This is a genomic window from Bradyrhizobium nanningense (assembly GCF_004114535.1).
Lineage (GTDB): Bacteria > Pseudomonadota > Alphaproteobacteria > Rhizobiales > Xanthobacteraceae > Bradyrhizobium > Bradyrhizobium nanningense.
This window is the reverse complement of the sequence record NZ_LBJC01000033.1, coordinates 557,054-599,011: the sequence shown is the minus strand read 5'-3', so window position 1 is coordinate 599,011 and position 41,958 is coordinate 557,054. Positions and strand designations below refer to the sequence as shown.

Annotated in this window: 38 protein-coding genes, 1 tRNA gene and 2 pseudogenes; 27 read left to right on the top strand and 14 right to left on the bottom strand. The window is 64.1% G+C overall.

The window, feature by feature from the left end; genetic code table 11:
* Together XH84_RS31695 and XH84_RS31690 are read right to left on the bottom strand one after the other, a co-directional pair.
* Window positions 1–360, bottom strand: a pseudogene (locus XH84_RS31695) (DUF2147 domain-containing protein); the annotation flags it as partial.
* 244 nt (window positions 361–604) lie between these two features.
* Complete coding sequence (locus tag XH84_RS31690) at window positions 605–1,384, bottom strand: transporter substrate-binding domain-containing protein (RefSeq protein ID WP_128921743.1); 780 nt, start codon at window positions 1,382–1,384, stop codon at window positions 605–607.
* Between the two features lie 127 nt (window positions 1,385–1,511).
* On the opposite strand from XH84_RS31690, the gene XH84_RS31685 reads away from it, so the two are divergent.
* The gene (locus XH84_RS31685; protein WP_128922009.1) at window positions 1,512–2,015 is read left to right on the top strand and encodes a DUF1993 domain-containing protein; all 504 of its coding nucleotides are present in this window, start codon (window positions 1,512–1,514) and stop codon (window positions 2,013–2,015) included.
* 79 nt (window positions 2,016–2,094) lie between these two features.
* On the opposite strand, the gene XH84_RS40160 is transcribed toward XH84_RS31685, so the two are convergent.
* The 6 genes from XH84_RS40160 to XH84_RS31655 all read right to left on the bottom strand — a co-directional run bounded on the left by XH84_RS40160 (window position 2,095) and on the right by XH84_RS31655 (window position 8,251).
* On the bottom strand, window positions 2,095–2,604 hold the full coding sequence (locus XH84_RS40160) for a hypothetical protein (RefSeq protein WP_164936546.1): 510 nt from the start codon (window positions 2,602–2,604) through the stop codon (window positions 2,095–2,097).
* A gap of 170 nt (window positions 2,605–2,774) precedes the next feature.
* Window positions 2,775–3,764 (bottom strand): hydroxyacid dehydrogenase, encoded by a 990-nt coding sequence (locus XH84_RS31675; RefSeq protein ID WP_128921744.1) that lies wholly within the window; start codon window positions 3,762–3,764, stop codon window positions 2,775–2,777.
* Between the two features lie 34 nt (window positions 3,765–3,798).
* Window positions 3,799–4,899 carry an ABC transporter ATP-binding protein gene (locus XH84_RS31670; protein WP_128921745.1) on the bottom strand — a complete coding sequence of 367 codons (1,101 nt, stop codon included), beginning with the start codon at window positions 4,897–4,899 and terminating at the stop codon, window positions 3,799–3,801.
* Window positions 4,900–4,919: 20 nt separating this feature from the next.
* Window positions 4,920–5,831, bottom strand: a complete 912-nt coding sequence (locus XH84_RS31665; RefSeq protein WP_025036339.1) for a carbohydrate ABC transporter permease — start codon at window positions 5,829–5,831, stop codon at window positions 4,920–4,922.
* Complete coding sequence (locus XH84_RS31660) at window positions 5,831–6,769, bottom strand: carbohydrate ABC transporter permease (protein ID WP_128921746.1); 939 nt, start codon at window positions 6,767–6,769, stop codon at window positions 5,831–5,833. Before XH84_RS31660 ends, XH84_RS31665 begins: the two co-directional genes overlap by 1 nt.
* 141 nt (window positions 6,770–6,910) lie before the next feature.
* Entirely contained in the window at window positions 6,911–8,251 is a 1,341-nt protein-coding gene (locus tag XH84_RS31655; protein ID WP_128921747.1) for an ABC transporter substrate-binding protein, read from the bottom strand.
* 470 nt (window positions 8,252–8,721) lie between these two features.
* Between XH84_RS31655 and XH84_RS31650 the strand changes: the two genes are divergently transcribed.
* Entirely contained in the window at window positions 8,722–9,522 is an 801-nt protein-coding gene (locus tag XH84_RS31650; RefSeq protein WP_128921748.1) for a Spy/CpxP family protein refolding chaperone, read from the top strand.
* Between the two features lie 111 nt (window positions 9,523–9,633).
* A complete protein-coding gene (locus XH84_RS31645) occupies window positions 9,634–10,011 on the top strand; it encodes a response regulator (RefSeq protein ID WP_128921749.1) in 378 nt (125 codons plus the stop codon).
* A gap of 85 nt (window positions 10,012–10,096) precedes the next feature.
* On the opposite strand, the gene XH84_RS40155 is transcribed toward XH84_RS31645, so the two are convergent.
* From XH84_RS40155 to glk, 3 genes are all read right to left on the bottom strand, one after another.
* The gene (locus tag XH84_RS40155) at window positions 10,097–10,252 is read right to left on the bottom strand and encodes a hypothetical protein (protein WP_164936547.1); all 156 of its coding nucleotides are present in this window, start codon (window positions 10,250–10,252) and stop codon (window positions 10,097–10,099) included.
* A 144-nt stretch (window positions 10,253–10,396) separates the two neighbouring features.
* Entirely contained in the window at window positions 10,397–10,600 is a 204-nt protein-coding gene (locus XH84_RS31640; protein ID WP_128921750.1) for a hypothetical protein, read from the bottom strand.
* Window positions 10,601–10,748: 148 nt separating this feature from the next.
* Window positions 10,749–11,735: a glucokinase gene (glk, locus tag XH84_RS31635; RefSeq protein ID WP_128948527.1), complete on the bottom strand. Its 987-nt coding sequence runs from the start codon at window positions 11,733–11,735 to the stop codon at window positions 10,749–10,751.
* A 253-nt stretch (window positions 11,736–11,988) separates the two neighbouring features.
* On the opposite strand from glk, the gene pncA reads away from it, so the two are divergent.
* The 15 genes from pncA (at window position 11,989) to XH84_RS31560 (ending at window position 28,218) form a co-directional block, all read left to right on the top strand.
* On the top strand, window positions 11,989–12,627 hold the full coding sequence (gene pncA, locus XH84_RS31630; protein ID WP_128921751.1) for a bifunctional nicotinamidase/pyrazinamidase: 639 nt from the start codon (window positions 11,989–11,991) through the stop codon (window positions 12,625–12,627).
* Window positions 12,628–12,643: 16 nt separating this feature from the next.
* Window positions 12,644–13,759, top strand: a complete 1,116-nt coding sequence (locus XH84_RS31625) for an alpha/beta fold hydrolase (protein ID WP_128921752.1) — start codon at window positions 12,644–12,646, stop codon at window positions 13,757–13,759.
* 140 nt (window positions 13,760–13,899) lie between these two features.
* Window positions 13,900–15,933, top strand: coding sequence for an NAD(+) synthase (locus XH84_RS31620; protein ID WP_128921753.1), 2,034 nt, complete (start codon window positions 13,900–13,902; stop codon window positions 15,931–15,933).
* A 33-nt stretch (window positions 15,934–15,966) separates the two neighbouring features.
* Window positions 15,967–16,350 carry a GrlR family regulatory protein gene (locus tag XH84_RS31615; protein WP_128921754.1) on the top strand — a complete coding sequence of 128 codons (384 nt, stop codon included), beginning with the start codon at window positions 15,967–15,969 and terminating at the stop codon, window positions 16,348–16,350.
* A gap of 93 nt (window positions 16,351–16,443) precedes the next feature.
* Window positions 16,444–17,721 carry a DUF1236 domain-containing protein gene (locus XH84_RS31610; RefSeq protein WP_128921755.1) on the top strand — a complete coding sequence of 426 codons (1,278 nt, stop codon included), beginning with the start codon at window positions 16,444–16,446 and terminating at the stop codon, window positions 17,719–17,721.
* Between the two features lie 451 nt (window positions 17,722–18,172).
* Window positions 18,173–18,988, top strand: a complete 816-nt coding sequence (locus XH84_RS31605) for a sugar phosphate isomerase/epimerase family protein (RefSeq protein WP_128921756.1) — start codon at window positions 18,173–18,175, stop codon at window positions 18,986–18,988.
* Between the two features lie 29 nt (window positions 18,989–19,017).
* Window positions 19,018–20,655, top strand: a complete 1,638-nt coding sequence (locus XH84_RS31600) for an ABC transporter substrate-binding protein (protein ID WP_128921757.1) — start codon at window positions 19,018–19,020, stop codon at window positions 20,653–20,655.
* 2 nt (window positions 20,656–20,657) lie between these two features.
* Window positions 20,658–21,641 carry an ABC transporter ATP-binding protein gene (locus tag XH84_RS31595; RefSeq protein ID WP_128921758.1) on the top strand — a complete coding sequence of 328 codons (984 nt, stop codon included), beginning with the start codon at window positions 20,658–20,660 and terminating at the stop codon, window positions 21,639–21,641.
* Window positions 21,638–22,624 carry an ABC transporter ATP-binding protein gene (locus XH84_RS31590; protein ID WP_128921759.1) on the top strand — a complete coding sequence of 329 codons (987 nt, stop codon included), beginning with the start codon at window positions 21,638–21,640 and terminating at the stop codon, window positions 22,622–22,624. The genes XH84_RS31595 and XH84_RS31590 overlap by 4 nt, the downstream gene beginning before the upstream one ends.
* Window positions 22,624–23,553, top strand: a complete 930-nt coding sequence (locus XH84_RS31585) for an ABC transporter permease (protein ID WP_164936548.1) — start codon at window positions 22,624–22,626, stop codon at window positions 23,551–23,553. Before XH84_RS31590 ends, XH84_RS31585 begins: the two co-directional genes overlap by 1 nt.
* Window positions 23,550–24,413, top strand: coding sequence for an ABC transporter permease (locus tag XH84_RS31580; RefSeq protein WP_128921761.1), 864 nt, complete (start codon window positions 23,550–23,552; stop codon window positions 24,411–24,413). The genes XH84_RS31585 and XH84_RS31580 overlap by 4 nt, the downstream gene beginning before the upstream one ends.
* A gap of 273 nt (window positions 24,414–24,686) precedes the next feature.
* Window positions 24,687–26,537, top strand: coding sequence for a dihydroxy-acid dehydratase (ilvD, locus tag XH84_RS31575; RefSeq protein WP_128921762.1), 1,851 nt, complete (start codon window positions 24,687–24,689; stop codon window positions 26,535–26,537).
* Window positions 26,538–26,933: 396 nt separating this feature from the next.
* Window positions 26,934–27,251: a hypothetical protein gene (locus tag XH84_RS31570; protein ID WP_128921763.1), complete on the top strand. Its 318-nt coding sequence runs from the start codon at window positions 26,934–26,936 to the stop codon at window positions 27,249–27,251.
* Between the two features lie 241 nt (window positions 27,252–27,492).
* Window positions 27,493–27,816: a hypothetical protein gene (locus tag XH84_RS31565; protein WP_128922012.1), complete on the top strand. Its 324-nt coding sequence runs from the start codon at window positions 27,493–27,495 to the stop codon at window positions 27,814–27,816.
* Window positions 27,817–28,128: 312 nt separating this feature from the next.
* Window positions 28,129–28,218, top strand: a tRNA-Ser gene (locus XH84_RS31560).
* Between the two features lie 1,929 nt (window positions 28,219–30,147).
* On the opposite strand, the gene XH84_RS40425 is transcribed toward XH84_RS31560, so the two are convergent.
* Together XH84_RS40425 and XH84_RS31550 are read right to left on the bottom strand one after the other, a co-directional pair.
* A complete protein-coding gene (locus XH84_RS40425; protein WP_164936549.1) occupies window positions 30,148–30,303 on the bottom strand; it encodes a hypothetical protein in 156 nt (51 codons plus the stop codon).
* A 939-nt stretch (window positions 30,304–31,242) separates the two neighbouring features.
* The gene (locus XH84_RS31550; RefSeq protein WP_128921765.1) at window positions 31,243–31,851 is read right to left on the bottom strand and encodes a sll1863 family stress response protein; all 609 of its coding nucleotides are present in this window, start codon (window positions 31,849–31,851) and stop codon (window positions 31,243–31,245) included.
* A 335-nt stretch (window positions 31,852–32,186) separates the two neighbouring features.
* Here XH84_RS31550 and XH84_RS31545 point away from each other — a divergent pair, with 335 nt between their 5' ends.
* The 6 genes from XH84_RS31545 to XH84_RS31515 all read left to right on the top strand — a co-directional run bounded on the left by XH84_RS31545 (window position 32,187) and on the right by XH84_RS31515 (window position 37,787).
* Window positions 32,187–34,220 (top strand): VTT domain-containing protein, encoded by a 2,034-nt coding sequence (locus XH84_RS31545; RefSeq protein WP_128921766.1) that lies wholly within the window; start codon window positions 32,187–32,189, stop codon window positions 34,218–34,220.
* Window positions 34,220–34,885 carry an endonuclease/exonuclease/phosphatase family protein gene (locus tag XH84_RS31540; RefSeq protein ID WP_128921767.1) on the top strand — a complete coding sequence of 222 codons (666 nt, stop codon included), beginning with the start codon at window positions 34,220–34,222 and terminating at the stop codon, window positions 34,883–34,885. The genes XH84_RS31545 and XH84_RS31540 overlap by 1 nt, the downstream gene beginning before the upstream one ends.
* A 139-nt stretch (window positions 34,886–35,024) precedes the next feature.
* Window positions 35,025–35,216 carry a hypothetical protein gene (locus tag XH84_RS31535; protein ID WP_128921768.1) on the top strand — a complete coding sequence of 64 codons (192 nt, stop codon included), beginning with the start codon at window positions 35,025–35,027 and terminating at the stop codon, window positions 35,214–35,216.
* A gap of 226 nt (window positions 35,217–35,442) precedes the next feature.
* Window positions 35,443–35,763 carry a DUF1476 domain-containing protein gene (locus XH84_RS31530; RefSeq protein WP_164936550.1) on the top strand — a complete coding sequence of 107 codons (321 nt, stop codon included), beginning with the start codon at window positions 35,443–35,445 and terminating at the stop codon, window positions 35,761–35,763.
* A 24-nt stretch (window positions 35,764–35,787) separates the two neighbouring features.
* Window positions 35,788–36,078 (top strand): hypothetical protein, encoded by a 291-nt coding sequence (locus tag XH84_RS31525; protein ID WP_128921770.1) that lies wholly within the window; start codon window positions 35,788–35,790, stop codon window positions 36,076–36,078.
* A 782-nt stretch (window positions 36,079–36,860) separates the two neighbouring features.
* Window positions 36,861–37,787, top strand: coding sequence for a septal ring lytic transglycosylase RlpA family protein (locus XH84_RS31515; protein ID WP_128921771.1), 927 nt, complete (start codon window positions 36,861–36,863; stop codon window positions 37,785–37,787).
* Here XH84_RS31515 and XH84_RS31510 read toward each other — a convergent pair.
* Window positions 37,784–38,736 (bottom strand): annotated as a pseudogene (locus XH84_RS31510) (alpha/beta fold hydrolase). The gene XH84_RS31515 and the pseudogene XH84_RS31510 sit on opposite strands and share 4 nt — an antisense overlap.
* 153 nt (window positions 38,737–38,889) lie before the next feature.
* Between XH84_RS31510 and XH84_RS31505 the strand changes: the two are divergent.
* Genes XH84_RS31505 through XH84_RS31495 form a run of 3 tightly spaced genes read left to right on the top strand, consistent with a single transcriptional unit; the run spans window position 38,890 to window position 41,884 of the window.
* Window positions 38,890–40,152: a D-alanyl-D-alanine carboxypeptidase family protein gene (locus XH84_RS31505; protein ID WP_164936551.1), complete on the top strand. Its 1,263-nt coding sequence runs from the start codon at window positions 38,890–38,892 to the stop codon at window positions 40,150–40,152.
* 2 nt (window positions 40,153–40,154) lie between these two features.
* Window positions 40,155–40,841 (top strand): dTMP kinase, encoded by a 687-nt coding sequence (gene tmk / locus XH84_RS31500; protein WP_128921773.1) that lies wholly within the window; start codon window positions 40,155–40,157, stop codon window positions 40,839–40,841.
* Entirely contained in the window at window positions 40,838–41,884 is a 1,047-nt protein-coding gene (locus XH84_RS31495; RefSeq protein WP_128921774.1) for a DNA polymerase III subunit delta', read from the top strand. The genes tmk and XH84_RS31495 overlap by 4 nt, the downstream gene beginning before the upstream one ends.
* Window positions 41,885–41,958: the final 74 nt, after the last annotated feature.

Here is a 41,958-nt window from a genome sequence, read left to right as displayed (position 1 = left end):
CGCGGGTGCTGGAGGAGGCGCCGGTGCTGCGGGCGGCGGCAGCACGGCCGTCTCGGCCGGCGCGTTGCTGGCGGTTGCCGGCGGCGGCGCCACGGCTGCAGGGGCAGGCGCCTGCGCGGCCGGCGTTTGCGGCTCGACCGTGGCTTGCTGCGGCGGCTGCTGGCTCGGCGCCGTCTCGTTCTTCTTGGCCTTCTTCGCCTTGTTGCCCTGGCCGGTGTTGTCGTACACGCCGGGGATCTGCACCGTGCCGCGGTCGGGGTCGATGCGGATGGTGCGCCCGCCATATTCGAAGGTGTACTGCGCCTGGGCAGCTGTGCTCGCCAACAAAAGGAATGCGGCCGTGGCCAACAGCTTCCTCATTTCGCATCTCCTGAACAGATGGTCCCGCACCGACGCTTACGCATCGGTTCGATTGCAGAAAGTGATCCAGATCACTGTCACGGTATGAGTCGCCGTCCTGCGGTTCCGGGTTCAATAAGCGAGGGACCGGTCGAAAGTTGGGCCGGGACAGCGACAGGAGGACGCGGGCTGAAGCGCCGTTCCAACGCAATTGGAACGGGATTCCAGCTTCTCGCGTCACCGCGTCCTCTTGGCGCGCGACGCTCTAATCGAACCAGGCGGCGTAAATCTTCTTGTAGCTGCCGTCTTCCACGGAAATGTGCAACCATTGGTCGACGAAGGCCTTCAGCGCCATGTCGCGCTGGAGCCAGTAGGCCTTCTCGGAGAAATCGAACGGTCTTTCCGGATGCACGGCGCAGAGCACGCCGCTGTGCTGCTTCTGCTGGTAGCGCGTCTCGGAGGCGTCCGTCATCATCAGGTCGGCATTGCCCTTGGCGATCTCGTCGAAGATCACGGTGTTGTCGGGGAAGACGGTGATCTCGGCATCCTTGATGTTGGCACGCGCGAAGCGCTCGTTGGTGCCGCCGGGATTGACGATCACGCGGGTGCCCTTCTTGTCGATGTCAGCGATGCTCTGGTACTTGCCGACGTCGGCGCAGCGGGCGATCGGCGTCTTGCCCTCGCGCATGATCGGCGTCGAGAAGAAGCCCTTCTTCTGCCGGTCGAGCGTGACCGAGACGCCGCCCATCGCGATGTCGAACTGGTCGGCCTCGAAATCCTTCATCAGCTTCGGCCAGGCCGTCGGAACGAATTCGACCTTGACCCCGAGCGCCTTGCCGAGCGCCTGCGCCATGTCGACGTCGAAGCCGCTGAACTGTTGCGTCGCCTTGTCCAGATAGGTGAAGGGCTTGTAGTCGCCGGTCATGCCGACCCGCAAGGTGCCGCGCTTGACGATCTCGTCGAGCCGCGAGGGCGCCTGTTGCGCTTGGGCCGAAAAATTTGCCAACATCGCCACGGCCAAAGCCGCCAAGATTCGACCAGCCATTCGAACGATCATGTCTTCTCCACCCCTGCGCGAGCTGTCATTGTGCAGCTCTTTACGGCGTGGATTTAGACCAGACGCGAGCTTCTGGCGAGGTAGAATTGAAAGGAATCTCGACGTGACGATCTCGATGTACGAGGCCTCGGCTGGCCTGTTCGTGCCGTACTTGCGCAACCTCTCCGCGCTGCTCGACAAGGGCGTCGCCTATGCGGAGGCCCGCAAGTTCAACCCGGCGGTCCTGCTCGGCATGCGGCTCGCGCCGAACATGTACGATTTGGCACAGCAGGTCGGCGAGGCCTGCCGCCACGCCACTGTCGCGCCGGCCCTGCTGGCAGGCTGCGAGCCGGTGGCGCTGCCCGCGCTGGAGCACGACATGGCCGGGCTCCAGGCGCGCATCGCGACATCGATCGAGTTCATCGAAAGCCTGCCGCGCGCACAGATCGACGCGGCGGCGGAGCGCAATGTCTTCTTCAAGCTGAAGAACGGGACCGAGCTGCCCTTCACCGGGCGGACGCTACTGCTGACATTCAGCGTCCCGCAGTTCTTCTTCCACGTCACGACCGCCTACGACCTGTTGCGGCACGCAGGCGTCGAATTGGTGAAGCGGGACTTTCTTGGCCCGCGCGAACGCTAAAGCATGATCCGGACAAGTGCGAAGCGGTTTTCCGGAGAGATCATGCTCAAACAATAGCCTGAGGCGCGATGATCGCGCTTCAGGCTTCGCCCTTGCGCTCGTAATCGGCGAGCGAGCTGCGGCCGGCGATCTCGCTGCGCAGCAGCTCGAAGCGCTTCTGCGCCTCGTCCTCCTGGACGTCGACGAAATGCACCGCGGCCTCGCTCGTCATGGGACCGCTGACCACGGGCGCGGATTGTTCGCCGATGGTCTCGTGGACGTAGTACTGGCCGTCATCGCCGCGATGGACCGTCCATTTGAGACGGATCGCCACCATGGGGCCGGGCCCGACCTTGCTGTAGCCGTCGGCATCGGTGTGATCCGGCACCAGCGGCTGCTCTTCGACCACCGGATGCTCTTCCAGTGACGGATGCTCTTCGACAGCCGGATATTCGTCCACGACCCGATGCTCGTCGGAGTCCACGTGCTCGCGCTCTCCAGCCATCACGATCTCGGTCTCGGTCTTGCGAATGACCAGAACGGGCTCGGGGTTCTCCAGGATACTGGCGATGGTCGCCAGCGCGTGGTCGGTCGGGTCGATTTCTGACAAGGCTCCATCCTCCAGCTCGACGCGGCCGGCAAGTCTGTCCCACTGCCGCCGCGGCCGGGAACATTAGGCGCGTTTGATTAAGGCTGAGTTGGGGCTCGATCTGCGCCAAAATGGGACGCTTTCTGGCGTTCCGAAGGCGGGCGCTTCCGTCCGCCCGCCCGGGGTTCGGCTCAGCCCAGCACATCCTGATTGATCACGTTCTGCCGGATCGGATCGCCGTCCAGCACACTCAGGATGTTGCGCGCGGTCTGCTCGCTCATGCGCTGGACCGCCTCGACCGTGACGCCGGCGACATGCGGGGCGATGATGACGTTGGGCAGTGCGAACAGCGCGTTGCTGACCGGCGGCGGCTCCATCTCGAACACGTCGATGCCGGCGCCGGCGAGCTTGCCGGAGACCAGGGCGTCGTAGAGTGCGGCTTCCTTCACGATGCCGCCGCGTGCGGTGTTGATGAGATAGGATCTCGACTTCATCCGGCCGATGCGGGCCGTATCGAACAGGCCGATCGTCTCCTGCGTCTTCGGGCAGTGAATGGTGACGAAATCGGCGTGGGGCAGGGCGGCATCGAGATCGGCGACGGGCTCGCAGCCCGCGGCCTTGATCTCGGAGGCAGGCTTGTAGGGATCGTAGACCTGCACGTTCATTTCCATCGCGAGGCACCGCTTGGCGGTACGGCTGCCGATGCGGCCGAAGCCGATCACCAGCACGGTCTTGCCGTAGAGGTCGAACGGCAGCATGCCGAGCCGATCCGCCCATTTGCCGTCCCTGACGCAGGCATGCAGCTCCTGTGCGCGCTTGGCCAGCGTCAACATCATGAACAGCGCCGCTTCCGCGACCGAGGGCGAGTTTGCACTGCCCGCGACCATCAGCGGCACCTTGCGGCGGGAGAGGGCGGGCACGTCGACGGCGTCGTAGCCGACGCCGATGCGGGTCACCACCTTCATGTCCCTGGCGGCTTCGAGCTCGGTCTCACCGAAGGCGGTCGCGCCGAGCGCGACGCCATGGACCGGCGCATGGCTCTTCAGCAAGGCCTCGAAATCCCCAGCCGAGATCAGGTTCGCAAACTCGACGAGCTCGATATCGTCCCGCTGGGTAAGGAGGGCGCGTGCCCCTTGCGACAAAGTTTGCGTAACGAAAATCTTCTTCTTGTTGGTCGCCATCGTCCCCTGCCTGCGCGAGTTTCTTGAACCGGCGTCACAACACGACGCCGGTCGCCTCGTTTAGCAGGTGCATATTGTTGAGGTCCATCGCCAAACGCATGGGAGCCCCGTCCTTGGCGCCGGCATTGGGATCGACGCGGCCGCAGACCGGCGTACCGTCGAGCCCGAAATAAACCAGGGTCTCCATGCCCATCGGCTCGGTGACGTCGAGCACGGTGTCGAAGGACTCGATGCCCGGTCCGAGATGCGCGTGCGACTCGGTGAGATGCTCAGGACGGATACCGAGCAGCAGCTTCTCGGTGCGCGGCAGCGAATTGTAGCGCGCGGCGCGGGCCGGCGGCAGCGCGAAGGCGATGCGGTCGGTGAGGCGGATCTGCAGCGTGCCGCCGACCTCCTCGAGCCGGCACGGGATGAAGTTCATCGCGGGCGAGCCGATGAAGCCGGCGACGAAGCGTGTGGCGGGCTTGTGATAGAGCTCGTTCGGCGTGCCGATCTGCTCGATCCGTCCCTTGTTCATCACCACGACGCGGTCGGCCAGCGTCATCGCCTCGACCTGGTCGTGGGTGACGTAGACGGTGGTGGTGCGCACCTTCTGGTGCACCTTCTTGATCTCGATCCGCATCTGCACGCGGAGTTTCGCGTCGAGATTGGACAACGGCTCGTCGAACAGGAAGACCTTCGGATTGCGCACGATGGCCCGGCCCATCGCGACGCGCTGGCGCTGGCCGCCGGAGAGCTGCTTCGGCTTGCGGTCGATCAGGTCGGTAATGTCGAGGAGGCGGGCGGCCTCCGTCACCCGCGCCTTGATCTCGGCCTTGGGATAGTGCTTCAGGCGCAGCCCGAACGACATGTTCTCTGCGACCGTCATGTGCGGGTAGAGCGCGTAGTTCTGGAACACCATCGCGATGTCGCGATCCTTCGGCGGCACGTCGTTGACGACGTCACCGCCGATCATGATGTCGCCGTCGCTGATGTCCTCGAGGCCTGCGATCATGCGCAGCGTCGTCGACTTGCCGCAGCCGGAGGGACCGACCAGCACGATGAACTCGTGGTCGGCGATATCGAGATCGATACCGCGCACGGCTTCGACATCGTCGTAACGCTTGACTACTTTCCGCAAAGCAACGTCAGCCATCGAACTTCAGCTCCTCGCCATCAACCCTTTGTCGCACCGGCGGTCAGGCCGGCAATGTAGTAGTCCATCAGGAAAGCGTAGATGATCAGCGGCGGCGCCGCGCCGAGCAGCGCGCCGGTCATGATCTGTCCCCAGTTGAACACGTCGCCCTTGATCAGCGTCGTGATGATGCCGACCGGCAGCACGAGCTGGTCCGTGGAGGTAGTGAACACGAGCGGATAGAGGAATTGCGCCCAGGACACCGTAAAGGCGAAGATGGTCGCGGCGATCAGCCCCGGCAGCGCCACCGGAATGAAGATCCGGGTCAGGGTCTGGAACCAGGACGCTCCATCGATGATCGCGGCCTCGTCTAGCTCCTTGGGAATCGAGGCGAAGTAACCGATCATGATCCAGGTGCAGAACGGTACCGTCAGAGTCGGATAGATGAAGAGCAGCACGTACCAGCGATTGATGAGCTGGATGCCGGTCCAGTCGCCGAACAGGGCAAACACCTTGAACAACGGAATGAAGAGCAGGCTGTCCGGAATCAGGTAGGTCAGGAACACGCCGGTCGCCAGCGTGGCCGAACCCCAGAACCGCATCCGCGCAAGGGCAAATGCCGCCGGCACGCTGATCAGCATCGTGATGGTGACCACGAAGATCGAAACCAGCGCGGAATTCCAGAAAAACCGCAGGAACTGGTTTGACGTCAGCAGGCCGACATAGTTCTCGAGCGTCGGGTGGAAAACCCACCATGGATTGGTCGCCGCCGAGATTTCGGCGCTGCTCTTGAGCGAGGTGATCAGCATGTAAATCGGCGGCAGCAGCGAGAAGATCGCAAACAGCGTCAGAAAGAAGTACGACCAACGCAGCGCCCATTTGCGGTCGCGGCTCATACTTCCATACTTGACGGTGCGCGTCGGCGCGGCCTTGTCTATCGTGACTGAGCTCATCAGGCTTCATTCCCGCGCTTGTTGACATCCCGCAGGATGAATATCGCTGCGACCGCCAGGATTGGCACCATGAACAGGGAGACGCTGGCACCGAGCGGAATGTCGCTTCCTTCGATGCCGATCCTGAAGGCCCAGGTGGCGAAGATGTGGGTGTGGTCGAGCGGGCCGCCGGCGGTCAGGATTCGCACGATGTCGAAATTGGCGAAGGTCACGATCAGTGAGAACAGCGTCGTGATCGCGATGATGTTGCGCATCATTGGCAGCGTGACGTACCAGATGCGCTGCCACCAATTGGCTCCGTCGATCGCTGCGGCTTCATAGAGCTGGTCGGGCACCGATTTCAGGGACGCCAGATACATGATCATGAAGAACGGTGCGCCGTACCAGACGTTGACCAGGATGACGGAAAAGCGCGCCCAGGCGGCGTCGCCCGTCCACGGGATCGGTCCAATTCCGAGAAATGACAGCGTATAGTTGAACGCAGAGTAGGAGGGGTCGAACAGCCACAGCCATGCCAGCGTGCTCATCGCGGGCGGGATGACCCAAGGCACCAGCAGCATGCCGCGCCACTTCCGCTGGCCCTTGGCCGGAATGTTATGGACGAAGTGGGCGACAATGAACCCGATCAGCGCTTTGAACAGAACGGCGGTGATAGCGAAGATGCAGGATTGCTTGACGACCAGCCAGAACGTGTCGCGCTTGAACAGGAACTCGAAGTTTCCGAAACCGACGAATCTCTGCATCGACTTGTTGAGGGTCGCCAGATGAAGCGAGTAGAACGCAGGATAAAGCACCAGAAGTGTGATGAGAATGATCAGCGGCAGCGTCATCAGAAACGCCGCAGTCGATTTGCGTTTGAGCGCCTTTTGCAGACCAGAGCGTTTTCGCGCCGGTTGCGCTGCGCCAACCCTGTTCGGCTGCAATGCGACATCCGCCATGATGCATTTTCCTCGCGCGGTTTGGTCGGTAAACCCGACTTTTGGAAGGTTCGAGAGCCGAAGCCGTCGGCTCTCGCCAGGTGAGTGAGACGGAGGACCCGCCGCAAGCGGCCTCAGGCCGTCGCGGCGAGCCTTTCCGGCTTAGCTCCGCATGAAGCCTTCGCATTCGCCTTCGGCCCAGGCGAGGGTCTTTTCCATCGCTTCGCCCTGATGATACCGCAAGCACATCTTGGTAAGCGTGGCCTGCGCGTATATTTGCTGTGCAATCTTCGGCGGCGCTGGCGAGGCCGCAATCGACAGCGTCTGATGCTTGTAGGGGTTCGGATAGTGATAGAGCGTGCCTTTCGGCGGCCCTTCCTCCTGCCAAACCTTCAACGTCGTCAGCTTCTCATAGGCCGGTAGATCGTAGCCGCCGCTTGCGACCACCATCTTCTCGATGGCCGCGGGCTTCGACAGATGGACCAGGAGGCTCTTCGCCGCGTCCTTATTCTTCGAGAAATTCCATATGCTCCAGAAGTACGGCAGGTAGGGGGCAAAACGCCCCTTGGGTCCGGCCGGGAATCCGTGAGTCCAGCATTGCTCTGCAACCTGCGGCGCGTCGCGTTTGGCGACCGCCCAGGCACTCGGCGGATTCATGATCATCGCACCTCTGCCGGAGACCAGCCATTTATTGTTGGATGCGTCGTCCCAGGCTGCGACGTCGGGCGGCAGGAAGTTGATCAGCTTCTTGTAGAAGTCGAGTGCCTGACGAACCGCGTCGGTCTTGACGGTGAGATTGCCCTTGGCGTCAACGAGCTCGGCGCCGAACGAAAGGAAGATCGCGCCCGCCGTATCGACGTTGTCGGTGGTCTCGCCGAGGCCGATGCCGAACGGGAAGCCTGCCTTGTGACAGGCCTCGGCAGCTTTCAGGAATGTTTCCAGCGTCCAGTTGTCGGCCTTTGGTGGAGAACCGGCCGGATACATCTCCTGGACGTCGATCCCCGCGTGCTTCTTCATCAAATCGATGCGGGAGCAGGGACCCTTGATCTGACTGCCGACGCAGGCCGGAACGCCGAGCCATTTGGTCCCGACAGTGCCCAGATATTTGGCCGTGCCGTTCACCTCGCCGTTCTCCGCGATAATCGGCCCCATGATGTCGGCAACGTTCTCCAACTGCTCGGCATTGGAATGGGCCCACCACGTTGGCATCGCGAAAATATCATGGCCCGACTTTGCCTGCGCTTCGGCGGCAATGGTCAGCAGGTTCTTGTTGCCCTGGCTTGGGATGTAGTCGATGGTAACCTCGACCTTCTCCTTCGCGGCCCATTCGTTGACGAGCTCCGTCGAGGCCGAATTGGCGCCTGGCACCCAATGGTCCCAGAAGCCGATCGAGAGCTTGCCGGCGGCGTAAGCGCCCCGGACATAGGGCGCCGTGATCAGCGCCGCGGAGGACATTGCAGTGGCAGCCACAAATTGACGTCGCGTCAGTCTCTTGCGTGACATCTCGTTTCCTCGCTTGGGTGTTGTTGTTGGAGTTTCCTCTAAGACTTCTTTTCCGAGTTCTTGTTGTTCGATTTTCTTATTGATGCTGTCGGCCCAAATGGCAATTCACGAGGACCGCGGCAAATTGGTAGCGCGATCAGATCATGATTGATCGCGTCTGTCGAGAAACCCGAACGGCTCGCACATAGAACTAACGTTGTGTCCCTGGAAGGTGGGAGTGCTGTAGCGTCCGTAAGCTGCGGTCGCTTGTTTTTGCGACGCACACGTCGCGTGAACCGGCCAGGAAAGATCCGTGCGCAATTACGCCGCAGTTTCGAATAAGCCTGGATAACCGCTTCGCGCGAAAGACTTTTCGGGCGTGGACAGCCATTGGCTGCGTCTGGACCGCGATGCGGCGGAAACGATAGAGTTGCGGCGGGCCGGTTGGCTGCCGCCCCAACAGGCTATTCAGATCGACGATGGAGACGAGAATGATCAACCCGGCACCGTCAGCGCGGCTTCACATGCGGCGATGCTTCGCGCTGGGGGCCGTGCTCGCGCTGCTGCTCGGTGCCGCCGCGGTGGCCAATGCTCAAGGCTTGGTCAAAGGCGTTCAGGACGGCGCGGCGGCCGGAAACAAGGCGGCAGGTCCGGTCGGTGGTGTGCTCGGCGGCGCGATCGGCGGCGTGGTCGGCGTCTTCACCGGTGTGCTCGGCGTCAACAACAGCAATGGCGGCAATCCGCCGCCGGCGGCCAAGGAGTCCAGCAAGGACGCCAAGCAGCAGGGCGCGGCCAAGGACAAGGATGCCAAGGGAGCCAAAGCGGGCAAGGGCGCCAAGGCGAGCAAGGAGGCGAAGAACGCGCCGCAAGGCAAGGATGATCAAGGCAAGGACAATAAGGACGTCACGGTCCTGACCCAGCCCGGCGCGCCGCAGCAGACCGCCGAACAGATCGTTGCCAACAGCGATTCCTATATCGAGCGGATCAAGACCGAGCTGAACCTCACGCCCGACCAGGAGAAGCATTGGTACGGCTTCTCCAGCGCAATGCACTACCTCGGGCATAATGGTGCAGAGCGGCTCAACTTGCGGGTTGCCCGCGCCAAGCGGGATCCGCCCGACGACATTATCGAGCAGATGCGCAACGAGGCGCAGTTCCTGACCGACCGCGCTGCTGACCAGCGCAACGTCGCCGACGCCGCCGAGCCGCTCTATTCGAGCCTCGACGACAAGCAGAAGCAAGTCTTCATCCAGGAGATGGTGCGTCTGAGCCACGAGCGCGGATTGGATTGATCAAGTTGAATCGGATCGGGCGCGCCCGAATTAACGGCGCCCGCCACGAATTCGTGAATCCTCCCCGCAATTGATGTATGGTTAGCTTCGCAAGCTGACTGCGGGGTTGATATGGCGGACGGACTCTCCGTTTTCCTGGTCGAAGACGAGGCGTTGATCCGGATGATGATCGCCGACATGGTGGAGGAACTTGGCCATCACGTCGTGGCGGAAGCGGACAACGTGCGGGATGCGAGCGCGTTCGCCATGACCGCGCAATACGATATGGCCATCCTCGACATCAACCTCATGGGCGTCTACGTCGATCCCGTCGCCGACTTGATCGAACGTCGCGGTAAGCCGTTTCTGTTCGCCACCGGTTACGGACCGGAGCTACTGCCATCCTTGCTCCGGCGCAGGCCGATCCTGCGCAAGCCGATCGCAATGGATCAGCTCAAGGCGATGATCGATTCGATGTTTCCGGGAACTCCGGCTCAAGCGCCGCACTGAATGACGGCGGGGCGCCGCACTGACTGAGCCAATGACAATGGCCGCCCGTCAGGGGCGGCCATCTGGTGCAGAGTTTGTCGCGGTCTCACATCAGTCCGGCGGCGAGGTCGATGCCGTGCGCCATCAGGCCGAACGAGGCGACCAGGCCCGTGCAGCAGAACAGCAAAATGGTCTTGAAGGACGACTCGGCGAAACGCGGTTCGACGACGGCCGGCATCGCGGCAAGCGAAATCATGCTCATGTTCATTCCCCCCTTTGTTGATCCTGAATTGCATCAGGTGAGGGAACTTCTAGAGCAAACAGTTTGACATGAGATTGCGAAGCGTCGTTAACGAAACCGCAATCGAATCCCGCGGTCTCACCGGTCCGGACCGGATTGCAAGCCTCAGTTGCGGCCGTTCTTCAGCACCGTCGCAATGGTATGGGCCGTCATGGCCGCGCGGTCTGAGGCGCGCTGGGCGGCCAGCCGGTCTCGCGCCTTTTCCTCGATCAAGAGATCGATCAGGGCCAGCCGCTTGCCTTCGTCGTCCGCCTCGGTCAGCAGGCGGTGATAGCGGTGATAGTCGAAACCCAGATCCTGCTTACGCATGTCACGCCCCCGCAACTACGCCACACACACAGGCAGGATTGTTTCTCATCGGGAACACGTACGCAAGCAAGATCCCGTCGGGAGCCGCGCATGCGCGGCAATCAGCTGTGCATGACTGGAACCTTGGGCCGCAAGGACAACCGGATCCTCAACCCGCTTGGGAATCGGCAAACGTCTTCAGGCCGACGAAGCTCGCATCGGGCTTGATCACGAGCCTGGTCGGGATGTTGCGCAAATAATCCTGGAAGCGTCCCTTGGCTTCGAAGCGCGCCCTGAAGGCGGAGTCCATCAGGAACTCGGGAAAGCGCGGCACGATTCCGCCGGCGACATAGACGCCGCCGCGGGCGCCGAACGTCACCGCCAGATTGCCGGCGACCGAGCCCAGGATGGCGCAAAACATATCGAGCGTTGCCCGGCTGATGGGACAACTGCCTTCCAGGGCAGCTTTGGTGATGGCGGCGGCATCGCGGTGCGGCACCTGGGCGCCGTCAATTTCCGCCAAGGCTTCGTAGAGGTTTTGCAGTCCGGAACCCGAGAGCGCCCCACGCTCGATGGAGACGTGACCGAGGCGTTTGCGCAAGCACGCGATCACGCGTTCCTCGCGCTCGTTCTCGGCCGGCAGGGTCGCGTGTCCGGCTTCGGTGACGACGGCGAGGCGGGCACCATGGCGGTTGACCAGACAGGAAACGCCAAAGCCGGTTCCGGGTCCGACCACCAGCAACGGCTCTCCGGGCAGGCCGTCTTGTCCGCCGAGCGAGATCAAATCGGCAGGCTGCAAGGCGGGCAGCGACCAGGCGACCACCTCGAAGTCGTTCAGCTCGTGGACGCTGTCGAAGCCCAGTGCCGGTTGCAGCTCGTTGCCGTCGATGACCCAGGGGCTGTTGGTCATGACGCAGCGGTTGTTGGTGACGGGACCCGCCACGGCCAGCACGGCCCTGCGGGGCTGCTCGCCACCGGCCCGGCGCGCCAAGACGTCCGCAATGGCCTCGCGGACGGTCGGGAAGTCGGCGACCTTCACATAGTCGATCGATCCGGACTGATCGCCTTCGCCCAATTCGCTCCGGCTCAGCGCGAAGCGCGCATTGGTGCCGCCGATATCGGCGAGAAGAATCTGTCCTGTCTTGCCGATATTCATGATCTCGTGGCCGCCGCCGCCTTCCGGCCGCGGCAACCCTGTCCTCCACGCCTTCGACCCCATCCACCCGTCAGTGCGAGAATCCGCCCTCGGGTGCGCCTAGTCAACACGGACGAGGCCAAACCGTTGCATTCTGGCGGGAGTCTGATGACCAATTCGCGCAGGTGTCGCGCCGTTCCGGCGGTTGCGAAGCTGCGCGGGAAGTCCGACACTCAGGCAGCTTTGTCAGGCGCCGGCGCGCCGGGCACATCGAATGAGACTGGCGATGAAGATTTCTGACCACGACGTGCTGCTGGCGATCGACGTGCAGAACGACTTCTGCACCGGCGGAGCACTCGCCGTTCCCGGCGGTGAGAAGGTCGTCCCCGCCATCAACCGAATCGCCCAAAAATTCGCCAATGTGGTGCTGACCCAGGACTGGCATCCGCGCGACCACATTTCGTTCGCGCCGAACCATGCGGGCAAGCAGCCGTTCCAGACCATCGCGCTCGACTACGGCACCCAGGTGCTCTGGCCGACCCATTGCGTGCAAGGCACCTCCGGCGCCGACTTCCATCGCGATCTCGACATCACCCGCGCGAGCCTCGTGGTGCGCAAGGGCTTTCGCCGGGGCATCGATTCCTATTCGGCCTTGTTTGAGAACGACAAGAGGACGCCGACGGGCCTGCTCGGCTATTTGCGCGAGCGCGAGCTGAAGACCGTCTTCGTCGCCGGGCTTGCGCTGGACTTCTGCGTCCGCTTCTCGGCGGAGGATGCGCGCAAGGCCGGATTGGAGGTGGCCGTCATCGAGGACGCCTGCCGCGGCATCGATCTCGATGGCTCCGTGGCCGCGGCCCATCACAGTTTTCGCGAGCTCGGCATCTCCGTCGTCAGCCTCGAGGCGTTTCTGTAAGGACCTTGAGAACGTCATGGTGGACAAGATCGGCAAACAGCCTGGCGGACCGGATCATGCTCCTGATGAGCCGCTGCTATGGCCGTTTACGGCAGCCCGGCTCGCCATGGACGCTTGCTTCTGGTGGATCGAGCGCGGCCGGCCCGAGCAGGATGCGAGCGACCTGCCGTGGACGACGCCCAACCGCGTTGCGCTGGAGCTCGCGACGATGCGCCTGCGCGATTGCTCCCGAGAGCGATCCGGCCAGCCAGTGCTGATTTGTGCACCCTATGCGCTGCACCGGGCCTTGATCGCCGATTTCGCTCCCGGCCACAGTGTGGTCGGGTCCCTGCAAGATGGCGGCATCGACCGAATCTACCTGACCGATTGGCGGTCAGCCACACCTCACATGCGCTATCTCTCGATCGACAGCTATCTCGGCGATCTCAACGTCGCTATCGACGAGATCGGCGCGCCGGTCGATCTGGTCGGCCTGTGCCAGGGCGGCTGGCTGTCGCTGCTCTATGCGGCGCGCTTTCCGGCCAAGGTGCGGCGGTTGGTGCTGGTCGGTGCTCCCGTGGATCTGTCGATCGAGTCCCCGCTGTGCCGGCTCACCCGCAACGCGCCCGAGATGGTCTATGACCAGCTCGTCGCGCGCGGCGGTGGCAATGTCAGCGGCGGCGAGATGCTCCGCTTGTGGTCCAAGGCGCCAAACCGCGACGATATCGTGGCGGCGTTGCAGAGAGATCTGTCGGACGAGGAGGGCGCGGCACTGCTCGCGCGCTTCGAGCGCTGGGACGGGGAGACGCTCGATCTGCCGGGCGCATATTATCTGGAGGTCGTCAACCGGATCTTCCGGGAGAACCAGATCGCCGGCGGCAGCTTCAAAGCTCTTGGCCGCACGGTCGATCTGAAGGACGTCAGGGCACCGGTCTTCCTGCTCGCCGGGCTCGACGACGACGTCGTGCCGGCTGCGCAGGCGCTCGCCACAGCTGGCCTCGTCGGCACGCCGCCGGCCTTCATTGCGGCGGCCTCCGAGCCGAGCAATCACCTCGGCCTGTTCATGGGCGCGCGCACCCACGCCCATGCTTGGCCGCGGATCGCCGAATGGCTGCTCGACGATCTGTCGGGCGTGCTGGCCCGCAGCGCCTGAGCTCGTCAGGCGCGAACCGGCGGCCCTGCAAATCCGTTATGCATGACGGCTTATGGCCTGCACGGGACCCGGTCGATGGGCTACATAGGATCCGGAGCTGACGACTGCGGCAGCGAAGAGATTTAAGGGTACTGCGCTCGATGACTTTCCACTCGATCTACGCTCACGGATTTGCGCGCGTGGCGGCCTGTGTCACCACCTCCCATGTCGCCGATCCCTCGGCCAACGCGAAGGCCGTGCTGGCGGCGGCCAATGCCTGCCACGAGCAATCGGTGGCGGTCGCCGTGTTTCCAGAGTTGTGCCTGTCCGGTTATGCGATCGAAGATCTGGTCAAGCAGGACCCGCTGCTCGATGCCGTCGAGCGCGGCCTCGCGGGCCTCGTCGAAGCCTCCGCGGGACTGATGACGGTCCTGATCGTCGGCGCGCCGCTGCGCTTTGGCCATCGCATCTACAATTGCGCCGTCGTCATTCATCGCGGCAACGTTCTCGGCGTGGTGCCGAAGACCTATCTGCCGACCTATCGCGAATTCTACGAGGGTCGGCATTTCGCCTCGGGCGCCGGCATGGTCGGGGAGACGATCGCGTTCGGCAGGCTGCATGCGCCGTTTGGCGTCGACCTCCTGTTTTCGGCCGAAGACGTTCCGGGCCTCACCATCGGCGTCGAGATCTGCGAGGACATGTGGATCCCGGTAACGCCGGCCTCGGAGCTCGCACTCGCCGGCGCGAGCGTGTTGATCAATCTCTCGGGCAGCCCGATCACGATCGGGCGGGCGCGCTCGCGCGCGCTGCTGTGCCAGTCGACGTCGGCACGCTGCCTTGCGGCTTACGTCTACGCGGCAGCCGGGGCAGGGGAATCGACCACGGATCTTTCCTGGGACGGCCAGACCTCGATCTACGAGAACGGCGTGCTGCTGGCCGAGGGCGAGCGGTTCCGGCAGGGCGGTCAGATCACCACGGCCGACGTCGATCTCGATCTGCTCAGGCAGGAACGTGCGCTGATGGGCACGTTCGACGATAACCGCCGCCAGCGCGAGGCGTTTTTCCGCAAGGTGACGTTCGCCCTGAAGCCGCCCGCCGCCGACATCGGTTTCCTGCGCAAGATCGAGCGCTTCCCGTTCGTGCCGAGCGACGAAAGCCTGCTCGAGCAGGATTGCTACGAGGCCTACAACATCCAGGTCGCCGGCCTCGTGCAGCGCATGCGCGCCACCGGCACCAAGCGCGTGGTGATCGGCGTCTCAGGCGGGCTCGATTCCACGCACGCGCTGATCGTCGCCGCCAAGGCGGTCGATCTGCTTAGCCTGCCGCGCGAGAACATCCTGGCCTACACCATGCCGGGCTTTGCCACCGGCAGCGAGAGCAAGACCCATGCGCTGGCGCTGATGCAGGCGTTGCACACGAGCTGGCAGGAGCTCGACATCCGCACCACCGCAACGCAGATGCTGAAGGACATCGGCCATCCCTTCGGCCAGGGCGAGAAGCTCTACGACGTCACCTTCGAGAACGTGCAGGCGGGCCTGCGTACGGATTATCTGTTCCGGCTCGCCAACCATCACGGTGGCATCGTGATCGGAACCGGCGATCTCTCCGAGCTGGCGCTCGGCTGGTGCACCTATGGCGTCGGCGACCAGATGGCGCATTACAACGTCAATGCCGGCGTACCGAAGACGCTGATCCAACACCTGATCCGCTGGGTGATCTCGTCGAAGCAGTTCAGCGACGACGTCAACCGCACGCTGGGTGCGATCCTGGTCGCCGAAATCTCGCCCGAGCTGGTGCCGGTGGAGGCCGGCCAGAAGCCGCAGAGCACGGAAGCGTCGGTCGGTCCGTACGAGCTGCAGGATTTCAACCTGTTCTACACGCTGCGGTTCGGCATGCGCCCGTCCAAGATCGCCTTCATGGCGCAGCACGCCTGGAAGGACGTTGCCAAGGGCGCATGGCCGCCGGCCTTCCCGAGCGACCGTCGCAAGGCCTATGATCTCAAGGAGATCCGCCGCTGGCTCGAAGTGTTCCTGCGCCGCTTCTTCGCCTTCAGCCAGTTCAAGCGCTCGGCGATGCCGAACGGCCCGAAGGTTTCGGCGGGCGGTTCGCTGTCGCCGCGCGGCGACTGGCGTGCGCCGTCGGATTCGAGCGCAGCGGCATGGCTCGAGGATCTCGAACGGAACGTTCCGAACTGATCGGGGGCGGCGGACCGGTGGGGAGATGATCGGATGTCAGCGGGGGATCGGGCAGAAACCGGGGGAGAGGCCAAGGTCGTCGACGGCCTCTACATCTTCGACATCGAGATGCGCGATGGCAAGCGCGGGCAGGCGAGGGGCGTCGTCGTGCTCTGCGACGGACGCATCATGGGCGGCGACAGCTATTTTTACTACACCGGCAGCTACACGTTTCGGAACGGCAAGTGGCGCGGCGACATGATCGTCAACCAGCACACCGAAGCCGTCGGCAGGACGCTCGCATTCGGCGGCAGGGAGGTCACCTGCGGTTTCTCGGGCGACTATTCCGCCGGCGGCGCCGAGGTCGAAGGCATGGCGCTGGTCGGCAAGACCAGCGTGACATTCACGGCCCGCCTCACGCTCAAGGACGCGATGTAACTCCCGGCGTGATCGCCCCTCGTTCCTCCTCAGGAACCTTCGCACCCACAGAACGTTCGCGTTTGTTTTTGCGAATTGTCGAGGAGAGGGACCATGCGTCAACACTTGATGTTATCGACTGCGGCTATCGGACTGATGCTTGCTTCCGGCTTTGCCTACGCCCAGGCGCCCGGTGAGCGCAGAGACGAGCCGAAACGGACCGAGGAGCCGGCGAAAGGCGCTGCGCCGCAGCGCGGCGGCGCCCAAGAACGGGTTCAAGAACGTGTTCAAGAGCGCGCACAGGGCGCCCAGGAGCGACTGCAAGGCGCGGGCCGCGAGGAGAAGGGCGGCGCCGCCAAGCACGAGGCGAACGAGGACAAGCGTCAACCGGCCACGGCTTCTGAGCGCAATCAGCCGAAGGCTAAAGATCAGGCACAGGAATCTCGCGAGCCTGCGCGGGATCGCAACCGTGAAGCCGAGGGCGCGAAACCGGGACACGACAGCGGCAAGAGCAGCGCCGAGACGAAGCAGCAGAAGCAGGACAAGTCGGCGCCGCAGAAATCAGCAGCCGAGTCCGAGAAATCCAAGACCGGTCCCGCCGGTCAGCAGAACGAGCGGACTGGGGCTGCGGCCAACCAGAAAGAGCAGAATCAGGCCCAGCCGCCGCGCAATGCTGCCGAGCAGCAGCAGCCGGCGCAGCAGACCAACCGGCCAGCCACCGCAACGGACACGAGTCGGCCGGCTCCGACCAACAATGCGCAGACTGCGCCTAGCACCTCGGGCACGCAGACCAATCAAGCCAACCAGACCACCCAGACCAACACGCAGGTCAATCAGCAGGCCCAGGTGACGACCGAGAAGCAGGTGCGGATGTCCGAAACGGTAAGCCGCGCACGCCTGGCACAGCCCGAGCACAACCTGAACATCTCGATCCGGGTCGGCGAGACGATTCCGCCGCGCGTGCGTCTCTACCGGCTTCCGCCCGAGATCGTGTCGATCGAGCCGGAATATCGCGACTACGAATATTTCGCCACGGATGACGATGTCGTCATCGTGGAGCCGCGCACGCATCGCATCGTCAGTCAGGTGCCGCGCGATCCGTCGCGCGCCCGGGCGCAAATGGGCGGCAGCGCCACATCGAGCGTGGCGGCGGCCGGCGCAAGTAACGTGAACTGTCAGATCATGCGGCGTGACGCTTCGGGCAATGTCGCCCAAGCAGAACCCTCAACCATCGGCTCGACTGCGCGCTCGGATTCGCTGAGCGTGACGGTTCAGATGCCCGGCGGCGGCTCCTCAGCCCCAATTGCACTTGGCGCACCGGCGGGCAACATCGTGGTCGCAACGCAAGGGCAGGGCGACTGCACCGTGACGCTCGAGCCGCAGACACGCTAATGGAAAGCCCCCGCTGAAACGACAACGCGCCGCCCGGATGCCCCAGCCGGACGGCGCGTTGCTGCGTTCAATCTAAGAAAGTTTCGAGGCCCGGAGTGCCTAGGAGTCCGGACCTCGTCACCTTGCCCCAGCCTTCAATCCCCGCCCCATGTGGTCCCCCAACCCCGTGGTGCGCGATCAGAGGGTGATGCCCGTGGAAGTGGCCGCCGATCGATGTCCCGCGATGTACGCGAAGGTTGGTTAGGATTCCATTCCGGATCACTACGGACACGAATACCGATTGCGCTGTGTTCGTTCGGCATCGGCGCCGCGATCGCTGTCGTCTGAATCCGGAGCGCGCGGTCGGCAGGATGTCCACATCTCCCGGCGCTACGGAACCTGCATTTCACGGGCCTGTCATCGAACTGGTCTAGCGCTGCTCCCGTCATCGCTGACGGCCAAGGAGCAAGCCATGTCGAAGCCGGTGTTGGGCGCCGCATTGTCCATCAAATCGATCCCTGCGCATCGCGACTGGCTTCTGGAGCGGCAGCGCGATCTCGAAATCCAGGATTTCTTCCGCGCCGATCTTCTCGACAGCGATTGGCGCAGCACCGCCGGCGAGATCAAGCAGATGCTGTCCGGCCACACCGGCCGGCTTGGCATCCATGGTCCCTTCTGGGGCTTCAAGATCGACAGCCACGATCCCATGATCCGCCAGGCGGTGACCAAGCGCCTGCTTCAGGGCCTGGAAGCCGCCGAGTTCCTCGGCGCGACGCAGATGGTGATCCACTCGCCATTCACGACCTGGGACCACAACAATCTCGATCTCTATCCGGACAACCGCGGCAATCTCGTCGAACGCGTCAAGGCGACGCTCGCCGAAGTCATCGCGCGAGCGGAAACCATCGGCTGTGAGATCGTCATCGAGAACATCGAGGACAAGGATCCGCGCGACCGCGTCCGTCTCGCAAGGGCGCTCGAAAGCAGCAAGGTCCGCGTCTCGCTCGATACGGGTCACGCCAACTACGCGTACATCTCCACCGGCGCACCGCCGGTCGACTACTATGTCGAGACCGCCGGCGACATGCTGACGCATGTGCATCTGCAGGACACCGACGGATTTGCCGACCGGCACTGGGCCCCGGGTGAAGGCAACATCCCCTGGGGCGCCGTGTTCCGCGCGCTGGGACGGCTCACGTCCAACCCGCGGCTGATCCTCGAACTCCGCAATCACGACGACGTCCGCGCCGGCGCAGCCCATCTCGCCGCGCTCGGTCTCGCCGAATAAAAGCATCATCCAGGGCAGGGGTTACCGCCATGAGTAATTTTACCCGTCGCACCATCCTGAAATCCGGCGGTGCGGCCGCAAGCACATTGCTGCTGCCGCGCTTTGCCATCGCGCAGGGCGACAATCGTCCGTCGGTGACGATCGCCGTGCAGAAGGTCACCAATGCGAACGTCCTCGACGTGCTGCGCGAGCAGTCCAATGTCGGCGAGCGCGTGTTCTTCTCCTCAATCTGGGAAGGGCTGATCTCGAAGAACTGGCGCGGCAATCTGGAGGCCGTGCCGGGCCTTGCCACCGAATGGCGCCGCATCGACGACCAGACCGTCGAGGTGAAGCTGCGCCAGGGCGTCAAATTCCACAATGGCGACGAGCTCACGGCCGAGGACGTCGTCTTCACCTTCAGCCGCGAGCGCATGTTCGGCGAGACCGAGGCCAAGAGCCGCTCCACGATCCAGGCCTTCGAGAAGGTCCCGACGCCGCGGCCCGGCAAGGAGCTGCCGCCTGATGTGCCCGCCGTCGCCCGCCGCATCTGGCCCGACCTCGTGCGCGTCGATGCCTTCGATAGATACACCGTGCGCTTCTACAACGCGACGCCCGACGTCACCATCGAAGGCCGGCTGTCGCGCTACGGCTCCGACATCATGAACCGCCGCGCGTGGGAGGAGTCCGCAAGCTATCTCGACTGGGCGCGCAAGCCCGTCACGACAGGTCCCTACAAGGTCGTCGAGCTCAAGCCCGACGTGTCGTTGACCCTGGAAGCACACGACGAATATTGGGGCGGCCGTCCGCCGCTCAAGCGCATCCGCTTCCTCGAAGTGCCTGAAGTGGCGAGCCGCATCAACGGGCTGCTCTCGGGCGAGTACCAGTTCGCCTGCGACATCCCGCCGGACCAGATCGCCGGCATCGAAAAGAATTCGGCGTTCGAAGTGCAGGGCGGCACCATCCTCAACCACCGCCTGACCGTGTTCGACAAGAACCACGCCGTGCTCGCCAATCCGCTTGTCAGGCGCGCCTTCACCCATGCGATCGACCGCCAGGCCATCGTCGACAGCCTGTGGGCCGGCCGCACCCGCGTGCCGAAGGGCCTGCAATGGGAGTTCTACGGCGACATGTTCAACGCCGACTGGAGCGTGCCGGCCTACGATCCGAAGCTGGCGCAGGATCTGCTCAAGCAGGCCAATTACAAGGGCGATCCGATTCCCTATCGCTTGCTCAACAATTACTACACCAACCAGGTCGCGACCGCGCAGGTGCTGGTCGAGATGTGGAAATCGGTGGGCCTCAACGTGCAGATCGAGACCAAGGAGAACTGGTCGCAGATCATGGAGCGGGCGCCCACGCGTGCCGTGCGCGACTGGTCGAACTCGGCCGCCTTCAACGATCCTGTGTCGTCGCTGGTCGCCCAGCACGGGCCGAACGGCCAGCAGCAGCAGATCGGCGAATGGACCAATGTCGAGCTGAACAAGCTCTCGGAGTTCCTGGAGACCTCGACCGACCGGCCTGCGCGCAAGAAGGCGTTCCGCCGCATGCTGGAGATCGCCGAGCGCGAGGACCCCGCCTACACGGTGCTGCACCAGAACGCGACCTTCACGGCCAAGCCGAAATCGATCAAGTGGAAGGCATCGCCGGCCTTCGCGATGGATTTCCGCGCCGGCAATTTCGAGGCGTAGCCGTGACACCGCTGGTCAATATCGCAGGCCTCGGCGTCGCCTTCGGCGGCGTGCCGGTGCTGCGCGGGGTCGATCTCGCGCTCGGCAAGGGCGAGGCCCTCGGCCTCGTCGGCGAGTCCGGATCGGGCAAGTCCGTGACCTGGCTCGCCGCGCTCGGACTCTTGCCGCGGCATGCGCAGGTCTCCGGCTCGGTGCGGCTCGAGGGGCGCGAGATCCTCGGCGCGCCGGCCACCGAGCTCGACCATGTCAGGGGCGGGCGCATCGCCATGATCTTCCAGGATCCGGCGAGCGCGCTCAACCCGGTGCTGACCATCCGCAGGCAGCTCTGCGAAGCGCTGGCGCTGCATCGTGACCTCCAAGGCAATGCCGTGAAGGCGGAAGCCCGGCGGCTGCTCGATCTGGTCGGCATTCCCGACGCGGGCCGTCGGCTGGAAGCCTATCCGCACGAATTTTCCGGCGGCCAGGTCCAGCGCATCATGATCGCGATGGCGCTCGCCGGAAATCCGGACCTCCTGATCGCGGACGAGCCGACCACGGCGCTCGATGCCACCATCCAGGCCCAGATTCTGGATCTGCTCTCGACAGTTCGCCGCGAGTTCGGCATGGCGATGGTCCTGATCAGCCACGATCTCGGCGTCGTCGCCGAGAACTGCGATCGCGTCGCAGTGATGTATGCCGGCCGCATCGTCGAGGAAGCCCCCAGCAACCAGCTCTTCGCCGATCCCGCGCACCCCTATGCGCAGGGCCTGATCGGCGCGCTGCCGCCGCTCGACGGGCCCCGCCGGCGCCTCACCGCCATTCCCGGAACGGTCCCTGATCCCGCAAAAATGCCTGGTGGATGCGCCTTCGCGCCGCGTTGCGCGCTGGCATCTGAGCCGTGTGGCCATGCCGCGCCGAGCCTGGCGCCGATCGCGAATGACCGCCGCGTGGCCTGCATCCGCGCCGAGGCCTTCCGCCGCGCGCTGCTTGGGATCGCCGCCGAATGAGCCCGCCGCTCTTCGATGTGTCCACGATCTCCCGCAGCTATGCAATGCGTTCCGGCATGTTCGGCCGAGCTACGGCCGTGCACGCCGTCGACGGGGTGTCGCTCGCGATTGCCAAGGGGCAGACGCTGGGTCTCGTCGGCGAGTCCGGATCGGGCAAGTCGACCACTGGCCGGATTGTGCTCGGCCTCGAGCCGCCCGATCGTGGCGAGGTGCGGTTCGACGGCAAGCCGATGGCCGTGCCCGAGACGGCCGCCTGGCGCGCGCAGCGGGCGCGCATGCAGATAATCTTCCAGGATCCGCTCGGCGCGCTGGACCGGCGCTTGCCGGTCGGGGCGCAAATCCGCGAGCCCCTCGACATTCACGGCATCGGCACGCCCGCGGATCGCGAGGAGCGTGTGCGCGACTTGCTGCGCGCGGTCGAGCTCACGCCGGCGCATGGCGCGCGTTATGCCGGTGCGCTCTCCGGCGGCCAGCGGCAGCGTATCGTGCTGGCGCGGGCGCTGGCCACAAAGCCCGATTTCCTCGTCTGCGACGAGCCGGTCAGTGCGCTCGATGTCTCGATCCAGGCGCAGGTGGTGAACCTGCTCTGCGATCTCCAGGCGCAGTTGTCGCTGACGCTGCTGTTCATCAGCCACGATCTGCGCGTGGTCAGGCAGATCAGCACGACTGTCGCGGTGATGTATCTCGGCCGCATCGTCGAGATCGGCAGCGCCGACGATCTGTTCGCGCGACCGGAGCACCCCTATACGCAGGCGCTGGTCTCGGCATCGCCGGCACCTGGCCGCCGCAGCGCCGGCCGCATCGTGCTTTCAGGCGATCCGCCGAACCCGGCGGCGCGGCCCCAAGGCTGCGCCTTCCATCCGCGCTGCCCACGCGCCATCGCGCGCTGCGCGAGCGAGGTGCCGGCGCTCTCGGCCATCGGCGGCGAGCGCCAGGTGGCCTGCCACCTCGCGACGGGCGCGCAAACGCGGAATGCGGCGTGATGGGACGCTATCTCGCCATACGCTTCGGACGCGCAGCGCTGACAATCGTGCTCGTCGTCACCTTCGCCTTCGTGGTGCTTCGCCTCTCCGGCGATCCCGCGCTGATGATTTTGGGACCTGAGGCGCCGCCCGAGGTGCTCGCCGCGTTCCGCAAGGCCTGGGGCCTCGATGATCCCATCTGGTTTCAGTATCTCGATTATTTCCGCGCCATCGCCAAGGGCGAGCTCGGCCGCTCCATGCGCGACGGACGGCCCGCGATCGAGCTCGTGCTGGAGCGCATTCCGGCGACGCTGGCGCTGACGCTGCCGGCCTTCTTCCTCAAGGTCGCGCTCGGCGTTCCCGCCGGCATCTACGCCGCGCTGCACCGGGGCTCCGCCATCGACCGCGCCGTGATGATGACGGCGGTTGCGGGCTTTACCGTGCCGAGCTTCGTGCTCGCGCTGATCCTGGTTCTGGTCTTCGCCGTGCAGCTCGGCTGGCTGCCCTCGGGCGGACAGGACAGCTGGCGCCACGCCATTTTGCCGATCACGACGTTGAGCTTAGGGGGCGCCGCCGTGCTGGCGCGCTTCACCCGCAGCGCCATGCTGGAGGTGCTGGGCCAGCCCTATATCCGCACCGCCTCGGCCAAGGGCGTGCCGTGGCGCAAGGTGGTGACCTCACATGCGCTGCCGAACGCGGCGATCCCGACCGTGACCATTCTCGGCTTCATGGTGGGTACGCTGATCGCCGGTGCGGTGGTGGTCGAGAGCGTGTTTGCCTGGCCTGGGGTAGGGCGCCTGCTGGTCGTCGCCGTCGCCAACCGCGACCTTGCCGTCGTGCAATGCATCCTCCTGCTGGTCGCGATGACCATGGTCACGTCCAATTTGATCGTCGACTTCCTCTACGGCTTCCTCGATCCGCGCCTGCGGGCCAAGGGAGCGCATGCATGACGGACGCCGCGCTGAAGGATACCGCCATCCGCCGCCGCCGCATCAGCCTGCCGGCGATTCCGGTCTCGGTTGCGCTGGCGATGACCTGGATCGTCGCGATGCTGGTGATCGCCGCCTTCGCCGAGAAGATCGCGCCTTACGGTTTTACCCAGCTCGATCTGCGCAACCGGCTGGCGCCGCCCGGCAATGCCGCGCACTGGCTCGGCACCGACGAGCTCGGCCGGGATGTGCTGTCGCGTCTGCTCGTCTCGATCCGCATCTCGCTGCTGATCGCCTTCGGCGCGACCGCGATTTCGGCGATCATCGGCACCATGCTCGGCTTCCTCGCCGCGCATTTCCGCGGGGCCGTGGAGCAGCTCGTGCTGATGCTGACCGACTTCCAGGCCAGCATGCCCTTCCTGATCATGGCCCTTGCGGTGCTCGCCTTCTTCGGCAATTCGCTGCCGCTCTTGATCGGCTTGATGGGCCTGTTCGGCTGGGAGCGCTATGCCCGCATCGCGCGCGGCCTTGCCATCTCCGCCAACGCGCAAGGCTACGCCGCCGCGGTCCGCCAGTTAGGCGCGACGCCACCCCGGATCTATCTCCGGCACATCCTGCCCAACATCGCCTCGACCCTGATCGTCTCGACCACGCTGGTCTTCCCCGAGGTGATCCTGATGGAATCGGGCCTGTCCTTCCTCGGCCTCGGCGTGCAGCCGCCGATGACCAGCCTCGGCAACATGGTCGGCTATGGCCGCGAATACCTGACCCGGGCGCCCTGGATCATGCTGGCGCCCGCGGCCACCATCGTCGTTACCACGCTGGCCGTCTCCGTGATCGGCGACTGGCTGCGCGACCGGCTCGATCCGACGCTGCAATAGGAGGCGCGGATCTCGTGTCCCGGACGCGCGAAGCGCGAGCCGGGACCCAGGAGGCCACAGCACTCGCTGCCAAATGGCCCCGGCTCTGCAGCGCACCGTCGAAGAGACGCTGCGCCGCGTCCGGGGCACGTGAGAGAGCCCGCGCCGGGAGCAGGGGAGCCCTGTCCGCCCCAAGTTCCCGTTGCGCGCGCCCGGCCCGTGCGCTATCCGGCCACAAAGGCCTGAGGCGGCTTCAATTTTCCCGCCCGGCCCAACCCGAGGACGGAAACCGCCATGCCAGCCTATCGCTCCCGCACCACCACCCACGGCCGCAACATGGCGGGTGCCCGCGGCCTCTGGCGCGCGACGGGCATGAAGGATGGCGATTTCGGCAAGCCGATCATCGCGGTCGTCAACTCCTTCACCCAGTTCGTGCCGGGCCACGTCCACCTCAAGGATCTTGGCCAACTCGTCGCCCGTGAGATCGAGCAGGCCGGCGGCGTTGCCAAGGAGTTCAACACCATCGCGGTCGACGACGGTATCGCCATGGGCCATGACGGCATGCTCTACAGCCTGCCGTCGCGCGAATTGATCGCCGACAGCGTCGAGTACATGGCCAACGCGCACTGCGCCGACGGCCTCGTCTGCATCTCCAACTGCGACAAGATCACCCCCGGCATGCTGATGGCCGCGCTACGGCTCAACATCCCCGCCGTGTTCGTCTCGGGCGGCCCGATGGAAGCCGGCAAGGTCAAGCTGGCCGGCAAGACCAAGGCCGTCGACCTCATCGACGCCATGGTGGCCGCCGCGGACTCCAAGGTCAGCGACGACGACGTCAAGGTGATCGAGCGCTCGGCGTGCCCGACCTGCGGCTCCTGCTCGGGCATGTTCACCGCCAACTCGATGAACTGCCTGACCGAGGCGCTGGGCCTCGCGCTGCCCGGCAACGGCTCGGTGGTCGCGACCCATGCCGACCGCAAGCGTCTGTTCGTCGAGGCCGGCCACACCATCGTCGATCTCGTCCGCCGCTATTACGAGCAGGACGACACATCCGTGCTGCCGCGCAACGTCGCGAATTTCAAGGCGTTCGAGAACGCCATGACGCTGGACATCGCGATGGGCGGCTCGACCAACACCGTGCTGCATCTGCTCGCCGCCGCTCATGAGGGGCAGGTCGCCTTCACCATGAAGGACATCGACCGCCTCTCGCGCCGCGTGCCCGTGCTGTGCAAGGTGGCGCCCTCGGTCGCCGACGTACATGTCGAGGACGTCCATCGCGCCGGCGGCATCATGGGCATCCTCGGCGAGCTCGACCGCGCCGGCCTGATCGACACCTCGGTCTCGACCGTGCACGCGCCGACCATGAACGAGGCGCTGGAGCGCTGGGACATCAAGCGCACCAAGAGCGAGACGGTGCGCACCTTCTATCGCGCCTCGCCCGGCGGCATCCCGACCCAGGTCGCCTTCAGCCAGGAGCGCCGTTACGACGAGCTCGATGCTGATCGCGAGAAGGGCGTCGTGCGCGATCTCGAACATGCCTTCAGCAAGGACGGCGGCCTTGCCGTGCTCTACGGCAACCTTGCGCAGGACGGCTGCATCGTGAAGACCGCCGGCGTCGACGCCTCGATCCTGAAGTTCTCAGGCCCCGCGCGCGTGTTCGAAAGCCAGGACGCGGCAGTGGAAGGCATTCTGGGCGGCAAGGTCGTCGCCGGCGAGGTCGTGGTCATTATCTATGAAGGCCCGCGCGGCGGCCCCGGCATGCAGGAGATGCTGTATCCGACCAGCTACCTGAAATCGATGGGCCTCGGCAAAGCCTGCGCGCTCGTCACCGACGGACGCTTCTCCGGCGGCTCGTCGGGCCTGTCGATCGGCCATCTGTCGCCGGAAGCCGCCGAAGGCGGCAACATCGGCCTGGTCCGCACCGGCGACATCATCGCCATCGACATCCCGAGCCGCAGCATCACGCTGCAAGTCTCCGACGAGGAGCTTGCCAAGCGACGCGCCGAGGAAGAGGCGAAGGGCGATGCCGCCTGGCAGGCGACGGGTCGCAAACGCAACGTCTCCACTGCGCTGCAGGCTTACGCCGCGCTCACCACCAGCGCCGCGCGCGGCGCCGTGCGCGAGGTCAAGCGTCGCTTGAGATAGGCGCCTGATCGGCGGCGCCACGAGGCTGGATCGATTGCTGCGGAGCGAATGCCGATCTCCCACGCAAGCGCAGATGCGCTGTTGCAGGATAGACATGTGGAGCCGCGACGGACATCCGCAAAGAAACGGCCCCCGCCGTCCGGGGCGTGGGCTATTGGGGGTGGAGGCGGGAGCCGTTTGCGAAGTGGGCACCCGACGTGCGGGCTTGCCCGCCAGGCACCTTCAGACTAATGCATTTATCCACATAACGCTATTTAAATTTCATTAATTTTCATTTTATTTATTATTTGGTCGTGCCATCCTAAGAAAAAAATAGCTGAAATCCATTTTTCCAAATCCGGGCGAGGCGGTGGCCGTATTCGAGATCCGTCCGGATCGCCAGTAGCGGAGTTAGCCATGAGTCATTCTCCATCACTCGTGCCGCAAATCGCGACAGACCGCGAGGTCTATCTCGTGCTCGATGACTTCGGCCGGCGGCTCGGCCGCGCCTGGTGCGAGACGGCCGAGGAGGACGCCAATCGCGCGACCCTGCTCAGACATCTCGCGGAGGGGCAATATCTCCATCCGGTACGTATCGTGGCCTTCAATACCGCGGAGGGATGGTCGCGAGATGCCACCGCAGATGTCGCCGACGAGCTTCGCCGCCGTTTTGTCGAACTCGAGGAGACAGATCCCTCGCTGCTGGAATTTTTGGAAAGAGCCGCGAGGCACTGAAGGTCGGCCACCGCAAGCGGCTGAACGGCACGTCGCGCGATGATGAGGGTGGTCAATGAGTTCTTACCGGTCGGCCGTGATCGGCCGTTCGCATTAAGGATGCCCCGACGAACTTCGGCAGCCTAGGATTTTGCGACGTATATTGCTGCGACCTTCGCAAATCCATTTCGGGCAACTGGGGCATCACATAATGTCGCGTACTCTTGCTGTTGTTTTCTCGACCGCCGTCGCCGCGATGTCCATGACGGGCGCAGCCTCCGCCGGCTGCTACAAGTGCTACGCGCCGCCGCCGTGCCAGACCTGCTATCAACAGCAATACGTCGCGCCGCAATATCGCACCGTCGATGAGACCGTGATGGTCTCGCCGGGCGCCGTCGTCGCGCATCGCACGCCAGCGCAATACCACACCGTGATGGTGCCGCAGACGGTGATGATCGCGCCGCCGAGCGTGCGGTACCAGCACATCCCCCCGCAATACGCCACGCGCCAGCGCGTCGAGATGGTCTCGCCGGGCTATTCCTACTACGCCCCGGTGCAGATGAACTGCGCGTCGTGCGGGTACTGAGCCAACGGAAACAAACCGGCCTTGAGCGGCGCTCCACACGGGGCGCCGTTTTCTTTTGCGAGCAGCAAAGCGAGGCCCGGACATGGAGACCAATCCTGCCGGGCCTCGCAACCGGCGACGCCCTGGGAGATGTCGCCAGTGTCCGGGATTGCCGAGACGTCGGCGCGCGGCAGCGCCGAACCTGAGGCCCAAGCTAGAGGAGTAGGCTGACGCTCGCCTGACAGAGGGCGGGCGGATGGGCTTGAGGCGAGGGGGCCAACTTCGCGTTGCCTTACGCGGTCGACTGCGTTAAGCGACAGCCATTCCGGACTTGGAAGGGTGGCCGAGTGGTTTAAGGCACCGGTCTTGAAAACCGGCGTGCCCGCAAGGGTACCGTGGGTTCGAATCCCACCCCTTCCGCCAAAAGATCAACACAATCAATTACTTGGCTCGGTTTCATTCGTTCGACGCACAATCGACGTACAATTAGAAATTGGCGCCGGGCTCGTCGTATCAGCCTCCTGAGTCAAAAGGCCGCACTGTGTCGCGAGATGGCTGAAGATGCCGATGCAGCAAGCGGCGCAGCTCTGCTTGAGATGGCCGAGAGCTACCAGCAGGCGATCGAAAGGGAAGGGCGGCACTTATCGACACCTGCGACCCGCAGTAGCTCGCGCTCGTTCCAAGCCACTAAGAATCGATAATTTGACTCTCGCCAGCGAACGGCGCCGATCGCGACATGCCTCGCCAAGAGCGCCACACACCCACGCATGCAGACGGCCGGCCGCTGAAGACCTTCGTCTGCCAGGGCTGCGGCAGCCGGGGCGCCGACGTGAGGTCTGACTTCGAGAGGGGGAATCCCAAACTTGCGATCACAGGCATGAAAAAGGCCGGCCCGGGAGCCCGGAAATTGAAATTGACCGGAGAACGTCCGGCTCAGATCACGCCCACAATGATTAAAACTCCGATCTCAACCAGTAGGAGCGTACCCGTTGCTGCGGAGATGAAAAACAAATCACCTAGTGACAGGAACTGCATGACTCGCCTTCCAAATTTGCCAAAGAAGCGGCTCCTACATCCGTTGGACGGCATAAGCAGGGGCAGGGATGATGGAGCCGCTTCCAGGAGGTCCTTGACGCGTGCGTCCGGCGCCAAGCATTGGCATCCTAATCCAAATTTAAATCTCGTCCACTATTTAATTCATTTAATTTGTTTTTAATGTTTAATCGGCCGACTTCTGGAGCTTGCCCAAGGCGAGCATCGCCAGCGTGAACCGGCGGGCCCGCGGAAAGCCCTAGCTCCCGACCATACGTGGGCCTGAAGGCAGTCGGCAACGGCCTGGCTTGCGGCCGACCACGCGCGCTCCACCGTCTCTTTTCGATTGGCGGGTTTGACGTACCGACACCTTCAGCTCTTCGGATTAGCCCCCTTCAGCCTGTCCCACGCAGCCTGGATCGCTCGATCGAACGCCTTGCGGGATTCGGCGCGGTCGGCGCTGAGGACCGTCCAGGATTCGCTGCCGGCGCTCTATTCGGTCGCGTTGCCGAATCTGGGCTTAAACAATCAGCGCTGGAGCGGATGGCTCCGGTTAATCCAGGGCGGCCGTTTTCTGTGTCATAACTTCGTCAGTGACGTGATGACACATCGTTACGACAAATGCCGCTCTGCTGCATTGCCATTCACTACCGAGGGCAGCAGGTGAGACTGGTTCGTAAGCGGTCAATCCTAACAGAGCGGCCGCACCGATCAGCAAATTTGCGATAACGAGCTTACGCGCTTTGCGAGTCCACGTTGGGTTGATCATAGAGGTAGTTCCCCTTCTGGGGACATGCGCTGGGAGAGAGGAGGCTGGCCCTCGTTTGTTTCAGGCCAACTTCGCGGCGCAGGAAAATGGTTTCACGCGGATGGGGCCATAACGAGCGAGCCACAGCCCCTGATTGGCCCATACTGAGGATTGCAACGTTGCGGTGACCAGAAGGCCTGCCACGCTCCTATGGCATCATTTTCGGGAGTTTTCCGAGATCGGCTTATGATCTGAGGATCGATTCGGCAGCATCTCGGTTAGACGAGCATGTGCATCCAGGCGACGACGCGAGCGGTATTGGTCGGCCTTGCTGGCCTACTTGTCTCTGCTTGCGTGAGCTCTGATCACGCCAACTCCAGCTCGACGGTTCGATCCGGCGCACGATGGGCGCGAGACCTTAGTGAACCGCCCCCAAGCCGACCGTCCGCTGATGCAGCAGCAATTCCTGCGACCAAAGCGGATCTTAATGCTGCGCGCGAGAGTGCGTTGCGATAGAACTCTGGAGGCCCCAGGGCTAGTCAGCGCGAATGACGGGCCGGCCGCGGATCTTATCAATTGGGGGGCTTGTCTCTCGGGTTGAGCAGCCCCAATCGTCGTTCAAGCTCTTCCTTTTTTGCCACGAGTCTCGCGGCGAGAATGTCATTGACGACCGTGTGGAGTCGCCACAGCTCTTCGAGAGACATGCTCTCAAACGGCATCCGTTCCATGAATCCCCCCGACTCACGAATTGCCCATAGCTTGCAGCTGGAGGGGCAAATGGCAACTCGGGGTGGGTTGCGCGGAAAGTTACCTACACTGACGGCGCCGCCTTAGTTTATTGGAAGCTGTACGCCCTGACCTTGACCGCGAACGGCGCAACTGGGCTTGCGCCAATCGGTTTCGCAGGACGTCCAATTCGGTAATTCGACATTCGAGAAATGCGACGCGTTGGTGCAGTGCAACAGCGAAATCGAAAGTTTGATCGTAAATGCTCATCACGACCTCAACACAAGCAGACTGAAAAACATCTCAACAATCTTAGCATTACGACAGTAGCCGAGCACGATTACAAGGCGAATTTTTATGCAGCGCGAGGGTAGCTCCAGCCCCGCTCCAATTGTGGATCAGAGCGCCGGAGTGCGAGGCCCGCCAGCATGAACGCGCGGGCCGCGTTGGGCACACTCGATTGGCTGGCATCCCCGCTTCAGAAACAAACTGCGCCAGTGCCGGCCCGGCAAGGCCGATGGCCCGCCTGTCGCGGAAGAGGCGCCATCCGCGGCAAGGGACCGCTTCGGGCGTTCTAACGCTCCGCGATCCTCCCACATGATTTGGTTAAGATTGTCCATTCCCCGGCAGGGGAAAATTTGCGTGCTTACGCCTTGATGTCGCTCGCCGTCAGCGTGATGGAGGCGTGGAGCGATGGGACAAAAGGCCCGAATTTTTGAACGTGTACGCGCGTTGCCAGATATCCTGAAAATGCTTCAGGAGCTCGAGGAGCTAAGAGAGAAGGTCCGGCTCGCCGAAGCTGCGCGGGTCCTGCATTAGGTAAGAGGTCAATGACGCCTTTGCCCGTAGTCGCGACGCGCGTGAACTGAGCCTGCTCTCAGGCGACGGCACACGCGCTCCTACATCCACTTTTTGGCGGGTACGCCGGCGAAGCAGAAACCTCAGCTCTTCGGATTGGCGCCCTTCAGCGTGTCCCACGCAGCCTGGTTCGCTTGATCGAACGCCTTGCGGGATTCGGCGAGGGCGGCGCTGAGGACCGACCAGGATTCGCTGCCGGCCTGCTTCAGCTTCTGCAGCCGCGCTTCTGCTTCGGACGCATCGGATTTCATTTGCTTGAGCGCGGCATCGACATCGACGGTGCGGGCTGCGGCCACTTTGCCCGCGGCCTCGCGGAATTTGTCCGCCGCTTCTCGCCAGGCCTTGGCCTGTGCCGCCGCGACGTCCTTGAAGGTGGCCTGCTGCTGCTCGAACTGTTTGCCGGCGCCTTCGAAGTAGATCTTCATCTGGGCTTCGAATCCAGCCCATTGCTTTTCCAGGTCGGCCTTGGCGTTGGTCCAGGCGGCTTCACCTGCTTCCGCCTGGGTCTTGAGCATCGCCTGAAATTCGTCACGGCGCTTCGTCAGATCGGACAGGAGCTGATCCGTCTTCACCTTGGACTCGGCCTTGGCCTGGCCGGCTTTGACCTCGAACGAGGCCAATGCGGCATCCATCTCGTCGATCCGCTCCTTGGCCCAATTGAGGTAGAAATGCATGCTGCTCTGCTGTGACATGGCCGTCTCCATCTGCTTGTCGACGTGAGATTCTCAGAGCTTGGGCCAGCTCGTATTGACCTGTCTCAATGATGGTTGCAGTCTCACGAAACTGAGATTGCGGTGTCGCACCGTGCAGCGCCGCGCCCCGTGCCGGAGCGACGCCAGAAGCTGATCGGTCTGATCGAGGGCCTTATCTCCGGCCGTCGCCCACGAACCGCATCCCTGAAGTGTGGAACCCCTTGAGTGTTCAGCGCGTTTGACCGCGAAGGCGAATCTGCGAGGTCCACCTGCTTCAGAGTTCATCGACCCTGATCCCCGGCGACACCGTCTGGCGACGGTGCAAGTCGCGGCGCGTGGCGATTCTAAACGATGCTGCCGCATATTTTGCGGCTCTGCGCGCGGTGCTGCTCGAGGCGCAGGATCTCGTCTACATCGTCGGTTGGGATATCCATAGCGAGACCAGGCTGGTCGGAGCCACGGGGCGGGCGGATGACGGCTTGCCCGAACAGCTTGGCCCATTCCTGCGCGCACTCGTCCACCGCCGGCCGGCTTTGCGGATCAACATTCTCGTCTGGGACTTCGTCTCGTTCTACGCCTCCGAACGGGAATGGAATTCCGCGGCAAAATTCACCGCCGACACCGACGGCCGCGTCCGGTTTGAACTGGATTCCACGCTTCCGTTCGGTTCGGCCCAGCACCAGAAGATCGTCTGCATCGACGGTTCACTGGCGTTCGTCGGCGGGCTCGATCTGACGATCAGGCGCTGGGACACGAGCGAGCATTGCGCCGATCAGCCGTTGCGCTGCGATCCCGAGGGCAAGCCATATCCGCCGTTTCATGACGTCCAATGCCTGGTCGACGGGGATGCTGCCGCCTCGCTGTGCGAGCTTGCAGAGGAGCGCTGGCGCGCGGCAGGCCAACAGACGCATGGTCGGCGCGCGCTGAGACATACGCGCTGGCCCTCGCACGTGGTGGTCGAGGCCGAGCATATCCCCGTGGGCATCGCCAGGACCGACGTCGTCTGCCCCATGGGTTCGACCATCAAGGAGGTCGAACGCTCCATGATTGCGGCGATCCGTTCCGCAACGAGCTTCGTTTACATCGAGAACCAGTTTACCAGCGCCACCAAGATCGCGCGTGAACTGGCGGAGCAGATGCAGCGCGTGCCTTCGCTTCGGGTTCTGGTAGTCGCGCCAAAACTGCATTCCTCGTGGCTCGAATCCCAGGCCATGCAAAACGGCCGCGGGGCCTTTATCGACTGTTTCAGCGAGCCGGGAGTGGCCGATCGTATCCGCTTCGTCTACCCGGTCTCGCGCAATGGGGACACGGAAGCGGCCGTGATGGTACACAGCAAGCTCATGATCGTGGATGACCGGATCTTGCGGATCGGATCGGCCAATTTGAACAACCGGTCGATGGGCGCCGATAGCGAATGTGACCTGATCTTTGAAGCAGCTTCCGATGAGCATCGGGAGTTCGTCGCTTCAGTCCGCCATCGCCTGATCGCCCATTTCTGCGGCCTCGACGAACGGAGCGTCACGCAAGGCGAGGATCGTCTTTTTGCTCTCCTGGACGAGGTATCGAGAGCTGATCGCGCGAAGGCGCTGCGGGAGGTCGAGTCCTCGGTTTTGACCAGCACTCTGGCCACGATGGTTCAGCCGGTGGCGGACCCTGAGCGGCCGCTTCACCTCGAGCGGGCGGCATCTCGTATGTGGAACACCAAGACCATCATCGGGATCGTGTCGATCGCCGTGGGGCTTTTTGGCCTGGCGATGGCCTGGTCGTACACATCCCTAAGCGATTTTGCCGACACGGGGCGCATCTCGAATTTGCTATCCGCCTATTCCCAGTCCGTCTGGGGGCCGCCATTCGCGATCGCGGCTTTTGTCGTCGGCGGCCTGGTCGTGTTTCCGGTGCTCGTGCTCATTGCAGCAACGGCCGCCGCGCTTGGGCCATGGCTGGGTTTCGTCACGGCGACCGCCGGCGTCCTGCTCAGCGCCTTCGTCCTATTCGTGATCGGACGGGCACTCGGACGACAGCGGCTCCAGCAATTGCTTGGACGGCGTGCCGCGCGGATCCAGGGCCGCGTCGTCGGCAAGGGTATTCTGGCTGTCGTCGTCATCCGAATGATTCCCATCGCACCGTTCTCGGTGGTGAATGTCGTGGCGGGTGCGAGCACGCTGCCGCTGCGGGACTTCCTCGTCGGTACGGTGCTGGGCATGACGCCTGGCATCCTTGCCATGGCGGTTCTTGGGGCTCAGATCGCGGATGTCGCCCGCGATGCATCCTGGAGCAGCATGTTGCTACTCGTGCTGGCGTTCCTCGGCTGGCTCGGCATCTGCGCGGGCGCGCAATTCGTCGCGACCTGGCTTGCCGGGAGGCGCTGATGCGCTTCATGACGTGGAATGTGCATGGCACGTTCAACCTCAATCCGAAGTTCGATCTGGAGGGTGTTTCCTCGATCGTCCGCAAATGGGCTCCTGATGTCGTCGCGCTTCAGGAGGTGGATTCGCGATCGAGGCCGGACGATCCGTTTGGGAAGCTGGCGAGTGTCGTCGGCGATCACCGCGTTCACGCCAAGTCGATCGTCACTGAGGATGGCGACTACGGTCAGATGCTGCTGAGCCGCTTTCCGTTCTCGGGTGTGCCCGAGATCGTCGACGTGTCGTATCGCGAGCGCGAGCCGCGCAGAGCCATTGCGACCAGCCTGCTGACGCCGGTCGGCGACGTGCACGTGGTCGCCACCCATCTGGGCCTGAGCATCCATGAGCGCTATGCGCAGGCTCAGGCCCTGGTGAGCCTGGTCAAGCCAGCGAGGACCGTCGTCCTCGGCGATTTCAACGATTGGTTTTGGGTCAAATCAGTACGGCGCGTGCTCGCGCAGGTCTGTCCAAACCGAACCCGGCTGCGAACTTTCCCGTCGCGTCTACCCCTGATGCGGCTTGACCGGATCTATGCGACATCCGACAGCCGGATCGGGAAAGTGTGGACCGATGAAGAGGCGAGAGCCTTCTCGGATCATCTGCCGGTCATTGCCGAGATCGAGATCTAGGGGCTTTTAAGGCCAATAGAAAAGCTTTGTTCTACAACAGCATAGCTACTGTGCATGGGGTTGTTTTTCGATATTTTGTTTGAGGCCGCGTACGGGGGGAGGCGAGGGAACTTTTTCCTCACACCCGTGTTATCTCGCCATGACTGAAGACCTTTCCTTCCGACGCAAACCCCTAACCCCCGAGCAGCGCCAGGCGCGCGATGCGACACGCCGGATCGAGGCCGAAAAGGCCATGCGCGACCATGAAGCGGCGCAGAAGGCGTTTTACGCCAACAAGGAGCGGCTCAGAGCCGAACGCCTCGCGCGTGAAGCCTCCGCGAGCAAGGGCTGAGCGAACACCTTCGCCTAACCCGGACATCTCTTGAACCGATCCAGACGCGCCCACCGGCCTTCGTGCCGGTGGGCGCTTTCGTTGTGCCGTGCGACGTGCCAGATGGCTTGACGGCATTCGCCGTCCGGGAGGAAGCTTCGGGCAAACCTGAACCAGCGTGAACCGCGGAGACGTTCGCCTCCAGCCAGTCCCGACCCTCATCAGCGAAAGCGCAATGGAGCTGACCATGACCACGTTCGACAAGCGCGAGCAGGGCTTTGAGGCCAAATTCGTCCACGACGAGGAACTCATGTTCAGGGCCACGGCCCGGTCCAACAAGCTGCTCGGTCTCTGGGCCGCAAGCCGGCTCGGCCTGAACGGCGATGCCGCCGACAACTACGCAACGACGCTGGTGACGGACCATCTGGAAGACAGGACGATGGACGAGGTGCTGGACAAGGTGTCGGGCGATCTTGCCGGCGCAGGCGTCGCGCGTGAGCAGGTCGCGCAGCAGCTCCAGCAGTGCCTGCATCAGGCGCTCGCGCAGCTCGAAGCAGACAGGCAATAGACGGCGCTGATCGGGAGGCGGGGAGTGAGGCGAAGCGGCTTCGGCAGATGGGTCGGCGGGATGACGCTCGCCGGCGCGATCATGATTGGCGCCGGCGCCGCGGAGGTGTCGGCGACACCGCTGACGCCGTTTCGCTACGAGGCGCAGGCGCAGCGTCATTGTCCGCACGACAGAGTGGTCTGGCTCGATTTCAGGAAGGGCGTCTACTATCGCAAAGGTCAGAAGCGGTACGGCCAGGGCTTCAACGGCAGCTTCGTCTGCCAGAACGAGGCCCGCAGCGGCCTCTATCGCCGCTCCCTGCTGGGCCTCCGTTGAGCGGCGCGCGACCCATCCTGAAATTCAAGGCGAGGCTCCGAACGCAGACACTCAATCAAGTGAAGGAGACCGGTAGCGTTGCGCGCTGCGTCGCGGCGGTGCCGCGGTTGGAAAATGCCAAGAAGCGGGGAGCTCAGGCGAAGACCAGTGCCACGAGGCTCGAGCAGAGCAGGACCAAGCCACCGGCGGTCAACGCCAGGAAGCCATCGGATACCAGGTCATGGTTGCGCATGGGACACCTGCCGCTCTCGTCTTCGATGCCCGGTCGGATCGATCAACATTGTCCGAACGCGCCGTCTTGAAAGAAGTGATGCTTGCCGTCCCGCGCGAGTGCCTTCAGGCCCTCGTGCGGTAGCCTTCAAACGCATGGGCCAGGAAGATCCCCGCGCTTACCAGACCCATCAGTGCCGAAACCGTCTCGATCATCGTTAAATTCCAAATCCCGCCCTTGCATCCGAGAGAACGCGTGCGGCCTTGCACAGTCAAAAGAATTCAAGTGAAGCCAGCGACAATGGGGGTGGAGTGAGGATTTGGCGCAACAGAATGTCCATCCGTGGCACAGCGCAGGTGCCATCGCTCCGTAGAACAACGGAAAAATGCGAACGTCCCGTTTACCATCCCGGCGGGATCGCTGCAGGCTCCCCATTTCCGCCGTGTTCGGGTTGCGTTATCGTTACTGCTTCCGAGAGGTGGTGGGCCGCCTCGGAATCAAAGGACCGGACAGGCTGCCCCGTTGTCAAAGCGGGTTGGGCAGACCTCCGACGGAATGGTATTTGGGGCGCATGGGGATCCGACGGTCAGATTCGGTTTTGCGGGCCGCGCGTGGTGTTGCGGCGGTCGCAACCTGCGTTGCGCTTGCCAATTGCGCCTCCTCCAACAAATTCGCCAGCCGCGTCGATCCGAAATACGGCGTGTCGTCGAGCCCCCGGGTTGTGGCTTTCGGGGACCCCGTGCCGAAGGGCGGCGGCACCTACCGCGTCGGCAAGCCCTATGTCGTGGCGGGCAGGACCTACGTGCCGGAGGAGGACGTCAACTATCGCGCCGAGGGCATGGCATCCTGGTATGGCGACGATTTCCACGGCCGCCTGACCGCCAATGGCGAAGTGTTCGACATGGCCTCGCTCACCGCGGCGCATCCAACCCTGCCGATGCCGTGCTACGCCCGGGTAACCAACATCTCGAACGGCAAGTCGCTGATCGTCCGCGTCAATGACCGCGGGCCTTATCACGGCAACCGCCTCATCGACGTCTCGAACAAGGCCGCCGAACTCCTTGAATTCAAAGGAAATGGTGTCGCCAGGGTCCGCGTCGAATATGTCGGCCGGGCGCCGCTCGAAGGCTCCGACGACCGCCAGCTCATGGCAACCCTGCGCACCGGCGTTCCGGCACCGTCGCCCTCGATGGTCCGGGTCGCCTCGGCAAGGCCCTTCGTGCCGGAATTGCCGGGATCGAGCCGCGGTGCCATTCGCGGCGACGTGCCGATGCCGGAGGGGCGGCCCTATAATCTCGGCAACACTTCGGCCGACATGGCCTCGCTCAATGCGACCTCGGAAATGTCGGCGTCGAGCCGCAGCCGGGGCCGGGCGCTCCAGAACGCCCGCGCGGTGTCCTATGACGAGGACGGCCGCTATGCAGCCGAGAGCACATCTTCCTCGGCCAGTGGCGCCGCCGAGGCCCGCAGCATCCTGAGCGGCCGCGGGCTCTACTAGGCCGCGCTGGCCTTCAGGAATTGTACCAGCGCCGCGTTCACCTCGTCGGGCCGCTCCTGCTGCACCCAATGGCCGGCCCCTCGAGGATCAGCTTTTGCTTCAGATTGGGCAGCACGCGATCGAGCTCGTTGACGCGCTTGGCGCCGATCAGGCCGGTTATGACGGCGTCCTTGGAGCCTGCGATGAACAGCGAGGGCTGATGGATCTGCGCGTCCTGCCAGGGCGCGGTCAGCTCCCAATTGCGGTCGATGTTGCGGTACCAGTTCAGCCCGCCGCGAAAGCCGGACTTGCGGAAGCTTTCGGTGAAATAGGCCAGATCAGCCTCGCTGAGCCAGCCGGGCAACGGTTCCTCGGCGGCCGCGTGGCTGAGAAAGCCCTTGCCCTCCTGCACGAACATGGCGGCGGTGGGGTCGGCAAGGCCACGTCCCCCGAGCACGATGCGCATGGTGCGCGCGACGTCGCGCTCCAGCTCGGCCTCGGCGACGCCGGGGGCCTGGAAATACTGCCAGTAGAAATTGGTGACGTCGCCCTGGCGCAGCAGGTCGAGCGGCTTGCCGCGGCCGCGGAACGGTGGCGGCACGCTCAGCCCCGCGACCGCCGTGAAGATGTCAGGCCGGAACAGTGCCGCGTGCCAGGCGACCGGCGCGCCCCAATCGTGGCCGACCACCATCGCCTTGGTTTCGCCGAGCGCCTGCACCAGGCCGACCACGTCGCCGACCGTGTCGAAGATCGAATAGGCATTCAGGTCAGGCGGCGCCGCGCTCTGGCCGTAGCCGCGCATGTCGGGGGCGACGACGTGAAACCCGGCCGCGGCGAGCGCGGGGATCTGGTGGCGCCAGGAATAGGACAGCTCCGGCCAGCCATGGCACAGCACCACCAGCGGACCCTGGCCGGCTTCGCGGATGAAGAGATCGATGCCGTTGGCCTTGATCACGCGGGTGGAAGACATCGCTTTTCCGCCTTGTTTCAGGGGTTTGGTCGAAAAACATAAGGCGCCACGATAGGGGCGCGGCGAGAATCGTGCAATCTCAGGGACAGACATCGAACCGCGTGTTGTTCGCATCTGTTCCAACTGTTAGAACGCCTCTCTCAGGGCTTCGCCATGGCATTTCATCTTCCTTTGCTTCGTCGCAACTGGCTCACCGCCGGAACGCTGGCACGCGGGCTGGTCGCTGCGGTTCTGGTTGTGGGCATTGGTTGGAGCGGGGCGCTTCTGGCCGCCAACCAGAGCATCCAGGGCGCCAAGAAGACGGACGATGCCGGCTTCGACGGCGATGCCCCGACCGCGATCCTGATGGAAGCCTCCAGCGGCAGCGTGCTGTTCGAGAAGAGCGCCGACGAGTTGCGCGCGCCCTCCAGCATGATGAAGCTGATGACGGCGGAGGTCGTCTTCAACGCCATCAAGAAGGGCGACATCAAGCTGACCGACGAGTACCGGATCAGCGAGAACGCCTGGCGCCGCGGCGGCGCGCCCTCGGGCGGCTCGACCATGTTCGCCGCGATCAACAGCAAGGTCTCGGTCGACGATCTCCTGCACGGCGCGATCATCCAGAGCGGCAACGACGCCTGCATCGCGCTTGCCGAGGCCATGGCGGGCAACGAGAAGATCTTCGCCGCCGACTTCATGACCAAGCGCGCCCGCGAGCTTGGCATGACCAAGTCGACCTTCGGCAATTCCAATGGGCTGCCCGATCCCGCCAACAAGATGACGGTGCGTGAGCTCGGCATTCTCGCCCGGCACATCATCCTGGACTTCCCGGAGTTCTACAAACTGTTCGGCGAGAAGGAGTACACCTGGAACAAGATCCGTCAGCCCAATCGCAACCCGCTGCTCAATTCGATGGAGGGCGCCGACGGCCTCAAGACCGGCTACACCAAGGAAGGCGGCTACGGCATGGTCGGCTCGGCGGTGCAGAACGGCACCCGGCTGATCGTCGTCGTCAACGGGTTGGAAGACCCCGAGGATCGCGCCACGGAAGCCAAGAAGATGCTGGAATGGGGGTTCCGCAATTTCGAGACCCGCACGCTGATCGCGGCCGACCAGCCTGTCGGTTACGCCAAGGTGTTCGGCGGCGAGAGCCGCTCGGTCAGGCTCGTCGCCAAGACTCCGGTGAAGGTGATGGTGCACAAGAACGGTAGCGACAAGCTGATTGCGCGCGTAGTCTATAACGGCCCGGTGCGGGCGCCGGTCGAGGCCGGCCAGAAGGTCGGCGTGGTCAGGGTCTGGCGCAGCGGCAACATCGCGGTGGAGACGCCGGTCTATGCGGCCGAAGCGATCGGCACCGGCTCGACTGTGCGACGCGCGATCGACGGCGCCAGCGAGCTCGTGATCGGCATGTTCCGCGCAGGCGCCGAGAAGCTCTGATCATGAGTGAGAGCGCGCTACAGCGGCCGTCCGGACGCGGACGCTTCATCACCTTTGAAGGCGGCGAGGGCACGGGCAAGTCGACCCAGATCAAGAAGCTCGCCGACCGCCTCAAGGCGGCCAAGCTCCGCATCCGCGTCACCCGAGAGCCGGGCGGCTCGCCGGGCGCCGAGATCATGCGCCATCTGGTGCTGTCGGGCATGGGCAAGCTGCTCGGTCCCGAGGCGGAGACGCTGCTGTTTGCCGCCGCGCGCGATGATCATGTCCGCACCGTGATCCTGCCAGCGCTCAACCAGGGCACCTGGGTGCTGTGCGACCGGTTCGCGGATTCGACGCGGGCCTATCAGGGCAGCCTCGGCCGCGTGCCTGAAGGCCTGATCAACGCGATGCAGCGGGTCACGATCGGCGACCTCAAACCGGACCTCACCATCATCCTCGACCTGCCGGTCGAGATCGGCCTGCAGCGCGCCGCCTCGCGCCGCGGCAACGGCACGCCCGACCGGTTCGAGAGCGAGCAGCTCAGCTTTCACCAGAGCCTGCGCGAGGCCTATCGCAAGATCGCTGCGGACGATCCGGCGCGCTGCGTGCTGATCGACGCCAATTCCGACCCTGATACGGTCGCGGCCCGAGTCTGGGCGGCGCTGCGCGATCGTCTCCTGCCGACACCAGCCTCGGTGGTTTCCGCATGAGCCGGCGTCAGACCGAGCGCGAAAGCGCCATTCCGCATCCGCGCGAGACATCGAGGCTGTTCGGCCATCGCGAGGCCGAGGCGGCGTTGCTGACGGCCTATCGGAGCGGGCGGATTCCGCATGCCTGGCTGATCGGCGGGCCGCAAGGGATCGGCAAGGCGACGCTGGCCTACCGCATGGCGCGCTTCGTGCTCGCTCATGGCCAGCCGCTGGCGCCCGCCGTGCAGAGCGCCCAAGACCTTGCGATCGATCCGGATGACGCCGTGGCGCGACAGGTGGCGGCCTGCTCGCATGGCGGCCTCTTGACGCTGGAGCGTACCGCCAACGACCGCGGCGTGATGCGTACCGTGATCACGGTGGATGAGACGCGCGAGACGATCGGCTTCTTCGGCTCGACCGCGGCGGTCGAAGGCTGGCGTGTCTGCATCGTCGACACCGTCGACGAGCTCAATCCGAACGCGGCCAACGCGCTGCTGAAGATCCTCGAGGAGCCGCCGCAGCAATCGCTATTCCTCCTGGTGAGCCATGCGCCCGCACGCGTGCTCGCCACGATCCAGTCGCGCTGCCGCAAGTTGCGCCTGCGGCCGCTGGCCACGGATGATGTGATCGGGGCTGCGGCTGCGGCCGCCGAGCTCGATCCGGACGATCCTGCGCTACGCGAGGCGGCGGAGGCCTCCGAGGGCAGCGTTGCACGGGCCCTGACACTGCTCGGCGGTGATGCGCTGAAGCTCCAGCAGCGCACGGCCGCGCTGCTTGCGCGCCTGCCACAGGTCGATCCGCGCGAGTTGCACACGCTCGGCGATTCGCTCGGCGCCAGCGACCGCGTCGCGCTCGCCGCCTTCATCGACGGAATCGATCGCTGGATCGCGGAACGGCTGCATGCGGACGAGGCCAATGCCAACCAGAACCTGCCGCGCCTTGCGCGCTTAAGCGAGGTATGGGAAAAGATCGTCCGCGCCGCGCGCGACACCGAAACCTACAATCTGGAGCGCAAGCCCTTGGTTTTCTCGGTGTTCGGCTGGCTGGCGGACGCAACGCGCTAGAGCATGATCCGGAAAGGTGCGCAGCGGTTTTCCGAAAGGGTCATGCGCAGACAACGACCTGACGCAGGTTCGTT

Coding starts and splice junctions, on each gene's coding strand:
- XH84_RS31690 (WP_128921743.1), bottom strand. CDS start 1,384: ATGGCTGGTCGAATCTTGGCGGCTTTGGCCGTGGCGATGTTGGCAAAT.
- XH84_RS31685 (WP_128922009.1), top strand. CDS start 1,512: ATGTACGAGGCCTCGGCTGGCCTGTTCGTGCCGTACTTGCGCAACCTC.
- XH84_RS31675 (WP_128921744.1), bottom strand. CDS start 3,764: ATGGCGACCAACAAGAAGAAGATTTTCGTTACGCAAACTTTGTCGCAA.
- XH84_RS31670 (WP_128921745.1), bottom strand. CDS start 4,899: ATGGCTGACGTTGCTTTGCGGAAAGTAGTCAAGCGTTACGACGATGTC.
- XH84_RS31665 (WP_025036339.1), bottom strand. CDS start 5,831: ATGAGCTCAGTCACGATAGACAAGGCCGCGCCGACGCGCACCGTCAAG.
- XH84_RS31660 (WP_128921746.1), bottom strand. CDS start 6,769: ATGGCGGATGTCGCATTGCAGCCGAACAGGGTTGGCGCAGCGCAACCG.
- XH84_RS31655 (WP_128921747.1), bottom strand. CDS start 8,251: ATGTCACGCAAGAGACTGACGCGACGTCAATTTGTGGCTGCCACTGCA.
- XH84_RS31650 (WP_128921748.1), top strand. CDS start 8,722: ATGATCAACCCGGCACCGTCAGCGCGGCTTCACATGCGGCGATGCTTC.
- XH84_RS31645 (WP_128921749.1), top strand. CDS start 9,634: ATGGCGGACGGACTCTCCGTTTTCCTGGTCGAAGACGAGGCGTTGATC.
- XH84_RS40155 (WP_164936547.1), bottom strand. CDS start 10,252: ATGAGCATGATTTCGCTTGCCGCGATGCCGGCCGTCGTCGAACCGCGT.
- XH84_RS31640 (WP_128921750.1), bottom strand. CDS start 10,600: ATGCGTAAGCAGGATCTGGGTTTCGACTATCACCGCTATCACCGCCTG.
- glk (WP_128948527.1), bottom strand. CDS start 11,735: ATGAATATCGGCAAGACAGGACAGATTCTTCTCGCCGATATCGGCGGC.
- pncA (WP_128921751.1), top strand. CDS start 11,989: ATGAGACTGGCGATGAAGATTTCTGACCACGACGTGCTGCTGGCGATC.
- XH84_RS31625 (WP_128921752.1), top strand. CDS start 12,644: ATGGTGGACAAGATCGGCAAACAGCCTGGCGGACCGGATCATGCTCCT.
- XH84_RS31620 (WP_128921753.1), top strand. CDS start 13,900: ATGACTTTCCACTCGATCTACGCTCACGGATTTGCGCGCGTGGCGGCC.
- XH84_RS31615 (WP_128921754.1), top strand. CDS start 15,967: ATGTCAGCGGGGGATCGGGCAGAAACCGGGGGAGAGGCCAAGGTCGTC.
- XH84_RS31610 (WP_128921755.1), top strand. CDS start 16,444: ATGCGTCAACACTTGATGTTATCGACTGCGGCTATCGGACTGATGCTT.
- XH84_RS31605 (WP_128921756.1), top strand. CDS start 18,173: ATGTCGAAGCCGGTGTTGGGCGCCGCATTGTCCATCAAATCGATCCCT.
- XH84_RS31600 (WP_128921757.1), top strand. CDS start 19,018: ATGAGTAATTTTACCCGTCGCACCATCCTGAAATCCGGCGGTGCGGCC.
- XH84_RS31590 (WP_128921759.1), top strand. CDS start 21,638: ATGAGCCCGCCGCTCTTCGATGTGTCCACGATCTCCCGCAGCTATGCA.
- XH84_RS31585 (WP_164936548.1), top strand. CDS start 22,624: ATGGGACGCTATCTCGCCATACGCTTCGGACGCGCAGCGCTGACAATC.
- XH84_RS31580 (WP_128921761.1), top strand. CDS start 23,550: ATGACGGACGCCGCGCTGAAGGATACCGCCATCCGCCGCCGCCGCATC.
- ilvD (WP_128921762.1), top strand. CDS start 24,687: ATGCCAGCCTATCGCTCCCGCACCACCACCCACGGCCGCAACATGGCG.
- XH84_RS31570 (WP_128921763.1), top strand. CDS start 26,934: ATGAGTCATTCTCCATCACTCGTGCCGCAAATCGCGACAGACCGCGAG.
- XH84_RS31565 (WP_128922012.1), top strand. CDS start 27,493: ATGACGGGCGCAGCCTCCGCCGGCTGCTACAAGTGCTACGCGCCGCCG.
- XH84_RS40425 (WP_164936549.1), bottom strand. CDS start 30,303: ATGGAACGGATGCCGTTTGAGAGCATGTCTCTCGAAGAGCTGTGGCGA.
- XH84_RS31550 (WP_128921765.1), bottom strand. CDS start 31,851: ATGTCACAGCAGAGCAGCATGCATTTCTACCTCAATTGGGCCAAGGAG.
- XH84_RS31540 (WP_128921767.1), top strand. CDS start 34,220: ATGCGCTTCATGACGTGGAATGTGCATGGCACGTTCAACCTCAATCCG.
- XH84_RS31535 (WP_128921768.1), top strand. CDS start 35,025: ATGACTGAAGACCTTTCCTTCCGACGCAAACCCCTAACCCCCGAGCAG.
- XH84_RS31530 (WP_164936550.1), top strand. CDS start 35,443: ATGACCACGTTCGACAAGCGCGAGCAGGGCTTTGAGGCCAAATTCGTC.
- XH84_RS31515 (WP_128921771.1), top strand. CDS start 36,861: ATGGGGATCCGACGGTCAGATTCGGTTTTGCGGGCCGCGCGTGGTGTT.
- XH84_RS31505 (WP_164936551.1), top strand. CDS start 38,890: ATGGCATTTCATCTTCCTTTGCTTCGTCGCAACTGGCTCACCGCCGGA.
- tmk (WP_128921773.1), top strand. CDS start 40,155: ATGAGTGAGAGCGCGCTACAGCGGCCGTCCGGACGCGGACGCTTCATC.
- XH84_RS31495 (WP_128921774.1), top strand. CDS start 40,838: ATGAGCCGGCGTCAGACCGAGCGCGAAAGCGCCATTCCGCATCCGCGC.